This window comes from Sorangium sp. So ce836 (genome assembly GCF_028553905.1).
In the GTDB taxonomy this organism is placed as follows: Bacteria; Myxococcota_A; Polyangia; order Polyangiales; family Polyangiaceae; genus Sorangium; species Sorangium cellulosum_D.
The window spans coordinates 6,633,429-6,691,099 of sequence record NZ_CP102233.1 but is presented as its reverse complement, the minus strand read 5'-3'; the positions used below and the strand labels follow the sequence as shown (position 1 = coordinate 6,691,099).

Annotated in this window: 43 protein-coding genes and 3 riboswitches (2 of these 46 cut by a window edge); of the genes, 22 read left to right on the top strand and 21 right to left on the bottom strand. The window is 72.7% G+C overall.

The genetic code is table 11. The annotated features are described in order from the left end of the window. Positions 1-2,040: the 5' portion of a DEAD/DEAH box helicase gene (locus tag NQZ70_RS24300; RefSeq protein WP_129576324.1), read on the bottom strand. 357 nt of this gene lie to the left of the window's left edge; only the first 2,040 of its 2,397 coding nucleotides appear in the window; its start codon is at positions 2,038-2,040; its stop codon lies off the left edge, out of view. A 532-nt stretch (positions 2,041-2,572) separates the two neighbouring features. On the opposite strand from NQZ70_RS24300, the gene NQZ70_RS24295 reads away from it, so the two are divergent. From NQZ70_RS24295 to NQZ70_RS24275, 5 genes are all read left to right on the top strand, one after another. After that, positions 2,573-2,926, top strand: a complete 354-nt coding sequence (locus tag NQZ70_RS24295; protein ID WP_165374133.1) for a DUF4398 domain-containing protein — start codon at positions 2,573-2,575, stop codon at positions 2,924-2,926. Positions 2,927-2,952: 26 nt separating this feature from the next. Continuing rightward, positions 2,953-3,441 (top strand): DUF4398 domain-containing protein, encoded by a 489-nt coding sequence (locus NQZ70_RS24290; RefSeq protein WP_237245568.1) that lies wholly within the window; start codon positions 2,953-2,955, stop codon positions 3,439-3,441. A 76-nt stretch (positions 3,442-3,517) separates the two neighbouring features. Further along, a complete protein-coding gene (gene lspA / locus NQZ70_RS24285) occupies positions 3,518-4,201 on the top strand; it encodes a signal peptidase II (protein WP_129576323.1) in 684 nt (227 codons plus the stop codon). Between the two features lie 220 nt (positions 4,202-4,421). Further along, the gene (lspA, locus tag NQZ70_RS24280) at positions 4,422-5,186 is read left to right on the top strand and encodes a signal peptidase II (protein WP_129576322.1); all 765 of its coding nucleotides are present in this window, start codon (positions 4,422-4,424) and stop codon (positions 5,184-5,186) included. Positions 5,187-5,188: 2 nt separating this feature from the next. Beyond that, complete coding sequence (locus NQZ70_RS24275; RefSeq protein ID WP_129576321.1) at positions 5,189-6,127, top strand: prolipoprotein diacylglyceryl transferase; 939 nt, start codon at positions 5,189-5,191, stop codon at positions 6,125-6,127. Positions 6,128-6,240: 113 nt separating this feature from the next. Here the strand turns inward: NQZ70_RS24275 and tatC are convergent, their stop codons facing one another. The 3 genes from tatC to rlmN are packed head-to-tail and all read right to left on the bottom strand — an operon-like array spanning position 6,241 to position 9,082. Further along, a complete protein-coding gene (tatC, locus tag NQZ70_RS24270; RefSeq protein ID WP_129576320.1) occupies positions 6,241-7,128 on the bottom strand; it encodes a twin-arginine translocase subunit TatC in 888 nt (295 codons plus the stop codon). Next, positions 7,125-7,796: a Sec-independent protein translocase protein TatB gene (gene tatB, locus NQZ70_RS24265; RefSeq protein WP_129576319.1), complete on the bottom strand. Its 672-nt coding sequence runs from the start codon at positions 7,794-7,796 to the stop codon at positions 7,125-7,127. Before tatB ends, tatC begins: the two co-directional genes overlap by 4 nt. Before the next feature lie 44 nt (positions 7,797-7,840). Further along, on the bottom strand, positions 7,841-9,082 hold the full coding sequence (gene rlmN, locus NQZ70_RS24260) for a 23S rRNA (adenine(2503)-C(2))-methyltransferase RlmN (RefSeq protein WP_272829078.1): 1,242 nt from the start codon (positions 9,080-9,082) through the stop codon (positions 7,841-7,843). A 51-nt stretch (positions 9,083-9,133) separates the two neighbouring features. Here rlmN and NQZ70_RS24255 point away from each other — a divergent pair, with 51 nt between their 5' ends. The 7 genes from NQZ70_RS24255 (at position 9,134) to NQZ70_RS24225 (ending at position 15,675) form a co-directional block, all read left to right on the top strand. After that, positions 9,134-10,456 carry an OmpP1/FadL family transporter gene (locus tag NQZ70_RS24255; RefSeq protein ID WP_129576318.1) on the top strand — a complete coding sequence of 441 codons (1,323 nt, stop codon included), beginning with the start codon at positions 9,134-9,136 and terminating at the stop codon, positions 10,454-10,456. Continuing rightward, on the top strand, positions 10,456-11,838 hold the full coding sequence (locus tag NQZ70_RS24250; protein ID WP_129576317.1) for an OmpP1/FadL family transporter: 1,383 nt from the start codon (positions 10,456-10,458) through the stop codon (positions 11,836-11,838). The genes NQZ70_RS24255 and NQZ70_RS24250 overlap by 1 nt, the downstream gene beginning before the upstream one ends. 137 nt (positions 11,839-11,975) lie before the next feature. Then, the gene (locus NQZ70_RS24245) at positions 11,976-12,230 is read left to right on the top strand and encodes a hypothetical protein (protein ID WP_165373707.1); all 255 of its coding nucleotides are present in this window, start codon (positions 11,976-11,978) and stop codon (positions 12,228-12,230) included. Further along, a complete protein-coding gene (locus tag NQZ70_RS24240) occupies positions 12,176-12,970 on the top strand; it encodes an SDR family NAD(P)-dependent oxidoreductase (RefSeq protein ID WP_129576316.1) in 795 nt (264 codons plus the stop codon). Before NQZ70_RS24245 ends, NQZ70_RS24240 begins: the two co-directional genes overlap by 55 nt. 470 nt (positions 12,971-13,440) lie before the next feature. After that, a complete protein-coding gene (locus tag NQZ70_RS24235; protein WP_129576315.1) occupies positions 13,441-14,463 on the top strand; it encodes a hypothetical protein in 1,023 nt (340 codons plus the stop codon). Positions 14,464-14,654: 191 nt separating this feature from the next. Continuing rightward, a complete protein-coding gene (locus NQZ70_RS24230) occupies positions 14,655-15,230 on the top strand; it encodes a peroxiredoxin (protein WP_129576314.1) in 576 nt (191 codons plus the stop codon). Then, on the top strand, positions 15,220-15,675 hold the full coding sequence (locus tag NQZ70_RS24225; protein ID WP_207217934.1) for a TlpA disulfide reductase family protein: 456 nt from the start codon (positions 15,220-15,222) through the stop codon (positions 15,673-15,675). Before NQZ70_RS24230 ends, NQZ70_RS24225 begins: the two co-directional genes overlap by 11 nt. Here the strand turns inward: NQZ70_RS24225 and NQZ70_RS24220 are convergent. Next, positions 15,653-16,918, bottom strand: a complete 1,266-nt coding sequence (locus NQZ70_RS24220) for an MFS transporter (RefSeq protein ID WP_129576313.1) — start codon at positions 16,916-16,918, stop codon at positions 15,653-15,655. The genes NQZ70_RS24225 and NQZ70_RS24220 overlap by 23 nt on opposite strands. Before the next feature lie 78 nt (positions 16,919-16,996). Further along, on the bottom strand, positions 16,997-18,262 hold the full coding sequence (locus NQZ70_RS24215; protein ID WP_129576312.1) for a condensation domain-containing protein: 1,266 nt from the start codon (positions 18,260-18,262) through the stop codon (positions 16,997-16,999). Between the two features lie 526 nt (positions 18,263-18,788). On the opposite strand from NQZ70_RS24215, the gene NQZ70_RS24210 reads away from it, so the two are divergent. The 4 genes from NQZ70_RS24210 to NQZ70_RS24195 are packed head-to-tail and all read left to right on the top strand — an operon-like array spanning position 18,789 to position 23,950. Beyond that, positions 18,789-19,019 carry a hypothetical protein gene (locus NQZ70_RS24210; RefSeq protein ID WP_207218062.1) on the top strand — a complete coding sequence of 77 codons (231 nt, stop codon included), beginning with the start codon at positions 18,789-18,791 and terminating at the stop codon, positions 19,017-19,019. Positions 19,020-19,022: 3 nt separating this feature from the next. Next, positions 19,023-21,680 carry a TonB-dependent siderophore myxochelin receptor MxcH gene (mxcH, locus tag NQZ70_RS24205; protein ID WP_237245567.1) on the top strand — a complete coding sequence of 886 codons (2,658 nt, stop codon included), beginning with the start codon at positions 19,023-19,025 and terminating at the stop codon, positions 21,678-21,680. A 33-nt stretch (positions 21,681-21,713) separates the two neighbouring features. Next, the gene (locus NQZ70_RS24200; RefSeq protein ID WP_129576311.1) at positions 21,714-22,952 is read left to right on the top strand and encodes a hypothetical protein; all 1,239 of its coding nucleotides are present in this window, start codon (positions 21,714-21,716) and stop codon (positions 22,950-22,952) included. Beyond that, positions 22,949-23,950 carry a PepSY domain-containing protein gene (locus NQZ70_RS24195; protein WP_129576310.1) on the top strand — a complete coding sequence of 334 codons (1,002 nt, stop codon included), beginning with the start codon at positions 22,949-22,951 and terminating at the stop codon, positions 23,948-23,950. Before NQZ70_RS24200 ends, NQZ70_RS24195 begins: the two co-directional genes overlap by 4 nt. A 52-nt stretch (positions 23,951-24,002) precedes the next feature. Here NQZ70_RS24195 and NQZ70_RS24190 read toward each other — a convergent pair whose 3' ends face one another. From NQZ70_RS24190 to dhbC, 5 genes are all read right to left on the bottom strand, one after another. Beyond that, positions 24,003-24,785, bottom strand: coding sequence for a 2,3-dihydro-2,3-dihydroxybenzoate dehydrogenase (locus NQZ70_RS24190; RefSeq protein WP_129576309.1), 783 nt, complete (start codon positions 24,783-24,785; stop codon positions 24,003-24,005). Positions 24,786-24,798: 13 nt separating this feature from the next. Then, entirely contained in the window at positions 24,799-25,644 is an 846-nt protein-coding gene (locus NQZ70_RS24185; protein WP_129576308.1) for a siderophore-interacting protein, read from the bottom strand. Positions 25,645-25,682: 38 nt separating this feature from the next. After that, entirely contained in the window at positions 25,683-26,675 is a 993-nt protein-coding gene (locus tag NQZ70_RS24180; RefSeq protein WP_129576307.1) for an isochorismatase family protein, read from the bottom strand. 89 nt (positions 26,676-26,764) lie between these two features. Further along, positions 26,765-28,408: a (2,3-dihydroxybenzoyl)adenylate synthase gene (locus tag NQZ70_RS24175; RefSeq protein ID WP_129576306.1), complete on the bottom strand. Its 1,644-nt coding sequence runs from the start codon at positions 28,406-28,408 to the stop codon at positions 26,765-26,767. Beyond that, on the bottom strand, positions 28,408-29,664 hold the full coding sequence (dhbC, locus tag NQZ70_RS24170) for an isochorismate synthase DhbC (protein WP_129576305.1): 1,257 nt from the start codon (positions 29,662-29,664) through the stop codon (positions 28,408-28,410). Before dhbC ends, NQZ70_RS24175 begins: the two co-directional genes overlap by 1 nt. 575 nt (positions 29,665-30,239) lie before the next feature. Beyond that, a riboswitch (cobalamin riboswitch) is annotated at positions 30,240-30,466 on the top strand. 156 nt (positions 30,467-30,622) lie between these two features. Here dhbC and NQZ70_RS24165 point away from each other — a divergent pair. From NQZ70_RS24165 to NQZ70_RS24140, 6 genes are read left to right on the top strand one after another with little or no spacing between them, the layout of a single operon-like run. Then, complete coding sequence (locus NQZ70_RS24165; RefSeq protein WP_237245565.1) at positions 30,623-32,689, top strand: TonB-dependent receptor; 2,067 nt, start codon at positions 30,623-30,625, stop codon at positions 32,687-32,689. Next, the gene (locus tag NQZ70_RS24160) at positions 32,683-33,930 is read left to right on the top strand and encodes a YncE family protein (RefSeq protein ID WP_129576304.1); all 1,248 of its coding nucleotides are present in this window, start codon (positions 32,683-32,685) and stop codon (positions 33,928-33,930) included. The genes NQZ70_RS24165 and NQZ70_RS24160 overlap by 7 nt, the downstream gene beginning before the upstream one ends. Positions 33,931-33,961: 31 nt before the next feature. Next, the gene (locus tag NQZ70_RS24155; protein WP_129576303.1) at positions 33,962-35,023 is read left to right on the top strand and encodes an iron ABC transporter permease; all 1,062 of its coding nucleotides are present in this window, start codon (positions 33,962-33,964) and stop codon (positions 35,021-35,023) included. Between the two features lie 10 nt (positions 35,024-35,033). Beyond that, positions 35,034-35,807 (top strand): ABC transporter ATP-binding protein, encoded by a 774-nt coding sequence (locus tag NQZ70_RS24150; protein ID WP_165374131.1) that lies wholly within the window; start codon positions 35,034-35,036, stop codon positions 35,805-35,807. After that, positions 35,804-36,838 carry an ABC transporter substrate-binding protein gene (locus NQZ70_RS24145; RefSeq protein WP_129576301.1) on the top strand — a complete coding sequence of 345 codons (1,035 nt, stop codon included), beginning with the start codon at positions 35,804-35,806 and terminating at the stop codon, positions 36,836-36,838. Before NQZ70_RS24150 ends, NQZ70_RS24145 begins: the two co-directional genes overlap by 4 nt. 4 nt (positions 36,839-36,842) lie before the next feature. Next, on the top strand, positions 36,843-37,436 hold the full coding sequence (locus NQZ70_RS24140) for a hypothetical protein (protein WP_129576300.1): 594 nt from the start codon (positions 36,843-36,845) through the stop codon (positions 37,434-37,436). Between the two features lie 42 nt (positions 37,437-37,478). On the opposite strand, the gene NQZ70_RS24135 is transcribed toward NQZ70_RS24140, so the two are convergent. The 10 genes from NQZ70_RS24135 to NQZ70_RS24090 form a co-directional block, all read right to left on the bottom strand. Next, the gene (locus tag NQZ70_RS24135; protein WP_207217933.1) at positions 37,479-37,718 is read right to left on the bottom strand and encodes a cysteine-rich CWC family protein; all 240 of its coding nucleotides are present in this window, start codon (positions 37,716-37,718) and stop codon (positions 37,479-37,481) included. Further along, positions 37,715-40,027 carry a 5-methyltetrahydropteroyltriglutamate--homocysteine S-methyltransferase gene (gene metE / locus NQZ70_RS24130; protein WP_129576299.1) on the bottom strand — a complete coding sequence of 771 codons (2,313 nt, stop codon included), beginning with the start codon at positions 40,025-40,027 and terminating at the stop codon, positions 37,715-37,717. The genes NQZ70_RS24135 and metE overlap by 4 nt, the downstream gene beginning before the upstream one ends. Positions 40,028-40,147: 120 nt before the next feature. After that, the gene (locus tag NQZ70_RS24125; protein ID WP_207218003.1) at positions 40,148-41,104 is read right to left on the bottom strand and encodes a ribonucleotide-diphosphate reductase subunit beta; all 957 of its coding nucleotides are present in this window, start codon (positions 41,102-41,104) and stop codon (positions 40,148-40,150) included. A gap of 59 nt (positions 41,105-41,163) precedes the next feature. Continuing rightward, on the bottom strand, positions 41,164-43,608 hold the full coding sequence (locus NQZ70_RS24120) for a ribonucleoside-diphosphate reductase subunit alpha (protein WP_129576297.1): 2,445 nt from the start codon (positions 43,606-43,608) through the stop codon (positions 41,164-41,166). A gap of 255 nt (positions 43,609-43,863) precedes the next feature. Next, positions 43,864-44,073, bottom strand: a riboswitch (cobalamin riboswitch). A gap of 367 nt (positions 44,074-44,440) precedes the next feature. Then, the gene (locus NQZ70_RS24115) at positions 44,441-45,433 is read right to left on the bottom strand and encodes a hypothetical protein (RefSeq protein WP_237245564.1); all 993 of its coding nucleotides are present in this window, start codon (positions 45,431-45,433) and stop codon (positions 44,441-44,443) included. Positions 45,434-45,500: 67 nt separating this feature from the next. Beyond that, on the bottom strand, positions 45,501-46,907 hold the full coding sequence (locus tag NQZ70_RS24110; protein ID WP_129576296.1) for a dockerin type I domain-containing protein: 1,407 nt from the start codon (positions 46,905-46,907) through the stop codon (positions 45,501-45,503). Positions 46,908-47,153: 246 nt separating this feature from the next. Beyond that, a riboswitch (cobalamin riboswitch) is annotated at positions 47,154-47,362 on the bottom strand. A 330-nt stretch (positions 47,363-47,692) separates the two neighbouring features. After that, entirely contained in the window at positions 47,693-51,361 is a 3,669-nt protein-coding gene (locus NQZ70_RS24105) for an ABC transporter permease (RefSeq protein WP_129576295.1), read from the bottom strand. Continuing rightward, positions 51,358-52,233 carry an ABC transporter ATP-binding protein gene (locus tag NQZ70_RS24100; protein WP_129576294.1) on the bottom strand — a complete coding sequence of 292 codons (876 nt, stop codon included), beginning with the start codon at positions 52,231-52,233 and terminating at the stop codon, positions 51,358-51,360. The genes NQZ70_RS24105 and NQZ70_RS24100 overlap by 4 nt, the downstream gene beginning before the upstream one ends. A 17-nt stretch (positions 52,234-52,250) precedes the next feature. Further along, positions 52,251-52,997: a thioesterase II family protein gene (locus tag NQZ70_RS24095; RefSeq protein ID WP_129576293.1), complete on the bottom strand. Its 747-nt coding sequence runs from the start codon at positions 52,995-52,997 to the stop codon at positions 52,251-52,253. After that, positions 52,994-57,671, bottom strand: partial view of a non-ribosomal peptide synthetase/type I polyketide synthase gene (locus NQZ70_RS24090; protein WP_129576292.1) — the 3' end only. The gene runs 5,300 nt beyond the window's last position; 4,678 of the gene's 9,978 nt are visible here — the last part of the coding sequence; its start codon lies beyond the right edge, outside the window — the gene reads right to left on this strand; it ends in the stop codon at positions 52,994-52,996. Before NQZ70_RS24090 ends, NQZ70_RS24095 begins: the two co-directional genes overlap by 4 nt.

Genomic DNA, 57,671 nt, shown 5'->3' with positions numbered 1-57,671 from the left:
GATCCCGCGCAGGCCGTCGATCGCGGTCGCGCGGCCGAGGCCGAGCTCCTCGCAGAGCGCCTCGGGCACGGTGAGCCAGAACGAGGTCGTGTGCATCTGGATGTCGGGCAGCCGCACGTCGCCATACCCCGTGTTCTCGTGCGTGTAGAACTTGATCTTCTTGTAGCCAACCACCTTCTCCACGATGCTCACCTCGCCGAACGCGGCGGTCGCCCGGCCGAGCGGGGCGTTCGCGCTCTCGTCGAGGATGCTCACCTTTCGATGGGTGAGCGCGGTCGTGAAATAGTCGGGGACCACCTTCGTCACGAACGCCTTGTGGTTCTCGTAGTCGAGCCGCTCGACCTGATACTGCTCGCCGTCGTGCTGGTAGATGGCCTGTTCGTGCAGCATCGTGGGCGCGGCGCGCCAGTCGAGCTCCGCGAGCGTCTTGCCGAGCGCCTTGTCGATGATGACGAAGTTGTCCCAGCCCACCGAGCGCAGGCTCACGTGGTTCGCCGGATAGGCGTCGGTCGCCCAGTGAAAGCGATCGTTCGACTCGTGGACGACCCCGTTGTCCTGGAGGAAGCGGAGCGCCGCGACGGTGTCGTCCGCCGGCATCGCCGCGTAGGACTCCCCCTTGAGGAACGGCAGCTCGAACGCCGCGCACTTGAGGTGCTGCACCAGGATCTCGGTGTTGTGAGGATCGATCCGGGCCGACTCGGCCCCGCGCTCGAGCAGGTAGCTCGGGTTCCTCGCGAGGTACTGGTCGAGCGCCGCGCTCGTCGCGCACAGGACGGCGATGCTCGTCTTGCCGCGCCGGCCCGCGCGGCCGAAGCGCTGCCACGTCTCCGCGACCGACCCGGGATAGCCGGCGCAGATCACCGCGTCGAGCTCGCCGATGTCGATGCCGAGCTCGAGCGCGTTCGTGGCCACGACGCAGAGGATCTCGCCCTCGCGGAGCCCCCGCTCGACCCGGCGGCGCGTCTCCGGGAGGTAGCCGCCGCGGTACGCCATGATCGCGTCCTCCGCCCCGATCTCCTTGCCGACGCCCTCGCGCAGGTACTTCAGCATGATCTCGACCGAGTTGCGCGACTGGCCGAACACGAGCGTCGGCACGCGGGCCCGCGCGAGATCCCCGGCGAGGCGGACCGCGCTCTTCAGGGTGCTGGCGCGCACCCCGAGCTCCGCGTTCACGACGGGCGGGTTGTATAAGAAGAAGCGCCGCGGCCCGCGCGGGGCGCCCGACTCGTCGATGAGCTCGAGCTCGTCCTCGGCGATGCCCAGGAGGCGCGCGGCGTGCGCCCGCGGGTTGCCGATGGTCGCCGTCGCGCAGAGGAACGTCGGGCTCGAGCCGTGGAAGGCGGCGACGCGGCGCAGCCGGGCGAGCACGTGGGCGACGTGCGAGCCGAACACGCCGCGGTAGGTGTGGAGCTCGTCGAGCACGACGTAGCGCAGGCGCTGGAACGTCCGCGCCCAGTGCGCGTGGTGCGGCAGGATCCCCGCGTGCAGCATGTCGGGGTTGGTCATGACGATGGGGCTGCGCTCGCGCGCCGCCCGCCGCGCGTCGCCCGGCGTGTCCCCGTCGTAGACGATGGCCGGGATCGTGAGCCCCGCCTCGCGGATGAGCGCGTGCAGCCCGGCCTCCTGGTCCCGGGCGAGCGCCTTGGTCGGGTACAGGTAGATCGCGCTGCCGCCCTGGCCCGACGCGGCGCCCTCCGCCAGGGCGTCGAGCACCGGGAGGTGGAAGCAGAGGCTCTTGCCGCTCGCCGTGGGTGTCGCGACGACCACGTGCCGCCCGGCCTGCGCGGCCTCCGCCGCGCCGCGCGCCGCGCGGGCCGCCGCGAAGGCCCGGGCCTGGTGGTCGTAGAGCCGCGAGATGCCGCGCCGCTCCAGGGCGCCGCGCAGCGCCGGCGAGAGCGCCTCGGGCATCGGCGCGGTGCGCGCATCGGCCGGCGGCAGCTCGCGATCCGCGGTGAAACAAGGGCGAACGTAGCCCGACGCGAGCCACGACGCGATGACGGTCTCGACGCCGGTCTCGATCTTCCAGGGGGGCGACGGCATGACGCCGGCATACTAAACAGATGCGCCGTGTCGCTCAACCGGATCGGGCGCAGGTGGGCGCGATGGGGAGATCTGTGGGAAGGTGCCGCACCCGATCCGGGCGGGCGGCGCGCCGGATTGGCGCGGGGGAGGGCGGCGGCGGGCAGGGCAGGCGCGCGTACAGGGGAGCGGGGAGCGCTCGTGTCCTCGAGCGAGCTCGGAGCTCGGCGGCCCTGCCGCCGTGGAGGCGCTGCTCGCGAGGCGCGCGGCGGCGCCGGCGAATGGCTCGTTTGCGCGCAACGGTTGGGAAGCGCGGATACGGCGCGTGAGCCGACGTCTCAGCGCGCTCGGCGATCCTGCTGCACCGACGGACGCCGGGCGGCGCGCCGCGCGGGGGCGCTCAGGCAGAGCCCCACCGCGGGCAGGCCTGGTGTGCTGGTTGCCTGGGGAAGAGCCGACCGGCGACGGAGATCCGGCGTCGAGATCCACATCGCTCTTTGACCCGCCAGCTCCGGGCGATCGCTCGTCCGGGGCCGGCCACGAGGTGTCGCACATGAGAAAGGCAGTGATCCTGACGCTCCTCGGCGCGTCGGCGGCGGGGTGCGCCGCGCGCACGGCGACGTTCGGCGAGCGGGTCGTCGCCTCGGAGGAGATGATCCGGGCCGCCGAGGAGGTCGGCGCCGACGAGGTCGCGCTGGCGGACGTCCACCTGCGCCTCGCCAGGGAGCAGGTGGAGCGAGCGAGGCGGCTGTCGGCCGAGGGCGTGGCCGATCGGGCGCGGCGCATGCTCCTGCGCGCGCAGGCGGACGCGGAGCTCGCCATGGCCCTCGCGCGCGAGGCGCGGGCCCAGGCGCGCGCGCGCGAGGCGGTCGGCGAGGTCGGATCCATCCAGGAGCGGCTCCGGTAGGGGCTCGCGGGAGGAGGCGCGGAACCATGCGATGCAACCCGAGGATGGCGGCCACGACGGTGGCCATGCTGCTCCTCGGCGGCCTCTTGGGGTGCGCGAGCGCCCCGCTGCCGCCGAAGGAGCTCATCAGCGCGCGGGAGAGCTACGCGCGCGCCCGAGCGGGCGCGGCGGCGGAGCTCGCGGCCGCGGACCTGGAGGGCGCCGGCGAGGTGCTGGAGCGCGCGGAGCGCGCGTTCGCCGCGGGGAGGGAGTTCGCCGAGGCGAGGGATCTCGCGTACCTCGCGGATCGTCGGGCGCAGCTGGCCGACGCGCTCGGGCGCACGGCGGCCGCGGAGCGGCAGCGGGGCGCGGCCCTCCAAGCGTACGCCGAGGTGCAGCTCGCGCTGCGGAGGAAGCGGGCGCCGCCGGGCGACGCGGCAGAGCCGTTCGAGCCGGGCACGCCGCCGAAGCCGCAGACGGCGCCCGCCCGGGCGCGCGCCCCGGAGCGCTCGCTGACGATCCTGAACGGGCGGTGAACCGCGTCCGCCGCGCGGCGCCCTGCCCGCTCCGGGCCGTTTGCTCCGCGCGGCGCCATCGCGTAGAAGCGAGGTGATGTCCTCTGGCGCACCGCAGGCGTCGCCCGCTGCACTCCTCCCGGACGAGCTCCCCCGAGGCGAGCGCGCCTCGCTCGCCTTCCTGGCCGTCGTGTCGCTCGTCTCGTGCGCCGCCGATCTGGCGACGAAGGCGTGGGCGCACGCGCGGCTCGCCGGATTCGACCCGAAGCGGTCGGGCCCGAAGATCTTCACGGTCATCCCGGACCACCTGGATTTCATCTTCGCGCAGAACCCGGGCGGCGCCTGGAGCTTCCTCCGCAGCCTCCCGGACGGCCTGCGGCGGCCGTTCTTCCTGTTCGTCTCCGCCGCGGCGATCGTCTTCATCGTCTCGATCTACCGCCGCGTGCACAAGAACCAGGCCGCGATGAAGTGGGGGCTGGCGCTGGCGCTCGGCGGCGCGATGGGCAACCTGGTCGACCGGATCCGCTACGGCTGGGTCATCGACTTCATCGACGTGTACGTGATCCGCGGCGGTCAGGAGTTTCACTGGCCGACGTTCAACGTCGCCGACATCGCCATCGTCGCCGGCGTCATCCTCATGTCCACGGACATGATCGCCTCCGCCCGCAACGCGAGCGCTCCCTCGTCGGATCCGAGCGGCGCGGCCGGCAGCCCGGCGGGCGGCGACGCCGCCCCTCCGCTATCGACGGAAGCGCCTCCGCCCGCCCCGCCGGCCGGCTGAAGGGCCGAAGCCGCCGGCGCGTGGCGTGCGGCGCGGCGCGTGGCGCGCAGCGCGGCGCGTGGCGCGCGGCGACAGCGCGGCTGCGCGCACACGCCCGACGGGCACGGCATGGCGACGCGCGAGACGGGCGAGGGCGCACGGGGGCAGACGGGCGAGACGGCGCGCCCGGAGGGAAGCCTTTGCCGGAGAGCTCGGTTTGTCGTAGAGGAACGCGCTCCGCATGACTGAAGACGCCACGCCGCGAGATGCTGCCGTGAAGACCGAGGGTGCCGATGCGGAGCCGGACCGCGCCGCGCCCGTGAAGGCGCCCGAAGGCGCGCCCCTGGCCGCCGGCGAGCGCGACCCCGAGGGGCGCGGCCCGTCGCTGGAGGAGGACGCCGACGACGTCGTCGCGCCGGCGAAGCCCACCTACCGGCCGTCGTACGTGTTCCTGCTCGTCGTGTCGGCCGTCACGCTGGCCGCCGATCTCGGCACGAAGTGGTGGGCCAAGGACCGGCTGGAGCCGCGGGCGCTCGCGGACCTCGCCGAGGCGCCCCGGCCGCTCGCGCTCCGGAAGATCGAGGTCATCAAGGACCACCTGAACCTGATCTTCGCGAAGAACCACGGCGGGGCCTGGGGCATCCTGGGCGACGAGAGCGAGGCGATCCGCCGTCCGTTCTTCCTCCTTGTCTCGCTCGCCGCGATCGTCTTCATCGTCTCGCTGTACCGCAAGCTCCACCCTTCGCAGATCGCGCTCAGGTGGGGGCTGCCACTGGTGCTCGGCGGCGCGCTCGGGAACCTCGTCGATCGGATCCGTTACGGGTACGTCATCGACTTCATCCAGGTGCGGTTCACGCCGACGTTCGTGTGGCCGACGTTCAACGTGGCCGACATCGCGATCGTCGTGGGCGTCGGGCTGATGGCGATCGACATGTTCTCCCCTCAGCGCCCCGAGCTCGCGAGGAAGCCCTCCGGGGCGACCGGGGCGAAGGCGTCGGCGGGCTGACCATGCGGCCCGAGCTGTTCCGCCTGCTCGACGTCGCGTTCCCCGCCTACTTCCTGCTGCTGCTGACCGGCTTCCTCTTCGCGACTGCGATCGGCGCCCTGTGGGCGCGGCGCATCGGCGAGGATCCGGACGTGATCGTCGACCTGGGGCTCGCCTGCCTCCTGGCCGGCGTCGTCGGCGGCCGGCTCCTCCACGTCATCGCCGACGGATACTTCTGGGATTACGTGCACCTGTGCACCGATCCGTCGCTGGTCGACTGGAAGGTCGAGCAGGCGCTGTGCGAGCCGCGGTACCACGGCGTCTGGGACGCCGCGAAGGGGGTCTGCCACCCGACCGAGCGCGATTGCCTCGCGTGGGCGAAGTTCTGGGCGGGCGGCCTGACGTACTACGGCGGCTTCATCGGCGCGTCGGCGATGGCGTACTGGCTGCTGAAGCGCGATCGGTTCCCGTTCTGGAAGGCGGCGGACATGGCGGGCTTCGCCGTCCCGCTGGGCCTCGGGTTCGGGCGGATGGGCTGCCTGCTCGCCGGCTGCTGCTTCGGCCAGCGCACCGACGGGGCGCTCGGGCTCTCGTTCCCGCCGAACAGCCCCGCGAGCGAGGCGCAGTTCAAGCTGCACGAGCTCGCGAGCGCGCGGCTGCCGTCGCACCCCGTGCACCCGACGCAGATCTACGAGTCGGCCATGTCGTTCGCCATCGCGGCGATCTGCCTGCTCTACGTGCACGGGCGGAAGCGGTACGACGGGCAGGTCTTCGCGACGTTCCTCGGCCTCTACGCGCTCGGGCGCTTCACGCTCGAGTTCGCGCGCGCCGACGACCGCGGCGGCCTCCTCGGCCTGTCCACGTCGCAGCTCATCGGGGTCGCGGTGATCGGCGCCGCGATCGCGATCCACGTGGCGCGGAGCCGGAAGACGGCGCCCCCGGCGATCGCGCCCGCGGCCTGAGCCGCGGCCCTGACGGCGCGCGGCATGCGCCGTCAGCCGACCCGTTCGTCACCCTGGGACACCGACGAGGCGCGGAGGCGGGGCTGCCTGCGATGTCCGCGCCGCGCCCGACGTCACCCCTCGGAGACTTCCTTCTGCTTGCGCTTCTTGTACGCGGCGCGCTGGTCGTCCGTCGGCGGCTTGCCGAAGACGTACGCGAGCCCGATCGAGAGCACGTAGAGGAGGCACATCGGCACGGCCATGACGAGCTGGCTGGTGATGTCCGGCGGCGTCAGGATGGCCGCAAGGACGAAGGCGGCGAACACGAACCAGCGGCCGAACAGGATGAGCTGCAGGTAGTTGACGATGCCCGCGATCGAGAGAAACAGCACGATGAGCGGGATCTCGAAGATGATCCCGAAGCCGAGCAGGAGCTGGGCAACGAAGTCCAGGTAGTCGCCCATCATCACCGTCGGCGTGATCGTCACCCCGCCGCCGTCGAGCGTGCCGGCCATGCTGAGGAAGTAGCCGAAGGAGATCGGGAAGGCCGCGCGCCAGCCGAACAGGCCGCCGCCCACGAACAGGATCGTCGAGAACAGGACGAACGGGATGACGTACCGCTTCTCGCGGGCGTAGAGGCCCGGCGCGACGAACGCCCACAGCTGGTAGAAGATGAACGGCGAGGCCAGCGCCGCGCCGCCGATCATCGACAGCTTGAAGTAAGCGACGAACGCGGCCGCGGGCGCGCCGAAGTGGAGCGAGGGGTTGCCCGGCAGGTTCTGCTCCCGCCACGCATCCACGAACGGGATGGTCAGGTAGTGCAGGAGCTTCTCGCGCACCTCCCACCCGGCGATGCAGGCCGCAAAGAAGACGAGGATGCTCCGGACGAGCCGCTTCCGCAGCTCGTCGAGGTGCTCCCAGAACGACATCGGCTTGTCTTCGTTGGGGTCGTCCTCCGCGCCGCTGGACGCGCCGGCCGCCCCCGGGGAACCGCTCTTCGCCGCCGCCTGCTCCTGGCTCATGACGCCGCTCCGTTCCCCGTCGCTGCGGTCTCCTGCGCCGCCGCGGTCTCCTGTGCCGCCGCGGTCTCCTGCGCCGCCGCGGACCCTGCCGTGCTCGCCGCGCCCTGCGGCGCTGCCGCGGCCGCCGGCGCCGCCGTGCTCGCCGCGCCTTCCGCGCCCGCAGCGCCGCTCGCAGCGGCGCCTCCGCCCTCCGCCGGCGCAGCGGCGGCTTCGCCCTCCGCCGCGTCCGCCGGCTTGGGCGCTTCGTCGATCTCGGCGCCGTAGGCGTCGCAGCCGAGGACCGGGTACTCGCGCTCGCGGAGCGGCGGCACGTTCTGCGGCGGCGGCGGCACGTCCGGCGGCGGCGGGGGCTCGGGCTCCGGCGGCCTCACGCGCGGCGTCGCCGAGACGACCGTGCCGATGGTGCCGGCGTCGATGACGGGCTTCACCAGCGTCTCGATCACGTTGACCCGCGAGAGCGCGCGGAGCTCGCGGAGCTCGCGCTCCAGGCCCTCCTGGCGGATCAGGTCGTCGATGCCGCTCTGCGTCCGGAGCTCGGTGGTCATGCGGCGGATCTTGGCGATCCAGCTCCCCGCCGTCCGCATCATCGCGGGCAACCGTCGTGGGCCGACCACGATGATGCCCACGATGACGAGCACCATTACCTCGCCGAAGCTGAAGCCGAACACGGGCGCAAGCTAGCGCGCGCGGGAGCGGGGATCCATAGCGACCCTCACGCCGGCCGCGGCGGCGCGTTCGGCCCGACGGCGGCAGCCTCCGCCGCCGCGCCGGGCCGGGGGGACGCCCGGCGGCCGCCTGGCCGCTGCGCCTCCGCCGGAGGCCGCGCGAGCTGCCCGCAGGCCGCGCCGACGTCGCCGCCGCCCGAGTAGCGCACGATCGAGCCGACGCCGGCGGCGGAGAGGACCGCGCGGAACGCATCGAGCCGCGCCGAGCGCGCGAACGGATCGGCCGGCGCGGCGCCGCCCTCGGCGCCGCCGGGCGAGGGCAGGGGACCGTCGGCCGCGCCGATCGCGTTGTAGGGGATGAGGCTGAGCCGAGGAGAGATGCCGTGCTCCGCGGCGAAGCCGCGGGCGAGCGCGGCCAGGCTCGCGGCGTCCTCGTCCGCGTCGTTCTGGCCCGCGAGCAGCGTGTACGCCCACATCGGCGCGTGCCCGGTCGCGCGCGCGTGCTCGCCCACGGCGGCGAGGACCTCGTCGAGCGGGTGCGCGCCGTCGATCGGCATCAGGTGGCGCCGCCTGCCGGGCCGCACCGAGCCGAGCGAGAGGCCGAGCCGCACGCCCGGGACCTCGGCCGCGAGCCGCCGGATCCCCGACGGGAGCCCCGCCGTGCACACCGTGATGTTGCGCATGTCGATCGCCTGCGCGCTCGGCTCCGAGAGCACCCGGATCGCCTGGATGACGCGATCGGCGTTGGCGAGCGGCTCGCCCATGCCCTGGAACAGCACGCCGTGCACGCGCGCACCGCCGCCCACGGTGGCGCCGAGATCCCGGCGGATGAGCCGCACCTGCTCGACGATCTCCCAGGCCTCCAGGTTGCGCGCGAGGCCCATGCGCCCCGTGGCGCAGAAGGCGCAGGCGAGCGCGCAGCCGACCTGCGAGCTCACGCACGCCGAGTACCGCCCCGGCCGCTCGAGCGGGATGCGCACCGACTCGATCGTCGCGCCGTCCTCCAGACGGAACGCGTACTTCACGAACGGATCCTCGGCGCTCGCGCGCCGCTCCACGAGCGCGAGCGTCCTGATCTCGCCCGCCGAGCGCGCGGCCTCGAGCGCGGCGCGCCGGACGGTCGCGGGCGCGCGCGCGGGCAGCTCCCCGAGGCGGTGCGCCAGCGAGACGATGCGGCGCGCGTCGGTGAGGTCGATGCCGCACGCGCCGGCGAGCTCCTCCGGCAGCACGGCCTGGAGGGCGAGGCGAGGGCGACGTTCGTCCGAGCTGCTTCGAGGGCGGAGATCCACGGCGGATACCGACTAGCGCGCCAGGGCGGCCCAGTCTACGGTCGCCCGCGCATGCTTCGCCCGATCCGCTGGATGCGGCGCGGGTTCGCGCCCCTCGTCGCGGCGGGGCTCGCCCTCGCGCCGGCCGGCGCCGCGCGGGCGTCGCCGGAGGACGTGCTCGGCTTCGGCGCGCGCGCGAGCGCCATGGGCGCGACCGGCGCCGCGATCGCGGAGGGCTACGAGGCCGTCTACGCGAACCCGGCGCTCCTGTCGCTGTCGCGCGAGCGCCGGCTCACCCTGGGGCTCGAGGGCGCGATCTTCGACCTCCGCGCGGGCGGCCGGCGGCTCTCGTACGCGCCGCTGCGCGGCAGCCTGATCGGCGCCACGGTGCCGATCCCGTTCGGCGGCGCGCTCGCGGATCGCGTGACGATCGGCCTCGGCTTCTTCGCGCCGTTCGACGTGGTGGTCCGCGGGCGGATCCTCTACCCGGAGACGCCGCAGTTCCCGGTCGCGGACCGGACCCAGTCGGTCGCGGCGCAGGCGGCGCTCGGCGCGTCGCTCGGCCACGGCGTCCGGGTGGGCGCCGGCTTCGCCGCGCTGGCGGCGCTGTCCGGCTCGGTGACGGTGGCGACCGACGCGTCCGGCCGCGTGGGCACGCTGGTCGAGGACACCCTCGTCGCGAGCTACGGGCCCATCCTCGGCGCGAGCTACGACATCGGCGCGTACCGCGTCGGGGCCACGTTCCGCGGCGAGCTCGCCGGGCGCTTCGACGTCGTCATCCACGCCGAGGATCTCGGGGGGATCGCCGTGCCGCCGCTCCACATCGCGGGGATCGCGCAGTACGATCCGGCGCAGGTCGCGCTCGAGGTGGCGCGCGTGGAGGGCCCCTGGAAGGTGGCGATCGGCGCGACGTACAAGCGCTGGTCGGCGTACCCCGGCCCGGTCGAGGCGACGGTGCGCTGCCCGGACGTCGACCCCGCCACGGGCGAGCCGTTCGCCGGCCCGTGCGGGGCGCCGGCGCCCGCGGCTCCGGGGTACTCGGACACGGTCGTGCCGCACGTCGGCGTGGAGCGCAGCCTCGCGCTGCGGCCGGGGGCCACGGCGCACGCGCGCGGCGGCGCGTACCTCGAGCCGTCACCGGCGCCCGAGCAGACGGGCGCGTCGAACCTCTACGACAACGCGCGCGTCGCGCTCTCGCTCGGCTACGGGCTCGCGCTCGCCGCGCCGCTGCCTCGGCTCTCGCTGGACCTGTTCGGGGAGGTGCAGCTGCTCCTGCCGCGCGCGCACCAGAAGCGCGGCGCGCCGGCCGCGGGCGGCGGGGCGGGCGGCGCCGGCGCGGTGCGCACGGGGGGCGTCCTGGTCGCGGGCGGGACGACGCTCGGGGTGGCGTTCTGATGCGCTGGCCCGCCTGCGCCGCCGCCGCGCTGCTGGCCGCGCTGGCCGCCGGGCGAGCGCGCGCGCACGCGCCCGACGCGTACGGGTTCGGCTCGCGCGGCGCCTCGATGGGCGGCGCGCTCGCGGCGGACGCGACAGACTTCTCGGCGAGCTACTACAACCCGGCGGGCCTCGCCGGCGCGACGGGGCTCGGCCTCTCGATCGGCTACAGCCACGCGTCGAACGGCCTGCGCACGAACGGCCGCGACAGCGGCGCGCGCGATGTCCACGGGCTGTCGGGCGGCCTCGTCGCGCCGGGCGAGGTGCTCGGCGTCCCGTTCGCGTTCGGGCTGGCGACGTTCCTGCCGGACGACGGGCTGTCGCGGATCAAGGCGATCCGCCAGGAGACGCCGCGCTGGGAGCTCTACGACGACCGGCTCTCGATCCTGTTCCTCGCCGCGAACATCGCGGTGCGCCCGTTCCCGTTCCTGGAGCTCGGCGGCGGCGTCGCCTTCCTCGCCTCGACGCGGGGCCGCTTCTCGGTGACGGGCCGCGCCGACGCGCTGTCGCCCTACGACTCCGCGCTCCGCCACGAGGTGGACGCGGATCTCACGTCGATCCGCTACCCGCAGCTCGGCGCCCGGGTGCGCGCCGGGGATCTCGGCTTCGTCGGGCTCGTCTACCGCGGGGAGGCGAAGCTCCCGCTGTCGATCGACGCGCGGCTGCAGGGGGTCGTCGACTTCGCGGGCATCGAGGTGCCGCTCCTCTATGAGCTCGAGTCGCGCACGGTCGACGCGTTCCTGCCGCAGCAGGTCGTCGTGGGGGCGAGCTTCCAGCGGATCCGGGGCCTGCGGGTGAACCTCGACGTCACGTGGGTGAACTGGTCGGCCTACGAGAGCCCGGTGGCGAGGGCGCGCGCGCACCTCGAGGCGTCGCCGCCCCCGGAGGTGCCGCTCGATCTTCCCGACGATCCGAGGCCCACGTCCGTGGTGCCGCTCCGGTTCGAGGATCGGCTCGTGCCGCGGCTGGGCGTCGAGTACGTGATCGCCGCGGCGGGGAGCCCGCGCGAGGTGGCCGGGCAGGGCGCGCAGGGCGGCGCGCGGCCCGCGATCGAGATCCCGATCCGTGCGGGATACGTCTACGAGCGCTCGCCGGTCCCGCCGCAGCGGGGGGTGACGAACTACATCGACGCAGATCGGCACACGCTCTCGCTGGGGGCGGGCGTGGTCTTGAATCGGCCTCTGCCGGAGCTGCCGGGCTCGCTCCGGATCGATGTGCACGGGCAGCTGTCCGTGCTGCCGGAAGTGGTGGTGGAGAAGGACAATCCGGCCGATTTCGTCGGGGATTACAGAGCGGACGGCACGATGGTGAACCTTGGAGCGACGGTGACGGCTGCGTTCTGATCCCATAAACGAGGTGAATCGCGCGGGAATCGCCGGTGGCCGCGGCACTCGATGGTTCTTCGCCGGAATGTCGATTCACCACCTGCGGGGTCGTGCAACTTTGACATCCGGACCGTTTTGCTTTTCTTATTTTTTTTATGCAAGCGGACTTTCCTGCCAATCCGATCGAAAAGCCCGGCTATCTGCTCGAGTTTCATGACGAGTTTTCCGGCCCGTCGCTGGACGAGAGCAAGTGGATTCCGTGTCATCTGCCGCAGTGGTGTTCCGCGCGCGAGGCGGCGGCCAACTTCCGCTGCCGCGCGCTTGACGCGAGCTCCCGTTCTTGCGAGACGACCTCATGCCAACGGATGCACCTTCTTCATCATCAGGCGAAGCACCCCGCTTCGATCTGAAGGGTCAGGTAGCGCTCGTCACCGGGGCCGCCCGCGGACTCGGGAACGCATGCGCGCTCGCCCTCGCGCACGCCGGCGCGGACGTCGCCCTTGGCCTGCGCGAGATCGGCTCAGCGGGGGAGCTCGCCGAGGCCATACGCGCCCTCGGCCGACGCGCGCTCCCGCTGCAAATGGACGTGACGCGCACGTCGGAGATCAGGAGCGCGGTGGCCGAAGCGATCCGCCATTTCGGTCGCATCGACATCCTCGTCAACAACGCCGGGGTCGGCCCGCCGAACCCCGCAGAAGACGTGACCGAAGAGGACTTCGATCTCACCGTCGCGGTGAACATCAAGGGCACGTTCTTCGTGAGCCAGGAGGTCGGGCGGACGATGATCAAGAACCGCGGCGGCAAGATCGTGAACCTGAGCTCGCAGGCGGGGTTCGTCGGTCTACCGACCGAGTCGGTCTACTGCATGACCAAGGCAGGGATCGCGCACCTGACCAAATGCCTCGCGGTCGAGTGGGCCAGGTACGGCATCAACGTGAACGCGGTCGCCCCGACGTTCATCCGGACGCCGGGCACCGTCAAATGGCTCAAAGACGAGGCGTTTCGAGACGATCTCCTGTCGAGGATCCCCCTCGGGCGCGTCGGCGAGCCCGTCGACGTGGCGGGCGCCGTCGTCTTCCTCGCGTCGCCCGCCGCGTCGCTCATCACCGGGACCACCCTCCTCATCGACGGCGGCTTCACCGCCCGGTGACTATCTCCCTCGAACCGACTCCACGTGGGCATCTGCGCCTGGATGGCCTCGGCCAGCGCGGGCAGGCAGCGGGTTGGATTGATAAAATCAACGATTCCGCGTGCTTGCGAGACCGATGAGCTGATGGGGCAACCGGCGATGGGCTCGTAAGTCCTCGAATCTATCAGGGACGCGATCCCGTGGGCGGTTAGAGAAAGACGCCCGGACGCGATGGTCGCCAAGAGGAGAGGGGAGGAGCCGTCCGCCCTCGCAGGCCGCTCCCTGCGGGGATGCACTATGGTTGATTGGTGCTCCAGGACCCGACCCGCATGCCCATCCATGAACCTCGGGGCCCACGCTGGCCTGCACCACGCCTCGGCCCGCGCTTGCCGATGCTGCTGCTCCTCCCTCGAGCGCTCGCCCTCTGCGCGGTTCCGTGGCCGCTCGGTTCCTGCGCAACGCTCCCTTCGGAGGAGGCCGACGAGGGCAGCGTGCCGAACGCGCTCGCCGGGCCGTTCCGGGAGATCGACCAGGAAGAGCTCGGCAACTCCAGGGCGGCCCCGCACGTCATGAACGACGACGAGCGCTTCGCGCGCGACGCCTCGGTGGTCGATCTCGACGGCGATCCCTCGACGCCCGCGGCCGCCGGCTTCTTCGCCGCCACGCTCCGCCCCGAGGACGCCCCGCCGGATCCACGCGCCCCGCCGAACGCGATCGTCCGCTACGAGGCCGCGGACGGCCGCTCGTTCGGGCGATCGCCGGTGACGGTCCTCGCGCCGGAGCTGCCCTGGGAAGGCGGCACGGTGGCGGCCCCTTCGGCGCTCCTCGTGGGCGGCGAGATCTGGCTCTACTACGCGGCGGAGGGCGGCATCGGCCTCGCCCGCAGCGAAGGCGGCGTCGCCTTCGCGCGCGAGCCGGCGCCCGTGCTCGCGCCGACCGCGCCCGGCGACGGCGGCTGGGAGCGCGGCGCCATTCCCGGCAGCCCCGGCGTGGTCCGCCTGCCCGACGGCTCGCTCCGGATGTTCTACGTCGTCGCGGGCGAGGGGGGCGCCTCCTTCGTGGGCGAGGCGCGCAGCGACGACGGCCTCGCCTGGGAGCGCGTCGGCGACGGCCCCGCGCTCGCGCCGGCGCCCCTGCCGGCCGCCGGCGCGAGCGCGGGCGAGGACGAGCCCTTCGACAGCGCCGCCGTCTTCGACCCCGCGCCGGTGCTCGCCGTCTCCGCCACGGGCCGCCCGAGCCTGCGCGTCTACTACGCCGGCCGCGACAGCGCAGGCCGCTCCGCGATCGGCCTCGCGGCCCGCTTCGGTCACGACGGGCCGCTCCAGCGCGCGGCGGCGCCGGTGTTCGGCGCGTCCTCCGCGCTCGCGCCCCGCGCGCCCTGGGTGGCCGCCCATCCCGGGTTCTCGCTGCTGTTCGTCACGCAGGCGGCGGGGGCGCGCGAAGGCGAGGACCACCCCGCGGTCGCCGCCGGCGTCGCGCCGGCCGACGCGTCGCTCCCGCCGCCCGCGCCGTGAGCGCGCCCGGATCGCCCGCCCGCCGCGCCGCCCCGGTCGCCCGCGCCGGCGGCCCAGCGCGCCGCCGTTGACGCCGCGGGCACCGGCACCACGACCTCGGCGTCGACGCCATCGATCGACGTCATCGATCGACGCAATTGCCAGCGCGCCGGCCGAGCGAGCTCGCGCTCGACGAGGCCCACGGAGGAATCATGTCCATCGCCAGAGTGGGTGAGCCCGCCCCCGCGTTCACGCTCCCCGTGTTCGATCCCGCCGCCCCGAACCGCCACGATCTCACGGTCTCCCTGTCGGATCACAGCGGCCGGTGGCTCCTCTTCTTCTTCTATCCGATGGACTTCACCTTCGTCTGTCCGACCGAGATCCTCGCCCTGGCCGATCGGCGCGCCGACTTCGATCAGCTCGGCACGAGCCTCCTCGGCTGCTCGACCGACACGACCTACACCCATCGGGCCTGGGCGATGACGCCCCGGGAGCAGAACGGCATCGCGGGCGTGAATTACCCGATCGCCGCCGACCACTCGGGCGAGGTGGCGCGCAGGTACGGCGTCCTCATCGAGGGCGTCCACGCGGCGCTGCGCGGGCTCTTCATCGTCGATCCCAAGGGCATCCTCCAGTACGCCGTGATCCACTCGCTCAACATCGGCCGCTCGACCGACGAGACCCTCCGCGTGCTCGCGGCGCTCCAGACCGGCGGCCTGTGCCCGTCCGACTGGAAGCCGGGCAAGGACACGATCGAGATCGCGGCGGAGAAGCGCCGTGCTGCCTAGCGGCGCGCCGATGCCCTCGTTCGAGGGCGCGACGCGCTGGCTGCACGGCGAGCCCACGCCCGCCGCGCTCGAGGGCGCGCCGGTCGTCGTGCATTTCTGGGCGGTGTCGTGCTCGCTCTGCAAGGACAACCTGCCCACCCTGCGCGCGTGGAAGGACAAATACGGGCCGCGCGGCGTCCGCTTCGTCTCGGTCCACATGCCTCGCCAGGAGTCCGACACGCGCGTCGACGGGGTGGAGGCCGCCGTGGCGGAGAGCGGCATGGACGAGCCGGTCGCCATCGACAACGCGCACGCGATCGGCGACCGCTTCCAGACGGGCGGCCTCTGGCCGGCCTACTTCCTGTTCGACGGCGAGGGGAAGCTGCGGGCGCGATCCGCGGGCGCCGCAGGGCTGTCGCACCTGGAGCGCGCGCTCGCGCAGCTCACGGGCGAGGAGGGCGGCTGAGCGACCCGGCCGGCCGCGCGGCGAGCGCCGGCCCGGCGCGGCCCGCGAGGGCGACCCGGCGCTCGATCCAGAGCAGCAGCGGGCAGAAGACGAGCGCGCAGGCGATCGCCAGCGCGGCCACGCCGCCCATGCCGTCGAGGCGCCCGTCCGGGAGCTCGCGGAGCATCCTGGCGGACACGAACGCGGCGAGCGCGGACGCGAGGTGCTGCACCGCCGACTGCATCGAGGCGAAGCGCGCCCGCTCCGAGGGGAGCGGCACCTTCGAGGCGAGCGTGCTGTAGGAGATGTTGCAGATCGTCGTGCCGGTCATGAAGCCGACGAACACCGCGAGCACGGGCAGCCCCGGCACGTACGCGTGGAACCCGGCGTAGAGGACGGCCACGAGCAGCGCCGCGCCGGAGAGGCTCGTGCGGAACGCGCCGAGCCGGTCGAGCAGCGGGCCCGCCGTGCGCATCACGACGAAGCTGAGCGCGCCGCCCGCGAGGTAGAGCAGGCCGAGCCGCTCGCGCGGGTAGCCGAGGTTGTTCTGCACGTAGGCCGAGATGTTCGGGATGATCAGGAACGACGCCATCATCAGGGCCGTGGTCGCCAGGTACGAGCGCGCGACGAGCGGGCGGCCGAGCAAGGCGCGGAGCTCGCGGAGGGCGCTCCCCGGCGCCGCCGCGCCGCCGATGTGGCCGCGCATCGAGGGCAGGAGCGCGGTCGCGAGCCCCGCGACGAGGACCCCGAGGCCGGCGACCGCGAAGAACGGCACCTGGAAGCCGCCGCGCCGCGCGAGCTCCAGCCCGGCCGGCACGCCGAGCACCGCGGCGAACGAGTAGGCGCCCATGACGACGCCCATGGCCTTGCCGCGCCGCTCGGGCGGGATGACGTCGGCGACGATCGAGAGGGAGATCGCCGCCGCGGGCCCCCCGAAGGCGCCGGCGAGGACGCGCGCCGCGAGCAGGGTCGAGAGCCCGGTGGCGAGGCCGCCCGCCGCCGTGGCGACGACGAGGCCGAGCATCGCGACCGCGAGCGCGCTGCGCCGGTCGAACCGGTCGAGGAAGAACGCGCCGGCGACGCCCGAGAGCGCCGCGGCCGCGGTGTAGCTGCCGCCGACGAGGCCGAGATCGGACAGCGGGATGCCGAGCGCCGCGGCGAGGTCCGGCCCGAGCGGCATGACCATCATGACGTCGAGGAGGTTGACGAACTGGACCGCCGCGACGAGGAGCAGGATCGTCCGCTCGGAGCGCGCGCTAGCCATGATCGCCTCGCGCCCGGCCGTGGGCCGCCTCCCGTGTCGCGGCGGCGCCCCGGCCCCCGCGCGGTCCCCGGGCGGCGCTCATGACGCCAGCGTGGCCGCGGCGGGCGCGTCGCAGCCCTCGTCCAGCGCCGCCACGAACGCCTGCTGGTGCCCCTCGAGGGTGGCCCGATCGTAGAGCGACGGGTGCCCGTCGAGCGTGAAGTGGATGTCGTCTCCCCAGCTGGAGAAGGCGAAGGAGAGGTCTTCCACCGGGCCGGAAGCGACGTTCGTCACGGTCGCCTCGAGCTCGGGGCCGAAGTCGAGCGGCGCGTTGAACGGGATGACGTTCACCTCGGGGCCGAACAGGCGCTTGTGATCCATGTCGCGCCAGAGGTGCAGGTAGTGGTACCGCTGGTGGGCGCGCAGGCCGTCGAAGGCGCGCCGCGCGCGCTGCGCGAGCTCCGGGAGGGGGGCGCCCGGATCGACGCGGACGCGGACGGGGATCATGTTCATGGCCATGCACGGCACGTTGAGCGCGGCGCTGCCCATCCGCTGCATCACCGGCACGCCGAGGAGCACGTCGCGCTCCCCGGTCAGGCGCGCGTGGAACGCGGCCACCATGCCGAAGAGCAGGTTGGGCCAGCTGGTCTTGAGATCGATCGCCCGCTTCTTGAGCTTCGCGCCGAGCCGCGCGGGCAGCGCCGTGCTCGCGCGGTTGCCGCGCAGGAGGCCGAGCTCCTCGAACAGCACCGGCGGCAGATCGAGCCCGTCGTAAACGCGCATGAGCGCCTCGCGGTCCCGCGCGACCTGCGCGGAGCCCTGGTAAGCGACGTCCTCGGCGATCACCGGGGCGAAGCCGGCGAACCGCGGAGAGAGCGGCGCGCCGCCCCCCAGCGCGCGGTAGCGCTCGGCGACCCGGCTCTTGCAGAGCTGGAAGCCGTAGCCGTCGAGGGTGATGTGGTGAGCGCGGAAGACCCAGATGTGGTGATCGGGCGAGAGCCGGTAAATGGTCTGGTCGTAGAGCCGCCCCTCCTCGAGCGAAAAGGGCTCGTCGAGCCGCGCCAGGATCTCCCTGTCGGCCGCGCGCCGCGGGTCCTCCGCGCCGGTCAGATCGCGCAGCGCGATCGGGGGCTGCGCCGCCTCCCCGAGGCGCTGGCGGGGCTCGCCGTCCTGCTCGAAGAAGCGGATGTGCAGGGCCTCCGCCTCGCCCTGCATGGCGATGAGCGCCTGCCTGAGCCGATCGAGGTCGAGCGGCCCGCGCAGCTCGATGCGCTCCGCCGTGTTGTTGACGGTGCTCTGCGGATCCCTCTCGTGGTCGAGCCACATGGCCGCTTGCGCTTGGGTGAGGGGGTGACTGACGCTCATGGATTCAGGACCTCAGGACGCGGCTTCCACGAAGCGCGCGTGGCTCGTCGTTGTTGTCTTCGCTCCGCGCCGCCGTCCCGTCGTCCCTCGCGGGGGCAGCGCGCGACTGGCGCGTTCGCACGAAGGCCCGAGGGGCGCGCGCGTCGGACGACAGGGCCGACCGGCGTCGCCGCGCCGCCCCGGAGACCGGTCCCGGCGCACGCGCACCGGAGCGGTGAACCGGCACCCGGTTGAAGACGTGAATATGAAAGTGAAAGCTGCTTTCAATTAGCTAGAGGATCGGGTAGATCCCGTCAAGCGGATTCGCTCGGGCCGGCGAATGGGCCGGGTTTCGCGGGCTCGCCGTGCGCCGGCCTAGGCGGGCCGCCCTCGGTGGGCGAGCCAGGCGCTCCAGGCGCCGCTTCCGCTGCGAGCGATTTTTCCTTGACTATCCGGCGATTTTCATGGTAGAGGCTCGACTCGATAAATTGAAAGTCACTTTCATTATCATTTCTGGGATCGCCGTGGACGGGAAAGAGGGCCAGGGATGAACGACCTGACGCTGAAACGGGAGGCTCCGTCCGGCGGCCGGTGCGAGCGCTGCGGCGTCGCCGGCCATGGGGGGACCGACGCCGTGCGCTGCGACTGCGGCAGCATGCTCGCGCGGCACGTGGCCGGCGGCATCGAGCTGAAGTGCCGGCGATGCAAGCGCGTCGTGGTCATCCCGATCGCGCCGGCAGGGGACGAGGCGACGGCCGAGACCGAGGTCGAGCTCTGACCCATGCACGCTCGCAGCAGCGCCGAGACGCGAGCGCCGATCGCGGCCCCGCGGGCGAGGGCCGGATCGACCAGGAGGCGGACCGCCGCGGGCGGCGGCGGGACGTTCTGGATCCTGGCCCTGCTGCTCTGCGGCGCGCGCGCCGCCTCCGCGCAGGAAGCGCGGCCGCGCGACGAGGCGCCGCCGAGCGGGGAGGCGCGCGCCGAGGAGCGCGGCGCGGCGCCGGAGGGCGAGGCGGGGCGCGCGGCGCCCGGCGACGGCGCGGCGCTCGAGGTGCGCGCGCCCGAGCTCATCGAGGCCGTGGAGGCCGCGTATCCGGAGGAGGCGCGCGCGGCGGGCACGGAGGCGAGCGTCGTCCTGAAGCTGACGATCGACGCGGCGGGGCGCGTCACGCAGGCGGACGTCGCGTCGCCCGCAGGTCACGGGTTCGACGAGGCCGCGCAGGAGGCGGCGCAGCGCTTCCGCTTCCGGCCCGCCCGGCGAGGCGACCGGAGCGTCGCGGCGCGCATCCTCTACCGCTACGATTTCCGGCTGCCCGCGCCGCCCGCCGCGGCGGCGCCGATCGCATCGCCGCCCGCCGCCTCCGGGCGGGAGGCGGAGGCGACGATGCGCCTCGTGCCCGTGGCCGCGGCCCCGCCGATCGAGGTGAGCGTGCGCGGCGCCTCGGAGGCCGAGCGGCTGCGCCGATCCGCGGAGGCCGTGCAGGTCGTCGAGACCGCGCTGGCGCGGCGGCAGTCCGCGGATCTCGGCGAGGTGCTCGCCCGCTCCGAGGGCGTGAGCGTGCGCCGCGGGGGCGGCCTCGGCTCCGCGGCCCGCTTCTCGCTGAACGGACTCACCGGCGACCAGATCCGCTTCTTCCTCGACGGCGTGCCGCTCGCGCTGTCGGGCTACTCGGCGGGGATCGCCAGCGTCCCGGTCAACCTCGTCGAGCGGGTCGAGATCTACCGCGGCGTCGTGCCCGTGCGCTTCGGCGCGGACGCGCTCGGCGGCGCGGTGAACCTCGTGACCGATCGCGAGACCCGCGGGACGGGCGGCTCGGCGTCTTACCAGGTCGGCTCCTTCGGCACGTACCGGATGACCCTGAGCGCGCGCCACGCCGACGAGCCCAGCGGGCTGTTCGCGCGCGCGAGCGCCTTCGCCGATCACGCGCGGAACGACTACCCGATGAGGGACGTCGAGGTGGTCGACGCGAGCGGGCGCCTTTCGCGCGCCGAGGTCCGCCGGTTCCACGACCGCTACCGCGCGGCCGGCGGCTCGATCGAGGGCGGGTGGCTCCGGCGGCCCTGGGCCGATCGGCTGCTCCTGCGGGCCTTCTACACCGCGCACGACCGCGACGTGCAGCACAACCTGTACATGACGGTGCCCTACGGCGAGGTCACCTACGGCAGGCAGTCCGGCGGCGGTCACGTGCGGTATGCGCAGCCGCTCTCGAAGGGGCTCCGGCTCGACGCCGTGGCGGGGTATGCGCTCGCGCGCACCGTTTTCCGCGATCTCGCGACGTGCCGTTACGACTGGCGAGGTCGCTGCGTGGCGACGCTCCCGCAGCGCGGGGAGATGGGCCGCGCGGCCGATCAGGCCGTCCTCCAGCACTCGGCGTTCGCCACCGTGAGCCTGGCCTACCGCGCCGCGCCGGATCACCTCCTGCGCTTCGGGGTGTCGCCGACGTACGCGACCCGCACCGGGAAGAACAGCGCGATCCGCGAGGGGTACGATCCGCTCACCGCGCGGCGGGGGTTGCTCGGCGGCGTGGCAGGCGTCGAGTACGAGGCGAAGGGGCTCGAAGGCCGGCTCGCGAACATCGCCTTCCTCAAGGGCTATGCGCAGGTGATCGGGACCAAGGAGGTGCTCCCGAACGGCGTCCTCCGCGATCTCGACCTGACGCGCCACCGGCTCGGGATCGGCGACAGCCTGCGCTTCCGCTTCACGGACGCGCTCTACGCGAAGGCCTCGTACGAGCTGGCCACCCGGCTGCCCAGCGCGGAGGAGCTGTTCGGCGACGGCGGCGTCATCACCGACAGCCTGCACCTCGCGCCGGAGGCGAGCCACAACGTGAACGCCGGCGTGACCCTGGAGCGCGCGGAGATCGGCTTCGGGGAGCTCCGCTTCGACGTGAACGGCTTCGGCCGCTTCGTCGAGGATCTCATCCGGCTGGGCGGACAGGCCAGCTACGCCAAGTACGAGAACTTCCCGTCGGCCCGGTCCGTGGGCTTCGAGTCGTCGGTCGGGTGGACGTCGCCGGGCGAGTTCGTGGCCCTCGACGGCCAGCTCACCTGGCAGGACTTCCGCAACACGACCGGCACAGGCCCGCTCGCCCGCTTCAAGGGCGATCGCATGCTCAACCAGCCTTACCTGTTCGCCGACGTCTCCGCGCGCCTCACGTGGCCCGAGCCGTTCCACCCGCACGACGCGCTGTCGCTGACCTGGAGCACACGTTACGTCGGCGAGTTCTTGCTCGGCTGGCAGAGCGCCGGGGACGAGAAGCACGCCGTCGAGCCGCAGCTCCTGCACGCGCTCACGCTCGGCTACGCGGTGCAGCGCGGCGGACGCTCGGTGAGCGGCAGCCTCGAGGTCCGCAACCTCACAGACGAAAAAGCCTTTGATTTCTTCGGTGTACAGCGTCCCGGGCGAGCGGCTTACGCCAAGCTCGTCCTCGACCTGTGACCACGTGATCGATCGAAAGAAGGAGAGTTGTCCATGTCGCGTTCTCTGCGTCTGCTCACGCCGTTCCTGTTCACCCTGATCGTGCCTTGCCTCGCCGCGTGCGGCGACGATGAGAGCGAGGGTGTCGGCGGCAACGGGGGCGGCGCGGGCAGCGCCTCCGGGGATGTCGTCGCGCTCACGACGCAGGTGTTCGGCGTCGAGGCGGCCGACACGCTGAGCTACATCCTCCTGACCGACACGCTCGACAGCGATCAGCCGCTGTCGCTCGACAGCGGCATCGAGATCCTGGGGCGCGCCATCGGCGCGGGCCCCGACGGCGGGGGCGCCCTGTTCGTGGCGAGCGACGCCGGGCCGACCGTGACCCGTTATGACCTCGGGGCGAACGGCAGCCTGAAGAAGGGCGCCACCGTGAGCTTCCAGGGACAGGGGCTCGCGAAGCTCGACGAGTACGGGGGACAGTTCCAGTTCGTGTCCGAGACAAAGGCATATTTCTTCGACGGGACCACCGCGCAGGTGGTGATCTGGAATCCGAAGGAGATGACGGTCACCGGCGCCATCCCGCTCGACGCGCTCGTGCTCGGGGACGCCACGCTCACGTTCACCGCGGCGCCCCTGCGCGTGGACGGCGCGGTGATCTCCTTCGCCGGCTGGAGGAACGGGCCCGAGGTGCCGAGCCAGGCCGGGATCGTCGTCGTGGACACGGCGACGGACGAGGCGACCGTGGTCACCGACGATCGCTGCGGCTACGTGCGCGACGGCGCGGTGGGGCCCGACGGCAAGATCTACATGGCCACCGAGGCGTACGGCGCCGCGGTGCACCGGCTCAACCCGGACAACGCGGCGGCGCCTTGCATGGTGCGGTTCGACCTCGAGGCCGGGAAGTTCGACCCCGACTTCCACGTCGAGCTCGGCTCGCTGTTCGACGGCGACGCGGCCGGCTCGCTGATCGTCGGCTCCGGCGGCGAGGCGTATCTGCGCGTGCTCGACGAGGGCGCGTTCGCGATCAAGGAGGACACCCACCCGCGGGTGCTCGCGAGCGCCGCGGCGTGGCGGTGGGCCAGCGTCACCCTCGGCGACGCGCCGGAGGCCACGCTGCTCGAGGCCGAGCCCACGAGCGGCAGCGTCGTGAGCGTGTCGCTCGGCGGCAAGAGCTTCGTGCTCCAGTTCCTCGGCCAGGACTCCACCACCTTCCGCGAGCTCGGCGGGAACGGCCCCGGCGAGGTGAGCCTGACGGCGCCCGGCGTCGTGTTCTCGGCCGCGAAGCTGCGATGATGCTGGCGCCCGATCGCGAAGGTGCGACGAGCGACGGCCCTGCGCGGGAGCCGCGCGCCCCGCAGGGCCGCCGCCCGCGGCAGCGGTACGGCGCCGCCATGAAGGTCGTGCGGCGCGCGCACATGTACCTCGGGCTGCTCGTGTTTCCCTGGATCCTGCTGTTCGGGATCAGCGGCGTGCTGTTCAACCACCCGCAGATCGGGCGCGACTTCGAGCGGCGGTCGATCTCGGCCGAGCAGGTGTCGGCGCTCACCGCGTTCAGGCCGTGGGATCCCGACGCCGTGGCGCGCAAGGTCGTCGAGCAGCTCAACGCCGGCTCGGCGTCCCGCTACACGCTCGACGCGTCGACCCCCGGCGCGTTCTCGGGCTGGCCCGAGCTCATCGGCTCGACCAGCGACGGGGGGCGCACCATGGTGCTCATCCGCCTGGACGACGGAGCCGCGACGCTCTCCACGTTCCCGCCCGAGCCCGCGAAGGCGCCCGATCCTCCGTTCGCCGGCGCAACGGTCGAGCTGCCCGAGCACCGGATGGCGGCCGTGGAGGCGCAGGTGAAGGATCTCCTGCCCAAGCTGGGCATCGACGGCGCGGGGCCGCTGCGCGCGCACCCGAAGGTCAGCCCCGAGCTGCGCTTTCGCATGCGCGACGCGGACGGCCGCCTGTGGAACGTCACGTACGACCTCGGCGCGGGCCGCCTCGACGGGCGGCTCGACGGCGCCGCCGGACAGCCGCTCTTCGTGGAGCTGCTCGGGATGCTCCACAAGACGCACCATTTCCCGGTGCACGGCGGCATGACGTGGATCTGGGCGTTGTTCGCGGACATCACCGGGATCACCCTGGTCCTCTGGGCGCTGACCGGCCTGGCGATGTGGTGGCAGATGAAGCCGTCCCGGGTCGTCGGCGCGATCGCCGTCGCGGTCGCCATCGCCGTGGCCGCCGTGGTGATGAGCGGCACGGCGTCGGATATCGTATTCGGCAAGGTCGAGAAGGGCGGGGCGTGAGCGGCGAGGCCCGGCGGCCGCCCCGGCCGCCGGGCTGCGCGCGCCGAGCGGATCAGGCGCCGAGCGTGGCGCCGCCGTCGACGCAGAGGTCGTGCATCGTGATGTGCCGCGCCTGATCCGAGGCGAGGAACAGCACCGCCGCGGCGACGTCCTCGGCCTCGGCGATCCGGCTCAGCGGGATCCCCAGCTTGAACGCCTCGGGGGAGCCGGCGATGACCGCGCGCGCCCCGCGCCCGTCGGTCCAGAGCGCGCGCTGCATCGGCGTGTCCGTCGAGCCCGGGGAGACGACGTTGCACCGGATATTGTATCTCGCGAGCTCCAGGCCGAGGCACTTCGTGAACATGGTCGTGGCCGCCTTCGAGGCGGCATAAGCGGCCATGTGCACCCGCGGGGTCCGCGCGGCGTTGGACCCGACCGTCACGATCGCCCCCGAAGCGCGCCCCGTCATGCGCCGCGCCACGGCCCGGCTCACGTTGAACACACCCCGGGTGTTGACCGCGAAGGTCCGCTCCCAGTCCTCGTCGCTCAGCTCCAGGACCGGGCCGACGCGCAGGACGCCCGCCACGTTGACCAGGATGTCGACGGGGCCGAGCTCCCGCTCGGCGCGGTCCACGACCCTGTCGACGGCCTCGCCGTCCGACACGTCGACCGGGAACGCCGCGGCGCGGTGGCCGCCCGCCGTCAGATCGGCGACCACGGCGTCGAGGCGCTCCCGGTTCGCGTCGAGCGCCGCCACGGCCGCGCCGCGCGCCGCGAGCGCCCGCGCGACGGCCTCGCCGATCCCCTGGGCGGCGCCCGTGACGAGCGCGACCTTGTGCTTGAAATCGATCTCCATCTCTCGCTCTCCGTCAGGTGGGGTCGAGCTCGTCCATGAACCGGTGGCGCTCCTCGTGATACGCCTCCTCGGCGCGATCGGCCTTCCAGTACGGGACGGCGTACATCGCGTCGCGCCCGAGGCCGCGCTCGTTCCGCAGGTGATCGCGGATCGCGCGGACCGACGACGCCTCGCCGGCCACCCAGGCGAAGGCCCGGCCCGGCGACCACTCGAGCGCGCGCACGGCGTCTTCCAGCGCGGGGCCGGGCGCGTGCTTTCCGCCGAGCGGCAGCCAGGTCAGCGCGACGGCCGGTGGACGCGCGATCGGCTGCACGTCGGCCTCGTCCGGGACCGCGATGAAGGCGTGTCCGCGCGCCGTGGCCGGCAGGGCCTCCAGCAGCGCGCCGATCGCCGGCAACGCGGCGAGATCGCCGGCCAGGAGGTACCAGTCGGCGGGCCCCAGCATCGGATCCGGGCCGCTGGGCCCGGCGACGCCGATCCGGCCGCCCGGCTCGACCCGGCGGGCCCAGCGCGACGCGGGGCCGTCGTCCCCGTGCAGCACGAAGTCGATCTCCAGCTCGCTCGCCCGCGCGTCGTACCGGCGCACCGAGTACGTCCGCGTGATCGGCCGCCGCGGCGCGGGAGGCCAGACCGGGCCGTCCGGACCGAGCGTGGGCAGCTCCGGCGCCGACTGGCCGTCCCGCGGGAGGAACACCTTGATGTGCGCGCCGCCGGAGCCCGCGGGGAACCCCGCGAGCGCCTCGCCGCCGAGGGTGATCCGCCGCAGATGCGGCGTGATCGAGGTCGCGCGCAGCACCTCGAGGAGACGCGGCGGCGTGCGCGCCGCCGCCCCTTGCGGGGGAGTCGCGGTGTGGCTCATGGTGAATCCGGGCTCGTCGACGCGCGGTGACGCGGGCGTCAGCCGGCGGCCTCCTGGCTGAGCGCCTCGCCGCCCTGCCGGTGGGCTTGCCGGGCCTCGCGCGGCAGCCGGGTCGACAGGAGCTCCCACCACTGCGCCAGCGTTTGCAGCTCGCCGAGCTCCACGAACGTGACGTCGAGCCCCGCGGCGCGCCATCGCTCGACGAGGGTCATGAGACGGATGGAGTCGAGCCCCAGGTCGAGCACGTGCTCGCGATCCGAGAGCGCCGAGGCGGGCTGATCCAGGATCTCGGCGACGTCGCCGCGCAGGCGATCGAGCCAGCTCGCCCGGCCCTGCGCCCGCCCGAGCGACACCGGCCCTGCCGCCTCGCGCGGCGCGGCGCCCGCGTCGTCCCGGGGCGCGAGCGCCGCCACGACGGCGCTGGTCGGCAGCGCGACGCCGCAGCGCTGCGCCACGTAGGCGATGGCCATCTCGTGCTGCGCCCGGGAGAAATCGGCGGTCGCGTCGGTCACGAAGAACGGCTGGATGTCGTTCATGAACGCCTCGCACGCGGTCATCAGGCACCCGATATGGGCGTAGATCCCGCACACGATCAGCTGATCGCGCCCCCACCGGCGCAGCAGGTCGAGGAGCTCGGTGCGCTGGAAGGCGCTGTAACGCCACTTCGTGAGGACCGTATCGGCGCTCCCCGGCGCGAGATCGCTCACGATCGCCTCCTTGTCCGGGTGCTGCGTCAGCCCGGGCCCCCAGAGATCGAGCAGCAGGCCGCGCTGCGCCCTCGACTGCTCGGCGGGCTGCTTCGTGTAGACGACCGGGATCCCGCTCGCCGCGCACCGCTCGCGCAGCAGGCGGGTGTTGGCGTAGAGCTCGACGACCGGCGACGCCTTGGCGTCGTAGTAGCCGAGAAAGTAGTCCTGCATGTCGTGGATCAAGAGGACCGCGCGCCTCGGATCCGGCCGCCAGGGCACCCGGCTCTCCGGGAGCTCGTCGACGCGCGGCATGGAATAGGTCTGGATGCTGGGGATGGCCATGGTTGTTCCTCTCTCACGTGGTCACAGCGTTTCATCTCGGCGGCTCGCGCGAGGCGCCCTCGCCCTGCCGCCCCGGCCCGCGCCGCGCTTCAGCGCTCGGCGCCCCGCGCGAGCCGATCGGCGATCCACTTGCGGAGCGCCTTCTTGTCCACCTTGCCGACGCTCGTCGTCGGGAGCGCGTCGAGCCACTCGACGCGATCGGGGACCTTGTACGGAGCGACGCCGCGCTCGCGCAGGAAGGCGCTTATCTCGCGCGCGGCCGGCGGCTGCCCGCGGGGCACGAGGAACGCGCACGACCGCTCGCCGAGCCGCTCGTCCGGCATGGCCACGAGCGCCGCGTCGCGCACCGCCGGGTGGGCGAGGACGTGGTTCTCGACCTCCGCGGCCGCGATCTTCTCGCCGCCGCGGTTGATCTGGTCCTTTTCGCGGCCCTCGACGACCAGGTAGCCCGACGGCGTGCGGCGCACGAGATCGCCCGTGCGGTAGAAGCCGTCGCGCGTGAACGCTTTCGCGTTGTGCGCGTCGGCCCTGTAATAGCCGCGGATCGTGTAGGGCCCGCGCGTGAGCAGGTGACCGACCTGCCCGTCCTCGACGTCGCGGTCCTCGTCGTCGACGACGCGGACCTCGTCGTGGGGCGAGATGGGCCGGCCCTGGGTCTCGCTCGCAATCTCCTCGGGATCGTCGAGGCGGGTGTAGTTGACCAGCCCTTCGGCCATCCCGAACACCTGTTGCAGGGCGCAGCCCAGCGTCGGTCGCACCCGGCGCGCCACCACCGCGGAGAGCTTGGCGCCGCCCACCTGGAGCACCTTCAAGCTCGACAGGTCGTGCCGCGCCGTCCGGGCCGACTCCAGCCACAGCGCGGCGAGCGGCGGCACGAGCGCGGTGATCGTGACCTTCTCCCGCTCGATCCACGGGAACGCCTCGTCCGGGCTGGGACGGCGGCTGAGCACCACGCGACCGCCGGCGGAGAGCGCGCCGAGGCTCCCCGGCGAGCTCAGGGTGAAGTTGTGCGCGACGGGCAGGGCGGCCAGGTACACGCTGCCCGCGTCGAGCGCGCAGATCTCCGCGCTGGCGCGCACGCTGTAGAGATAATCGTCGTGCGTCCGCGGGATCAGCTTGGGCACTCCGGTGCTCCCGCCGGACAGCTGGAAGAAGGCCACGTCGCCGGCCGCGGGGCTCGGCAGCTCCACGGGCTCGGCGTCCACGCTCTCGAGCGCGGTGTGCTCGCCCGGCTGGCCGGCCACGAGGACGTGCCTCAAGGTCTTCACGTCCCGCCGGATCTGACTGGCCAGCTCGCGGTAATCGAACCCGCCGTCCCGGTCGGCGATGACGTAGGCGACCGCCTCCGTGTGCTCGCAGAAATACGTGATCTCGGCGCGCCGGTGGGCGGGCAGGGCCAGGACGGGGAGGGCGCCGAGGCGGAAAAGCGCAAAGCACACCTCGAAGAACTCCACGATGTTCGGGAGCTGGACCACCACGCGATCCCGCGGCCGGATCCCGAGGCGCAGGAGGCCGGCGGCGAGGCGGTCGGCGCGCCGATCGAGCTCACCGTAGCTCAGCCGGCGGTCGTCGCCGACGAGGGCGATCCGATGCGGGTGCTGCGCGGCCCGCTCGCGGAGCAGGTCCCCGAACGTCTCGCCGCGCCAGTAGCCTTCGCGCCGGTAGAGCTCGGCGACCTCGGGCGGCCAAGGGGTCCAGCCGAAGAGGGCCTGTCGGCTTTCCTCCGCGGGCATCACCCGATCTCCGGCGCCTGGTCGAGGCCGAGCGCGTTCAGCATCGTGCGGAGCTTGGCGGACGTCTCGTCGAGCTCGCGCTGGCCTTCGGAGCCGACGACGATCCCGGCCCCGGCGTAGAGCCGGAGCGCCCGCCCGGCGACGTCGGCGCAGCGGATGACGACGGCCCACTCGCCATCTCCGGCGGCGTCGCACCAGCCCACGAGGCCCGTGAAGAACCCGCGATCGAAGGGCTCGAGCGCCTCGATGGCCGCGCGGGCGCGCTCGGTGGGGTATCCGCACACCGCGGGGGTCGGGTGCAGCGCGGCCGCGAGCCTCATCGAGGAGATCGAGCGATCGCGGAGCTCGCCCGTGAGCCGGCTGGACAGGTGCCACAGGTTCGCCGTCTGCGTGAGCGACGGCTCCTCGGGGACGCTCAGGTGCCGGCAGAACGGCCGGAGCGCGGCGGCGACGGCCTCGACCACGATCGCGTGCTCGTGCCGGTCCTTCTCGGACGCGAGCAGGGCGATGGCGCGCCGCCGGTCCTCGTCCGGATCCGGGCTGCGGATCGCGGAGCCGGCCAGCGGGTTGGCGACCACCCGGAGCCCGGAGCGGGACAGGAGCAGCTCGGGGCTCGCGCCGATCAGCGTCCGCGGCCGCGAGCTCGGGCCGCGCTCCGAGCCGGACAGGCCCGCGATCGGATCGGAGAGGTTGGCGGCGAAGGTGTAGCCGCTCCGGTTCTGCTGCGAGAGGCGCTGCAGGACGGCGCGGAGGTCGACCGCCTCTCGCAACGTCATCTCCAGCATCCTGGAGAGGACCACCTTGCTGAGCGCCTCGTTCCGCATCAGGCCCACGGCCAGCTCGACGCCGCGCACGTAATCGCGGGGCTCGGGGACCTTCCGCAGCGTCTGGAGCGAAGCCGGCGGCTGGGGTCTGAGCGCGTCGGCCGCGGCGCTCAGCGGCCCGGCGCTCTGGATCGCCTTCGGCACGATGAGGTGCGCGGGCGAGGTGCTGTTGAACGGCACCGCGCCGACCGCCATGGGGACGCCGTGGCCGGCCCGCCCCTGCGCCGCGAGCACCCGGGTGATGCGGTCCGAGAGGCGCTCGCCGCGGTCGGTGCCGATCGTCTCGAGGATCATGTCGTGCACGCCCTGCGCGAGGAGCGTGCGTGTCGGCGACGCGAAGAAGAACGCCGACTCGGGGGTGTATTGCTTGAGGATCTGCCCGGCGTTCAACGAGGGATGGGCGACGGCAGCCGGCATCGATATGGAATTCATCGAACACTCCTTGAAAGGTGTGGAATCGCGGGGCGCCCGCGGCGCGGCGCTCGGGCCGGAGCGCGGCGATGTCACCGCGCGGCGGCGGCGGCGCTTCCGGCGCTGACGCGGGAGCGCGCGATCGCCGCCGCGCCGCCGCGGGCCGCGCGCTCGGGACCCGGCGCGCCGCGGGTCTCACGGGACGGACGTGCAGCGCGACGCCGCATCGGGGCGCGCCGGCAAGGGCTCGGCCGCCGCGCCTCCGGGGCGAGCGCGAAGCGCCGGGGCACGCGCTCCGCCCGCGAGGGCGTCGAGGCGCGGCGTCGGCGCGAACGTCGAAATGGGCACGTCGTCACATCCAGCTCCGATGGGCTTCGAGAGCCGCGTGGGCTCGGTTCATCGGGCTCTGGACGTGAAGTCGCTGGCCGCTACAGAAACCTGATAAGGAAAATCAGTTTCAACTAACCCATGACATGTTCAATACGAACTGTCAAGGTTTCCTGCGCTGGCCACCGAAGGGGGCCAGCGAGCGAGCCGTGGGAATGAGCCGCGCCGGGCCAGCGCTTCTCGCGTTGACATTCCACGCGAGGTGTGAAACGAGTCGCCGCGCCATCGGTGCTCGCCAGGCCATCGCCCGGCGAGCTGAAAAGGGAACCCGGTGAGAATCCGGGGCTGCCCCCGCAGCGGTGAACGGGAACGACCATCACCATCGAGCACTGGGCCGCGCTTGAGCGGCCTGGGAAGCGGTGATCAGTAGGAGAGCGTCCGGCGACGGCCGCAGCGCCCGTGAGTCCGAAGACCTGCCGAAGGTGCGTGCGCCGGCGATCCGGCGCGCGCTGACCTGAGCCTTCGAGGGGAAGGCGCGCAGGCTCTGGACCACCTCGCTCACGCGCGGTGCCGCAGCCCGTCCCGCAGTCCCTCCGATTCGGCTTTCAGCTCACCCGAGCAGTGCTGGGTCGACGCGGGCAGGCGGGCGTGAATGGTTCAATCTCTTGAGCGTGTGAGGCGCCGCCGGCGGAGCGACGGCGCGGGGTTCTGGCTCGTGCTCGCCGCCGGCAGCGCCGTGGCGCCGGCAGCCATCGCGGAAGAGCTGCGCGGGGCAGGGGCCGAGCAGGGGGGCGGTCGCGCGGCCGCCGCCGCAGCCACGCTGGAGGTGCGCGTCGAAGGGGATCGCGTGCGCGCGCCCGCCCCGCCAAAGGACAGGTCCGTCGCCGGGTCCGTGCTGGGCCGCGACCGCCTGGCCGGCGCGGGGATCGAGGCCGCGGACGTGCTCCGCACGCAGCCGGGCGTCCAGGTCACCGAGTCCGGCGGCTTCGGCGGACCGGCGACCGCCGCGATCCGAGGCGCGACGGCCGCGCAGACGCCGGTGTACCTCGCCGGCGTCCGCCTGAACGACGACGTCGCCGGGACCGCGGATCTCTCGCTCGTGCCCCTGTGGCTCGTCGAGCGCGTCGAGATCTACCGCGGCAACGCTCCGATCGAGGCCGACCGCCTCGGGCCTGGCGGCGCGATCTTCTTCGAGCCTCGACGGCCGTCCCGGACCACGGCCAGCGTGGGCGCCACGGCAGGCTCGTTCGGCGCGAGGCGCGGGTGGGCGTTCGCCGGCGTCAGCGCGGGCCCGGTGAGCTCGATCCTCGGGGTGAGCGCGGAGGCCGCGGCGAACCGCTACACGTTCGTCGACGATCGCGGGACGCTCTTCGACGCGAGCGACGACACCGTCCAGCGCCGGCAGAACGCCGACACGCGCACGATCGACGCCTGGGCGCTCGCGCGCGTCGATCTCGGCCACGGCGCGACCGTGGACGTGATCGCGAACGGCACGGGCCGCGAGCAGGGCGTGCCGCGGCTCGCGCTCTTGCCGTCACGGGAGGCGCGCGGGGCATTCCGGCGCGCGCTCGCGTCCGTCGTGGCGCGGGTTCCGTTCGGCGACGAGGCGCAGCACACGCTCGAGGCGCGCACCTCGTTCATCGAGGCGCGATCCGAGTTCCACGACCCCCTCCTCGAGCTCGCGCTCTTCACGCGCGAGCTCCGCCTCGCCGGCCGCCGCCTGGAGCAGACGCTGGGCGCGACGCTCCATCTCTCCGACCGCCTGAGGGTGCGGCCCATGCTCTCCGTCGCGCGGGAGGGGATCTCGCGCGCGCCGGACGACATCCCGCTCGCGCGCGCGCGGCGCTCGTTCGCGCGCGGCGCCGTCAGCGCGGAGCTGCGCCTCGGCGAAGGGCTCGCGCTGCACGTCCTCGCGAGCGGGGAGTGCCACGCCACCGGCGTGGACCCGGAGCGCCCTTGCGACGCGCTCGCGCCGACCGGACGCGCCGGCGTGGAGGTAGGGAGCGATCGACTCCGGGTCCTCGCGACCGTGGGCCGCTACCTCCGCGTCCCGACGCTCGGCGAGGTGTACGGCATCTCCGGCGTCGTCCACGGCAACGCCGAGCTCGAGCCGGAGGCCGGCGTCACGGCCGAAGTCGGCCTCCGGGCGCAGACGCGGCCCGGCGCGGTGCTGCGCGGCGCCTACCTCGACGCGTTCGTGTTCGGGCGCGCGACCTCCGGGCTCATCGCGTACGCGCGCGCCGGCCAGGGCTACGTGGCCCCGTACAACGTCGGGCGCGCCCGCGTGTTCGGCGCGGAGCTCCTGACCGGGGTCGAGGTCACCTCGTTCCTCCGCGCCGAGATCGCGGCGACGCTCCTCGATCCGCGGGACACGACCCCGGAGCGGACGACCACCAACGACGTCCTTCCGTTCCGCGCTCGCCTCGTCGTCGCGCCGCGCCTCCGCGCCGCGTGGACGCCTCCGGACCGCGGCGTGCTCTCGGGCGCCTCCGGCGAGCTCCGGGCCGTGTACCAGTCGAGCCGGTACGCCGACCCCGCCGGCCTCGGCGTGATCGCGGAGCAGGCGACCGTCGACCTCGAGGCGGAGGCGACGTGGTTCGGAGGTCACCTCGCGACGCGAGCGCGCGTCGCGGATCTCCTGGACGCGCGGCGCACGGACATCGTCGGGTATCCGCTCCCGGGACGGAGCGCGTTTTTCACACTGGAGTCGACATGGTGAACATCCGTCGTTATTGCCTCGCGCTCTCGATCCCGCTCCTCGGCTGCAACGTGGATCCGCCGCCGCCGTCGACGGGCGGTGTTCGAGGCGGCGGCGGGAGCGAGCCGGACACGCCGGGCGCGTGCGAGCGCGGCGTCGTGGTCGTGACGAGCGATTACCAGTCGACGAACATCGCGATCGCGAAGCTCGACGGGACCACGCTCTCGCCCTCGTTCGTGTCGAGCGGCGCAACAAAGCCGGGGCTCAGCCTCGCGCTGTCGGGCGACGTGGACGTGCCGGCCGCGGCGCCGCCGTCCGGCCACGTCGTCCTGATCGACCGGTATGGAACGAACGTGATCACCTGGATGGATCTCGAGACCGCCGAGGTCATCGCGCAGCTCCCGGTCGGACAAGGGTTCGAGTCGAACCCTCACGACTACATCGAGGTGGGCGAGGATCGCGCGTTCGTCTCGCGCTTCGGGAGCAACCCGACCCCCGGCGGCGAGCCCTTCGACGAGGGCGGCGATCTCCTCATCCTCGACACGAAGAAGCACGCCATCGAGGGGCGCATCGCCCTTCCGGAGGAGCGAGAGGGTCTCCTGCCGCGTCCGTCGGGGATGACGCGCGTCGGCGACGACGTGGTCGTGTCGCTCGGCCGGCTCGCAGCCGACTTCTCGGACGAGGGTGAAGGGCGCTTCGTGGGCGTCTCGCCGGCGGAGAACGCCGTCGCGTGGACGGTGGACATCGAGGGGCTCCACGGCTGCGGACGTGTCGCCGTGTCGCCCTCGGGCGAGCGGCTGGCCGTCGCCTGCTCGAGCCGCTTCGACGCGGATGCGATGAAGTTCGATCCGGCGACGAGCGACATCGTGATCTACGACGCGCGCTCCACCCCTCCCAGGGAGATCGAGCGGCTCGGCGTGGCCAGGGAGCTCGACGCCGGGATCCAGCCCTCGCTCGCCTTCGCGTCCGAGGACGTCCTCCTCGCGAAGACCTACGGGGGCAACGCGTCCGCCGGCGACAGCGTCTTCTCCGTGACCGTCGGCACGGGCGACGTGACGTTGCTCGGCGAGGCGAGCCAGCCCTTCGTCTTCGGCGGCGTGCGCTGCTCGCCTGGTTGCGGCGATGTCTGCCTGCTGAGCGACGCGGAGAGGAACAAGCTCCGGCGCTGGAAGGTGACGGCGAACGGAGCGCTCGAGGCGCTGGAGGACGTGACCGTCGATACCCAGATCGGGCTCCCGCCGCGATCCATCGGCGGACTCTGATGCGGCGCCCCAGCGGCGGAGGACGGGTGAGATGACCATGCAAGGAATCGGTGCCGAGCACGCCACGAGCGCGCGTGAAGAGCCGGCGGCCTCGCGTCCGGGGGGCCGCGCGCTCGTCGCGTACGCCGTCTTGCTCGTCGTGCTCGCGGCGGTCGCCGCGGCCTCGCTCGCGCTCGGCCCGGCGAGCCTGTCCGACGCGGGCCTCCGGGCGACCCTGCTGACGCTGCGCGCCGCCCGCCTCGGGGCGGCGCTCCTCGTGGGCGCGGCGCTCGCGGTCGGGGGCGTCGTGGTGCAGGGCCTGTTCCGGAACCCGCTCGCCGAGCCGTCGGTCCTCGGCACGACCGCGGGCGCGGCGCTGGGCGGCAAGATCGCCCTCCTCGCCGTGGAGCTCACCGTCGCCGAGCGCGGGATCCGCGGGCTGCCCCCGGAGATGGTGCTCCCGGCCGGATGCCTCGCCGGGGCGATCGTCGGCCTGGGGCTCGTGCTCGCGCTGGTGCGCGCGCCGGGAGATCTGCTGAGCATCCTCCTCGTCGGCTTCCTCCTCTCCTCGCTGTTCATGAGCCTCGGGAGCCTCGCCACGAGCCTCGCGCAGGAGCGCTGGGAGCTCGGCCGCGCCGTCGTCGCGTTCGCGCTCGGCGGCCTGTCGGGCACGAGCCCCAGGCACGTCGCCCTGGCCGCGCCGCTCGTGCTCGCCGGCGTCGTCGCCGCGTGGTTCTGGGGAAAGCCGCTCGACCTGCTCCTCTCCGGGGAGGAGGAGGCGGCGTCGCTCGGCGTGGACGTGCCCCTCGTGCGCCGCTTCTGCATCCTCTGGATCGCGGTGCTCACCGCCGGCGCCGTCGCGCTCGGGGGCAACGTCGCCTTCGTGGGGCTGCTCGTGCCGCACGCGCTGAGGCCGTTCCTCGGCGTCGACCATCGGCGCCTGATCCCCGTCGCGGCGCTGGGCGGCGCCGTCTTCGTCGCCGCGTGCGATCTCGCCGCGCGCCTCCTGCCCGCGCGCGGGGAGGTGCCGCTCGGCGTCATCACCGGGCTCATCGGCGCGCCGGCCTTCCTGGTGCTGCTCGCGCGCTCGCAGCGGGAGGCCGAGCGCGGCTGAAGCCGTCGGTGTGGCCGGGCTGCGCGTCCGTCGCGGGGGGCGGGTCGTCGTCGACGACGTGTCGTTCACGGCGCCCTTCGGCGGCGTGCTCGCCGTGCTCGGTCCGAACGGGGCGGGCAAATCGTCCCTCCTCAAGGCGCTCGCCGGCGTCGTGCCCTCCGAGGGCGACATCCGGCTGAACGGGCGCCGCGCGCGCGAGCTCCGCGCGCCCGAGCGAGCGCGCCTCGCCGCGTACGTCCCGCAGCAGTCCGAGCTCCGCTCGCCGCTCGCGGTCGCGAGCGTCGTGGCGCAGGGCCGGTACGCGCACCACGTCGGGCGCGTGCGCGCCGCCGCGGCCGACGAGGAGGCCGTCGATCGCGCGCTGCGGCTGACGAACACCACGCCGCTCGCCTCCCGCCCCTTCCCCGCGCTCTCGCAGGGCGAGCGGCAGCGCGTGCTGCTCGCGCGGGCGATCGCGACGGAGGCCAGGATCCTCTTGCTCGACGAGCCGACCGCTGCGCTCGACGTCGGGCACGCCCTTCGCCTCTATGCGCTGCTCCGGCGCCTGGCGGCCGACGGCTACTGCATCGTCGTGGTGCTCCACCCCCTCGCCGAGGCGCTCGACTGGACCGACGCCGCGGTGCTCATGGATCGCGGCCGGCTGCGACAGCAGGGCGAGACGCGCGACGTCATCAAGCCCGGCGCCGTGGAGTCGATCTACGACGTGCGGCTCGTTCCAGGCGGCGCGCTCGGCTTCCGCCTGCCCATGGATCCGGAGGGCCCCGGCCGGGGAGCGCTGCCATGAACGCCCTCGCCTGGATCAACTACGGCGCGCTCGCCGGCGCGCTCGCCCTGTCGGTGGCCGCGGCCGCGCTGCCGCGCTCCTCCGACCAGCGCGCGCCGGCCGGACCGCAGGACACCGCCGCGCGCTCGGTCGAGGCCGCCGTTCCGGGGGCGAACCCGGCGTCGATCGAGGATCATGCGGGGGTCGCCGTCACGCTCCGCGACTTCCGCAGGATCGCGTCGGCCAGCACGGTGGCGGACGCCCTGCTCGTGGAGCTCTGCGAGCCCGACCGCGTGGTCGCGTTCACCAGGTACGGCGCGCGCCGCTCGCCGCGCGGCTACAGGTACGCGGGCAAGGCCCGCGTCGAGGACACCGCCGACATCGAGGCGCTCCTCGCGCTGCAGCCGGACCTCGTCCTCCTCAACGGTTACGGCGACCCGCGCCGGATCGCGCGCCTGCGCGAGGCGGGCCTGACCGTCTACGATCTCGGCCCGATGCGCGGGCTCGCGACCCTCGTCCCCAACGTGCACGAGGTCGCCGCCCTGGTCGGCCACCCGGAGCGCGGTCGGCGGTTCGCGACGGCCCTCGTGCAGGGCATGGCCGCGGTGGCCGCCGATCTCCAGCCCCCGCAGCGCCGTCGCGGCATGTACCTGAGCGGCTACGGCGGCCGTCTCTTCGGAGGCACGGCGGGCACCAGCTACCACGACGTGCTCACCTCGGCAGGGCTGGTCGACGCGGCAGCGGCCGCGCAGCGCGACTGGCCGGAGTACACGCCGGAGCACGTGCTGACGCTCGATCCCGACGTCCTGGTGACGAACACGGGGATGCGGAAGATCCTGTGCGGCCAGGCCGGCCTCGACCGGCTGCGCGCCTGCAGCGCGCCCGGCGGCGTGGTCGAGCTGGACGACGCGCTCCTCGGCGATCCGGGGCCAGCGATGCTCGAAGCCGCCCAGACGGTCCGGAGCGCCGTTTACGGCGCTCCCGCTGCGCTGGGCGCAGCGCGCGCGGGCGGCGAGACGCCCGCGCGCAACCCTGCCAACAAGGAGAACTGACACGATGAGCGACGACGCGGCGCTACGCTCGAGCGAGCGCAACCTCGACGGGACGACGACGGAGTACTTCGACGTCCCGCCGGCGGAGGCGACGTATTGTGAGCTGGTGAGGGTCCTGTTCGAGGACCACTGGAATGCGATCGATTTCGGCCCGTGCCTGCAGGGGGCCGTGTTCGAGCTGCGGTTCGCGAGCAAGCCCCGGATCGGGTACCTCGACGGATACTTCACGATCGGGCCGGATGAGCCGGGCGCGTGGCACCTCCACCTCTGCGTCGGGGCGCACAAGGGGACGAAGGCGCGGCCCACGCCTCCGGAGCTCGCGCGCTGGCGGCAGTGCGCGCGCGCCGCGTTCTATCGCGACCTGGACGCGAACGGACGCCCGAGGAGCTGGGGATTGAGGCTCTGGAACGGGCGGGACGAGCAGATGATGACGGTGTTCTTCCCGAACCCGTGGCTCGACCAGGAGCGCATGAAGCCCGTCAGGGAGCCGGACTGGTCGCGGCTCGCGCTCTGGATGGATCTGCGCGCGCGCTTCGCGGGCGTGCCGCCCGAGCCCGCCCCGGTCGATGAGCCTCGGCGCCCGCAGATGTGCGGATAAGGCGCCTCCGCAGAGCATCGTCCGGCGCGAGCCGGAGGCAGGTCATCTCCCCCGCACGAGGCGGTCGATCAGATCGAGCGCCTTGGCCGGATCCCTCCGCCCCGTCGCGCACGCTCTGCACACGCACGCGACGCCCCGCGCCTCCTGGGGAACCCGCTGGAGCACGTCGGCGGGGATCGCCGCCTCGAAGCACCAGCAGGTCGTCGCCCCCTCGGCCATCCCGCACGCGTTCGCCTCGCCGCACAGCGGGCACCGCGCGGGATCGACGTCGGCGCCGATCACGGCGTCGCGCCGGCGAGCCGCCCGCGAGCGATCCGCGCCGCCTCCACCATGTTGACCAGGGCCGCCTCGACCTCCTCCCAGCCGCGGGTCTTGAGCCCGCAGTCCGGGTTCACCCAGAGCTGGTGGCCGGGCAGCACGCGCGCCGCGCGCTCGAGCAGCTCGACCATCTCATCGAGGGTCGGCACGCGCGGCGAGTGGATGTCGTAGACGCCCGGGCCGATCTCGTTCGGGTAGCGGAAGCGCGCGAAGTCCGCGAGGAGCTCCATCCTGGAGCGCGACGTCTCGATCGAGAGCACGTCGGCGTCCATCGCGGCGATGGCGTCGAGGATGTCGCCGAACTCCGAGTAGCACATGTGCGTGTGGATCTGGGTCTCGTCGCGGACCCCGCTCGTGGCGAGCCGGAAGGCGTCCACGGCCCACCGCAGGTAGGCCCTCCAGGCGTCGCGGCGCAGCGGCAGCCCCTCGCGGATGGCCGGCTCGTCGACCTGGATCATGGCGATGCCCGCGGCCTCGAGGTCGGCCACCTCGTCCCGGAGCGCGAGCGCGATCTGCGCGCACGTCTCGCTCCTGGGTTGATCGTCGCGCACGAAGGACCACTGGAGGATCGTGACGGGCCCCGTGAGCATGCCCTTCATGGGCTTCGCCGTGAGCGACTGCGCGAACGTGGACCACGGGACGGTCATCGCGGAGGGGCGCGACACGTCGCCGAAGAGCACGGGCGGCTTCACGCACCGGGAGCCGTAGCTCTGGACCCACCCGTTCTCGGTGAAGGCGAAGCCGTCGAGCTGCTCGCCGAAGTACTCCACCATGTCGTTGCGCTCGAACTCGCCGTGCACGAGGACGTCGAGCCCGATCGCCTCCTGCTTCTCCACGCAGCGCCGCGTCTCGTCCTTCAGGAAGCGCTCGTACTGCTCCGGCGTCATCCGCCCCGCGCGCAGCGCGGCGCGCGCGCCGCGGACATCGCCCGTCTGCGGGAAGGAGCCGATCGTCGTCGTGGGGAACGCCGGGAGGCCGAAGCGCGCGCGCTGCTTCCCCGCTCGCTCGGGGAACGCCGACGCCCGGCGCAGCATCCCGTCGTCCACCGCGGCGACCCGCGCGCGGACCTCCGGGTTCCGGGTCCGCTTCGAGGCGCGCCGCGCGGCGAGCGCGCTCCGCGCTTCGGCGAACAGCGCCGAGCCTGGCGCGTCCGTCGCGGCGGCGTCGGCGAGCGCGCGCAGCTCGGCCAGCTTCTGCGCGGCGAACGCCATCCAGCGGAGCAGCTCGGCGTCCAGCCGCTTCTCGGCGGACAGGTCGACGGGCACGTGCAAGAGCGAGCACGACGGCGCCACCACGACCCGCTCCGGCCCGAGCGCCGCGACCGCGCGCCGGACCAGCCGGTGCGCGGCGTCGAGGTCGGCGCGCCAGATGTTCCGGCCGTCGACCACGCCCACCGAGAGGGACATCGCCCGCGGGAGCGCGGCGAGGGCGGCGTCGAGCTGCTCCGGCGCGCGCACCAGGTCCACGTGGAGCGCGTCGGCGCCCGACGCGGCGGCGAGCGAGAGGTTCTCGCCCAGCGCGCCGAAGTACGTCGCGAGGAGGACTCGAGGCCGCTTCGTGCACGCGGCGAGCCGGGCGAACGCCCGCCGGCAGGCGTCCTGCGCGCGCGCGTCGAGATCCAGCGCGAGGCACGGCTCGTCGACCTGGACCCACGCGACGTTCCGGTCCGCGAGCGTCCCGAGCAGCGCCTCGTAGACCGGGAGCAGCCGATCCAGGAGGTCCAGCGTGCTGGCGCCGGACGGCGACCCCGGCGCCAGCTTCGAGAGGAGCAGGAGGGTGACCGGCCCGACCACCACGGGACGGGTCTCGACGCCGAGCGCCCGCGCCTCCTCGAGCTCGCTCACGAGCTTCGACGCGTCCAGCTCGAACCGCTGCCCGGCGTCGAGCTCGGGGACGATGTAGTGATAGTTCGTGTCGAACCACTTCGTCATCTCCAGCGCGGCGACGTCGACGCCCGCGGCGCGATCCTGGAGGCCCCGCGCCATCGCGAAGTAGCGAACGAGCGGATCGGAGATGGCGCGATAGCGCGCCGGCACGGCGCCGACGGCGATCGCCATGTCGAGCATGTGGTCATAGAGCGAGAAGTCGTTGCTCGGGATGTGGTCGATGCCCAGCGAGCTCATCGCAGACCAGTGCCGGCGGCGGAGCATCGAGGCCGTCGCCTCGAGCTCGGTCGCAGGCGAGCTCTTCGACCAGTAGCTCTCGAGCGCCTTCTTCAGCTCTCGAGCGACGCCGAAACGCGGATAACCGAGACATGTTGCGAGCACGGACATGGTGAGACCCCGTTCCCTTCTCAGGACGATTGAATGGTTTGGAGCGGCGGCACGCCCCTGGGCGTGCCGTGCGTGTCGAGCGCGACGAGGACGAAGCGGCCGCGCGCGGCCCGCTCGACGTCAGAAGGAGGCATCGAGGACGACCTCCCCGGCGACGCCGACCTGATACGCCGAGACGCGGCGCTCGAAGAAGTTCGTGACCTCCTGGACGTCCTGCAGATCCATGAAGGACAGCGGGTTCTTCCCCCCGTAGCGCCGCGGCATGCCGAGCGTGACGAGCCGCTGGTCCGCGCAGAACTCGAGGTAGCGGCGCACGTCGCGCGCCGACAGGCCCGCGACGCCGGCGCCGAGGAGATCCTCCGCGAACTGGGCCTCGCACTCGATCGCCTCATCCATCATGTCGAGGATCGACCGCGAGAGGCCGGCGTCGAAGAGCTCGGGCTCCTCGCGCCGCACGGTGCTCACGACCTCGAAGGCGAAGCGCATGTGCGCGCTCTCGTCGCGGAAGACCCAGCTCGTCCCCGCGGCGAGCCCGTGGAGCAGGCCTCGCGAGCGCAGGAAGTACACGTACGCGAACGCGCCGAAGAAGAAGAGCCCCTCGACGCACGCGGCGAAGCAGACGAGGTTGAGGAGGAACTGCCGCCTCTCGGAGCGCGACTCGAGCCTCCCCAGCCACTCGATGGAGTCGAGCCAGCGCATGCAGAAATCGGCCTTCTTCCGGATCGAGGGGATGCTCTCGACCGCGGCGAAGGCGCGGTGGCGCTCCTCCGGATCGGGGATGTACGTGTCGAGGAGCGTCAGATAGAACTGGACGTGCAATGCCTCTTCATAGAGCTGCCGCGACAGGTACATCCGCGCCTCCGGGGCGTTGATGTGCCTGTACAGGTTGAGCACGAGGTTGTTCGCCACGATGGAGTCTCCCGTGGCGAAGAACGCGACGAGGCGCTGCACGAGGTGGCGCTCCGCGGCGGTCATCCTCCGCAGGTCGCCCACGTCCGTCGAGAAGTCGACCTCCTCGACCGTCCATGTGTTCTTGATGGCGGCGCGGTACATCTCGAAGAAGGCCGGATACCCCATCGGGCGCAGCGTGAGGCAGAGGCCCGGATCGAGCAGGCGCGCGGGGCGGCTCACGCGGCTCACTGGCACGCCTCGCAGGACTCGGGGTTCTCGAGCGCGCACGCCACGTCCGCGGCCGCCTTCGCCGGCGCGGGCGGGAGGTCCGGCGCCGCGCCCACGGTCGCCTTGGCGATGCGCGTCGCGGGGCGCGAGCGCAGGTAATAGGTCGTCTTGAGCCCCTTCTTCCATGCGTGGAAGTACATGCTCGAGAGCTGGCCGATGGTGGGGTTCTCGACGAAGAGGTTCAGCGACTGGCTCTGGTCGATGAAGGCGCCGCGATCCGCGGCCATGTCGATGAGCGACCGCATCGGGATCTCCCACGCCGTCCGGTACACGGCGCGGACCTCCTCCGGCAGCTCCTCGAGCCCCTGGACCGAGCCCTCCGCGAGCTTGAGCCGGGCGCGCACCGCGTCGGTCCAGGCGCCGCGCTGCTTGAGCTCCGCGACGAGATAGCGGTTCATCTGCAGGAAGTCGCCCGAGAGCGTCTCGCGCTTGAACAGGTTCGACACCTGCGGCTCGATGCACTCATAGCAGCCGGCGATCGACGCGATCGTGGCGGTCGGCGCGATCGCGACGAGCAGCGAGTTCCGCAGCCCCTCGGCGCGGATGCGGGCGCGGAGCGCCTCCCAGCGCGCTTCGTCCTGCGGCACGAGGCCCCACGCGTCGAACTGGAGCTCGCCGCGCGCCGCGCGCGTCTCGTCGAAGGCCGGGTGGCGCCCCTTCTCGGCGGCGAGGTCCGCGGACGTCGAGAGCGCGTGGTAGTACACCTCCTCGGAGATCCGCCTCGAGAGCTCCCGCGCGGCCTCCGCGTCGAAGGGCAGGCGCATCTGAAAGAACACGTCCTGCAAGCCCATGAGCCCGAGCCCCACCGGCCGCCAGCGGAGGTTCGAGCGCCTCGTCGAGGCGATGGGGTAGTAGTTGAGGTCGATGACGCGATCGAGCTGGCGGACCGCCGTCCGCACCGTGCGCGCGAGCTTGTCGAAATCGAACGCGACGGTGCCGTCCGCGCGCGCGGCCGTGTGGCGCGCGAGGTTGATCGAGCCGAGATTGCAGACGGCCGTCTCCTCCTTCGAGGTCACCTCGACGATCTCGGTGCAGAGGTTCGAGAGGTGCACGGTCCGGCCCGGCAGCGCCGTCTGGTTGCAGGCGCGGTTCGCCTTGTCCTTGAACGTCATCCAGCCGTTGCCCGTCTGCGCGAGCGTGCGCATCATCCGCGCGTAGAGCTCGCGCGCCTTCATCGTCTTCTTGGCGAGGCCCGCCCGCTCGGCCTCGGCATAACGGCGCTCGAACTCGTCGCCATAGAGATCGGGGAGATCGGGCACGTCCTTGGGATCGAACAGGCTCCATTCGCCGTCCGCCTCGACCCGCTTCATGAACAGGTCCGGGACCCAGCTCGCCAGGTTCAGGTTGTGCGTGCGCGCGGCCTCGTCTCCGGTGTTGTCGCGCAGCGCGAGGAACTCCTCGACGTCGGCGTGCCACGGCTCGAGGTAGACGCAGCAGGCGCCCTTGCGCTTGCCGCCCTGGTTCACGGCCGCGACGGACGCGTCGAGCGTCTTGAGCCACGGCACGATCCCGCTGGAGTGCCCGTTGGTGCTCTCGATGAGCGAGCCGCGCGACCGCACGCGGTGGTAGGCGAGCCCGATGCCGCCCGAGAACTTCGAGAGCATCGCGACGTCGGTGTAGCGCTGGTAGATGGTCTCGAGGTGGTCCTCCGGCGAGTCGAGCAGGAAGCAGCTCGAGAGCTGCTCGTGGCTCGTCCCGGCGTTGAACAGCGTGGGCGAGCTCGGGAGGTAGTCGAGCGACGAGAAGAGGCGATAGAGCTCGACGGCCTGCGCCGCCGTCTCGGACAGCGCGCAGGCGATCCGGAGGAAGAACTGCTGCGGCGTCTCGATGACGAGGCGCGTCTCGGGGTGCTTGAGGAGATAGCGATCGTAGAGGGTCCGCAAGCCGAAGTACTCGAGCTCATGGTCCCGCCCCGGCTCGATCGCGTCGTTCAGCTTGCGGGCGTTCTGCGCGACGAACCCGTGGAGCCGCTCGTTGATGAGGCCGAGCCGCCGCCCGACGGCGACGGACTGCGAGAAGGCGTGGATCTCCTGATTGCGGACCTCCTTGTCGATATAGGTCGCGAGCAGGCGCGCCGCGAGCTTCGCGTACTGGGGCTCATCCGCGATGAGCGACGCCGCCGTCTGGATGGAGAGCTGGTCGAGCTCGCGCGTCGTCGCGCCGTCGTAGAGGCCGCTGATCGTCTTTGTGGCGACGCGGAGCGCGTCCACGTCGGACAGGGCGAGGCAGCAGCGGCTCACCGCCCGGACGATCTTGTTGACGTCGACGGGCTCGCTCGACCCGTTGCGCTTCTTCACCCGCATCGTCGTGTGCGGGGGCGCCTCCTCGGCGCCTCCGGTCCTCGCGCTCCGCGCCCGCAACGGCGCCGCGCCGTTGCTCGTCGTCACTGTGTCGCTCAGCATGGCAATCCTCCTCGTCACGCTTCGTTCGGAGCGGTTCCAGACCGCTCGCGTCGAGACCGCGAGAGCGAAGAGGCCAGCCGATGCGCGCGAGCGCGCCGGCTCTCCAGGAGAGCCTTCGGACCGACCGCTCGCCCCCGCGGGCGAAAGGAAGACAACGCGGGAGGGGGTCGGAACCGGGACGGGCGCGAGGATAAGCGCCAGCTCGGACCCACCCGCCTCCCTCGAGGCTTCCAGGCCAAACCGGCGCAGGATGTCTCCCCAGCGCAGGATGTCGGCAGGTCTTCGGGCTCGCGAGCGCTCCGGCTCTCGCCGGCTTCCTACGGTCCACCGCTTCCCAGCCCGGAGGGCCAGTGCTCGTCGTGGAGATCGTTCTCGCTTACCGCTGCGGGGCAGCCCCGGATTCGCACCGGGTTCCCTTTTAAGCCCCGGGCCGAAGCCCGAGGCACCAACATGAGGCACTACATATTGCGGTGCGCGACTCCGGTCAAGCGATATGTTGGGGGTCCGGGCGAGCGCATGGATGTGGCGCGATCGCTGTCCAACGACGGATGCGCGCGCGACCGTCCAGGCCTGTGCTGCCTGTCCGACGCTCTTCAGAACGAGAGGGCGTGCACGGTCGAGCGAGGTTTGCGCGTCAGCGGTGCGCGACGGCGCGCAGATCGTCGAGCTAGGACACCGAACGGGTTGAAACCCGAGAAAATGAACCACAGAGGCACAGAGGGCACCGAGGGAAGAGAATTAAAAATTCCCATTTCTTCTCTCCCCTCTGTGCTCTCTGTGCCTCTGTGGTCCGAATCTCTTCATTCTCGGGCGTTTCAAGCTGATAGGTGCTCTAGGGGCAGGATGCGTTGGCGATCGCCACGGCGTCGAGATCGAAGACGCCCGTCGCGCCGGTCAAATCCGGCCGATCGGTGATTCGCACGTAGCGCGCGAAACTGAGATCGAGATCGGCGAGGTCGAAGGCGTCGCCGCCCGCGACCTCGGGGTCGGTTGGATCGAGGATGTTCGTGTCGGCGTTCGCCAGCACGGGGTGCCAGCCGGCGCAGGAGCCGTAGGGGGCCGCCGCGGCGGTGCACGGGAAGGCGATCCAGTCGACGCCGTTCTGGCTCACCTCGACGGTCGCGAGCTCGGCGAACACGGTGGTCGGGCCGGTCTCGAAGGGGTTCTCGAAGACGATGAAGTCCGGTCCTGGCCCGTCGACGATGAGGTTGCCCGAGAAGCCCAAGGTGACGGTGCCGCCGTTGCCGAGTGACACCACGTCGGTCGAGCCCCCGCAGCAACCTCCGCCCTTGGGAGGACCGAAGGCGATGTTCGGGAACCTGTCCTGCCCGTAGTTCGGGCCCGGCCCGAAGAGGTGGCTTACCACCTCGGAGGCGAACACCGTTTCCGCGCCCGTGCAGTCAACGACGCCGCCGCCGCCGCCGCCACCCGCGCCGCCGTCGCCCGCGGCACCGCCGCTGCCCACGCCGTCGCCGCCCGCGCCGCCGTCGCCCGCGGCACCGCCGCTGCCCACGCCGTGGCCGCCGTCGCCGCCGTCGCCGCCCGCGCCGCCGTCGCCGCCCGCGCCGCCGCCGCCGTCTCCGCCTGCGCCGTCGCCGCCAGATCCCCCTGCGCCGCCCGCGCCGCTCCCGGCGTCGCTCGACGACGTGGTCGCCCCGCCGCCCGAACCGGTGGCCCCGCCCTGACCGGCCGCGCCGCCGGATCCCTGCGCCGCCGTTCCCCCCATTCCCCCGGAGCCGCTCCCGGACGGCGAGCCCTCGGAGGAACAGGCGATGATCGTGAGCACCGACAGAAGCACGCTCGCGCGCGTGATACGAGACACCATGAGACCTCCGAAGGCGAGCGCGCGCCGCGCCGGGGCGAACCCGGCGCGGCGCGCGTCGGCGTGCTGATCAGTAGAACGGCGCCGACGTGCCGTACCGCGCGAGATAGATGTTGTAATCGGCGGTGTTGATGCTCCCATCTCCATTGAAGTCGGCGTGCTGGTTGTACCCGGGGTTGCCCAGCTGGGTGCTCCACGACGCCACCAGGATGTTGTAATCGGCGGTGTCCACGTCGCCGTCGTTGTCGAGATCCGCGTCCGCGATGTTCCCGAAGCCGTCGCCGTCGGTGTCTCGCTGGTTCGCGTTCGCCGTGAGGTAGGCGTTGTCCGCGCCGTCGGGCACGCCGTCGCTGTCGGCGTCCGGCGCGCCGTCGGGGAAGTACAGCGTCACCTTCGGCGTCACCCCGATCTCCCAGAAGTCCGAGGCGCTCCCGGCCGAGTAGCACTGCCCCGCGGGGGACGAGTACTCGTCGCCCGACGGGTTCCAGGCGATCGCCAGGGCGCTCGTGTGGCCGACGAACGCGATGGGCGACGTCGCGCTGTCGTCCTCGCACGCGTCAGGCGTCAGCTCGAGGTATTGCGACGAGCTCCCCTCGTTCACCGGCGTCTGGCTGCCCCCGACGACGCTCGCCACCACGCTGGCGCGGATGAGCGCGGCATAGCCGTTCTCGCTCGCGCCGCCGACGCCGAACGCGTCCCCGCCGCCCACGTGCAGGGCGTCGTCCCCGTCGAAGCCGAGCGCCGCCGCGCTCAGCACGTTGCTCGCCAGGAGCGAGCCCTCGCTGCCGCCGTAGGCGTACGCGCTCGCCGTGCCGTCGATGACGTCCTGGATGTCGGCCGCCGCCCAGATCCTGAGCTCGCCGGTCCGGTTGGGCGAGGTCTGGTAGCCGATCCCGGTGACGAGGTTGCCCGCGGAGTCCACGGCGATCCCCCCGGAGGCGCCGGGGATGCTCGTGATCAGCGGGATCTCCGCGATCTGCGGCGCGGTCAGATCGAGGGCGTAGACGCCGCTCGTGTAGCCGCCCGGCCCGTTCCAGCCACCGTTGATGACGAGCGCGTCGTTACCGTACCAGGCCCCATCGTAGTAATCGACGTCGAGCTCGATCACGTCCCCGTGGCTGAGCAGGTCGGGCGGCGAGGTGACGCTGAGGATCGAGCTCGGGAACACGAGCAGCGGCGCCCCGTAGCCGACGCCGAGCGCGATCGTGCTGCCGTCCGGCGAGATGGCGAGGAAGCTCGGATCCATCGGCCCGTCGCTCAGCGTCGCGACGGGCACGTAGACGCCCGATCCATAGTTCTTCTGGAGGTACACGGTCTGATCGTTGGCGACGAGGAGCCGCCCGGCCAGCTCGTAGCCATCGATCTCCTCCGATGTCGTCGGGAACCCGTCCAGGGCTATGGACCAACCGTCGGCGATGGCGGGTAGGTCGAACGTATACGACGTGTTCCCCGCGTACTCGTCAAAGGCGTCCGCCAAGGCCGGCGGCGAGAGCAGGAGGAGCGCTGCGGCGACAGAAGATGCAGAAATGCGCACAGCGCCGGCCGCGACGCGCAGCGGCGCTGAACCTTGGGAAATGATCATCGGACCGACCCTTCGCCCCCGCGGGCGTTTGCGAAAGAAAGCTCGGGGGACGGATCGGAACCGGGACGGCGCGTGCGTCTGCGCCAGCTCGGACCTCCCCGCCTCCCTCGAGGCTTCCAGGTCAAACCGGCGCGGGATGTCTCCCCGACGCAGGATGTTGGCAGGTCTTCGGGCTCGCGAGCGCTCCGGCTGGCGCCGGGTTCCTACGGTCCACCGCTTCCCAGCCCGAAGGCCAGTGCTCGTCGTGGAGATCGTTCTCGCTTACCGCTGCGGGGCAGCCCCGGATTCGCACCGGGTTCCCTTTTGAGCCCCGGGCCGAAGCCAAGGGCACCAACACGAGGCACTACATATGGCGGTGCGATGCGCAGGTCAAGCGAGATGTTGGGGTGGGGGCAGGACGAGCGGACGAATGCAGCGCGTCCACTGTCGAAGATCGATGCGCCGGGCTTGGCCGTACAAGCCTTCGCCGCGTGCGCTCGCGGCACACTGACCCGATCGCCCCCAAGGCGCTCGAGCGGCAGTTCGACGCCCAGGCGCTCAACTATCTTGGTGACTGACGTGACGTGCGACCGCACACGCGGCTCGCCTGCATGAACCGATGGAGCTCGGATAAGGCCCATGTAGCCGCGCTCGCGCATGGTGAGACTGTCCGCGGAAGCGGGGGCGGACCACGGCGGCGCTCAGCGCGTCCAGCGCACCCCCGCGCGCCGAACTGCAGCGCGATCTTGCTGCGGGCTGCGATCGAGGAGCACGCGATCCGGGTCGACGACCACGGCGGCCGGACGGCGCTCCGACGTGAACGTCACGCGATCGGCGCCGGGGCTGCGCGTCGCGAGCACGCGGGAGAGCTCATTGCCGGCGTCGTCGAGCAGCGCGAGCGTCATGGGAGCCTGCGCCGAGGCCGGCGCGACGGAAGGGCGCCACGCGTGCCCCTCGAACGTGTATGGCGTGAACGCGAGATCCAGGCTGATATTCCAGCGCCCGTCCTCGCCGGGCACGCCGTCGGCCGAGAGGGCGCGGACAGCCCAGGACTCCACGGTTCGCAAGCCCTGTGCGGCCGAGCCGGCGCCGGGCAGCGCCTCCCATGTCGAGGCAAGGGACGCGAGGCTCGCACCCGGCGCTCCCCGGCCCCCTTGCGCGCCGAGGTGCTGCCGGAGCGCGCCGTCGAAGGCGTCCGGGCCGAGCTCATCGCGAAGCCGCTGCATCGCGAGGCCCGCGTAGAGCGGCACGTACGCGCCCGCGTCCGCCTCCATCAGCGGGACGACAGGCTCGCGCGCCTCCGCGATCGAGCGCAGCACCTTCTCGCCGATGCGGTCCGAGATCGCCCTGCGGGTCTCCCGGCCGAGCACGGCATCGACGGTGACGAGGCCGCTCAGGACGGGCAATCCCTCTCCGAGCGTGGCGTAACCGGCGACGAGGGCGGGGTGCAGCCGATCGATCCACCAGCGCTTCGACAGGTGCCGCGCCGTCGCGAAGAGGACGCCCGGGTTCTCGGGAGCGTCGTCCCAGCCATCCTCTTCGGAAAGGAGCAGGACGTCGCCGAACAGCCCTGTCGCCTTGATCTCCCTCGGGACCTCGACGATGCGCACGCGTGGACGTCCATAATCGCCGTAGCGCGCCGACAAGGCGCCGAGCGACCGGACGGCCGCATCACGGAAGGCGCGCGCCACCGAGACCCGCTCGGGGTGGTGGTAGACGTCGACGGACACCTCGCCCTCTGCGCCCCCGAAGGTGCCGCTCGTGCGCGCGTAGCGGCCAGCGACGATGGCGAGCCGCTCGGACCCGGACACGCGCCCTTCGACCTGCCCGTGCCCCTCCGCCGCGCCGGAGACCACCAGATCGAGCGCGTCCGGGGCCCGCACGGTGACGGCCAAGGGGAACGCCGTGCTCTCCAGGCCGTACGCTTGCTGGGAAGATGCCGCATCGGGGGCGCTCGGGAGCGGGCGCCGCGCTGGCAATCCAAGCTCGCGACGGTAACCCTCGGCGCGGAGCTCTCGTCGCCGATCGTACCCGAGCCTGGGGAGCAGGTCGCGGTCCTGGAGCCAGGCCCCCTCGGAGGACATCGGGTGCGGCTTGCCTTCGTTGGCGAACGACGGCCATGCCGCCGCGCCGCGCCAGGTGACGCGGACCGTCTCTCCGGACTCCAGGGGCCGCCCGAGCGTGATCCGGTGATGCCGCAGGCGATCGTCGCGGTCCCAGGACGCGATCGTTCGATCTTCCGCGTCGATGGCGGCGAGGGAGAGCTTCTCCGGGACGTCGAAGTCGAGCGCCTCGATGGGCCGCGATCCACCGTTCTCCAGCGTGAGCTCGTAGGCGATGCGCGCCTCGCGCTCCGCCGGGCGGAGCTCGACTTCGAGCTTTCCTTCCATCACACGCGGCCTCGGGGCAGCAGCGACCCCGACATACGTCACCTCGTACAAGGCCGCCTCTGCGCGCTCCTCTCCCGGCGAGCGGTATCTGTTCTCGATGTTGACGGCCCTGTACACCCGGAGCCCGCAGTGGGCGCCGACGGCCACGATCCCGCCGAGCACCATCATCTGGCCCGACGAGCGCTCGCGCAGCGCGCGCTGAAGCCGAGCCCGGAAGGCGAGCTCCGTGCCGCGCGGCCACCAGAGGACCGCGGCGAACACGATCGCCGCGGCCACCGACAGCAGCCAGCCGTTCACCCAGATCGCCTGGGTGATCCACGGCGCGAGGCCGGTGAGGGGTGAATAGAAGACGTGGATCGGCATCGCGTACTGGAGCGCCGTCTGCGAGACCACGCTGAGCGAGTGGTTCATGACGCAGAGGAAGACGGCGCTGAACGCCAGGAAATGGGCCAGCGCGCGGCGCGAGACCACGCTGTAGAAGAAGAGCGCCAGCGCAGCGACCTGGAGGTTCGCGGGCCAGATGACGGCGAGCGCGAAGAACATGCCTTCGCGCGGGGCGAAGGTGGCGCGGTCGATCGCAAGCTCCACGAGGAGCAAGCTCAGCGTCGGGGCCAGCGCGAGCGCGAGGGCGAGCCCCGCGAGGGCGAGCGCGCGCGGGAGCGCGATCACCCACGTCGGCGCCGGCAGCGCGTCCTGGATCTGCGAGAAGCCGGCGTCCCGCTCGCGCGTGACCCAGCTGCCAGCGGAGGAGCAGAGAAAGATCGCCGTCGGCATGTAGAAGAACTCCACGAGCCGCAGCCCCACGAGGCCTGCCCAGGGCAGCTGCGGGCCGTCCGCCCCGCCGTCGAGCTGGAACATGGCGCTCGCCACCATGAGGATCAGCCCGAAGAGCAGCACCATCCGGGTGCCGCGCGCGCGGAGGCTCTCGGCGAGGAGCTGCCACGCGACGAGCGCGACCGCGCGGCCCTGCGCTCGGGTGTCGAAGCGCGCTTTCGCCTCGTGCCTCGGGAGCGCGGGCGCCTCGCTCGAGGTCTGCGCGCAGGATGGATGCCCGGGGCTCCGGGTCGCCTGCCCACGGCCCCACACCCCCCGTGATCCACCGGCCTCGCCCCGCTGGTAGCCGACGAGGAGCCGCTCCGCGCTCGGCCTCGCGAAAGCGGCGACGAGCGCGAGCGCACCGATTCCCATCACGCCGAGCCGGTTCGCCAGGAACGGCCCCGTCAGGCTCATCGTGCCGCGGATGCGTTCTTCGGCCGTCCAGTACGAGAGCTGCGCGGCGACGGAGTTATAGCCGATGGGGTCGAGCCACTCCCCTGCCTCGCGGTCCACGCCCCCTCGCCACAGCACGAGGATACCAACCATCCAGACGGCCATGACGAGAAAGGACAGCGCATACGCAGGCGCGGAGCGCCCGCTCCGCACGGCCGCGGCGAAGTAGAGGGTGCCGAATCCGAAGACGCTCGGCACGAGGAACAGCGCATAGGCGTGCGCGACCGCGCTCCAGGGCGTGGGCATGAACAGGTCGGCGCGCCCGGCGAGGTGACGCATCGCCATGGGCACCAGCACCCAGGAGATCGATACGGACGCGGCGACGACGAGCCCGGAGGCGAGCGCGCCCAGGTACTTGCCGAAGAGGTACGTCCTCGGCCCGCAGGGGAACGTGTAGGCGACCTCGGCGAAGCGGTGCTTCAGGTCGTCGACGACCGCGCTCGTCATGATGTGCGCGAGGAAGAAGATCAGCCAGAAGCCGTTGTCGCTCGTGAAGTGGTAGATGACGTACGGCGAGTTGCGTGGGACATCGCTGGCGCCGATCTGCGCCATGTACTCGGAGTTCAGCGCGTAGATGCACGTCTGGACGACGAGCGACGCCATCAGGATGAGGTTCACGGAGCCGAGGAGCTGGCGCCTGAGCTCGCCGCGGGCCACGGCGCTCACCCAGAGCGCCCGCTGCCCGAAACCCTGAGCCGAGGGCGTCGTCACGCGGACGCCTCGTGCAGGCTGTGGTGGTAGAGATCCTCGAGCTCCGGCGCTTTCGGGCCAAACGCTTCGCCGGGCCGCGTCGCGCTCACCACGGTGACCACGACATCGCCGAGCCTCGGGGACACCTGCAGAGGCCGGACTCCGCGGGTGACCTCGGCCTGCCGCGCGCGCGCCACACGCGCCTGCCAGAGCTTGCCATCGAGCTCCGCGCATGCGGCTGAGGGAGAGCCGCGGCGGACGATCCGGCCGCCGGCGAGGATCGCCATGTCGCCGCAGAGGCTGGCGACGTCGTCCACGAGGTGCGTCGAGAGCAGGACGATAGCCTCGCCGGAGATCTCCGAGAGGAGCTGGTGAAGCCGGTTGCGCTCCGCCGGATCGAGCCCCGCGGTCGGCTCGTCGACGATCACGAGCCGCGGGGCGCCGAGGAGCGCCTGCGCGATGCCGACGCGCTGCCGCATCCCGCCGGAGAACTCCGCCACCGGGCGATCGGCGGCGCCCGTGAGATTGACGCGCTCGAGGAGCTCATGCACCGCGCGGGCGCGTTCGCGGCCGTCCACGATGCCCTTCATCAACGCGATGTGATCGAGCAGCCCTCGCGCCGTCACGCCAGGATGCACGCCGAAGTCCTGGGGCAGGTAGCCGAGCCGGCGCCGGAGCGCCGCCGGATCCGCGAGCACGTCGGTCTCGCCGAGGTGGATCGAGCCTGCGTCCGGCCGCTGGAGCGTGGCGAGCGTCCGCATCAAGCTGCTCTTGCCGGCGCCGTTCGGCCCGAGCAGGCCGAAGAGGCCGGGGCCGACGTCGAGCTCGATGCCGGACAGGGCGCGGACGCCGCCGGGGTAGGTCTTGTCCAGCCCGCGGACGCGTAGCTGCATGGAAGGTGTGACGTCGCTCATCGCGCCGCGGTGGCCTGGAGGATCCTGGGGAACACGGCGGCCATCACGAGCGCGTCGTGCTGCTTGATGAAAAAGTGGTCTCCGGGCAGCTCGACGCGCTCGTAACCCCGCGTCGAGCAGAGGCTCCAATGCCCGGTCGCTTCCCAGGAAACCACGGCGTCGGCCCTTGCGGCGCACACGGTGATGGGCACCGGCAGGGCGACGGGCTCGGGGCGGTGCCAGGTCTCCGCGAGGGCGAGGTCGGCGCGCAGCAGCCGACCTACCATGTCGCGGAGCTCGGCGTGCCGGAGGACATCGTCGGGGATTCCGCCTCGCCGCCGTAGCGCCTCGATGAAGTCCGGCTCCGGCAGGCGGTGGAGCTGGTGCGGATCGGGCAGGTGCGGGGGACGCGCTCCGGAGACGAAGAGCCGCGCGGGCGTGGCGCCAGCCTCATGGAGGCGCTTCGCCAGCTCGAACGCGATGAGCCCGCCGAGGCTGTGCCCGAAGATCGCCGTCGGCGGCCCATCGCCGAGCTCGCGCTCGATCGCCGCGACGACCTCCGTCATCGAGAGCGACGGCGGCTCGCGCGCGCGCTCTTCCCGACCGGGGAGCTGGACGCGAACGACCTCGACCGCATCTGGCGCCCGCTCCGGCCAGAGGCGGAAGAGCGACGCGCCTGCGCCCGCATGGGGCAAGCACAGGAGCCGCGCGCGGGGCCGTGCGCTTGGTGCGCTCCTGATGAGCCAGCGCCCTCGATCGCTCATCGAGAAATCTCCTGTGAAATGGATCGGGGAGCGGCGTTCGCCGTCCGCTCCAGCACGCGCACGACCATCGCGGCGACGCGCGACGCGATGGGAGCGAGCGAGAAGTCGTAGTGCCCGCAATCGAGAGGTTCGATGTCGAAGCGCCCTACGAGGATCGGCGTCCACCCACGATCCGGCGGGAGATCGAGCGACGGGCCGCGGGACGCCTGCGCGGAGATGAGGAGCGCGTCCCCCGCGTAAGCTCGCGGCTCGTACCGTCCGAGGGCGCGGAGCTTGGCCGACAAGTGCAGGGAGATGCTCCTCCATGCCGCGACATCGTCGCCGGGGCGGAGAATGCCGCGACGCTCGGGCGTTTCCTCGTGCCGCGACGCGTCCCACGCCTGGACGAGCGCGCCCGCGGGAACCTGGTCGAGCGGCAGGCCGAGCCACGGCTCGACGCCGTCGCGAACGGCCGCAGGCGCCGCGCTGTCGAGGAGGACGAGCGAGACGAGCGGCGCGCCGGCGTCCCGGAGGCGGCGCGCGACCTCGAGCGCCATCACGCCGCCGAACGACCAGCCCACGAGCACACAGGGCGCTCGGCTTGTGCCGAGCGGACGCAACACCGCGGCGCAGTCGTCGGCAAGCGCCTCGATGCTCAGATCCTCGCCCTCGTTCGCGGCAAGCTCGACGGCGATCACGGCCGCCCGGCCGTCGAGCGCTCGGGCGAACGCCTCGTATCGCCACACGCCGTCGCCCGGCGCCTCGATACAGACAATCTGCGCCGTATCCACCGCCCGGTTCAACCGGACTGCCCGGATGCCGCGCCGCGATCCGTCGGGGGCCTCCAGCGCACGCGCGAGCTCCGCCACGGTCGGATGCTGAAACAGAATGTCATGCGGCACCGCGCGTCCGAGCTCCTCGCCCGTCGCCGGGCTCGACGATGAGCCCGCCTGGATCCGGGCGACGAGGCGCTCGAGCACCGGCTCGGTGAACAGCGCGCGGATCGGCACCTTGAGGCCGTGCCGCCGCTCGAGCTCCAGGACGAAGCGGGTGGCGGCGAGCGAATCGCCGCCGAGCTCGAAGAAGCTCGAACGCAGGGAGACTCGAGGCGCTCCGAGGATCTCCTGCCACAGCGCGGCGACCTGGCGTTCGAGGTCAGTGCGAGGAGCGACGTGTTCGCCGCCCTGCTCGGCTGCGTCGATCCTCGGTAACGCGCTGCGGTCGACCTTGCCGTTGGCCGAGAGCGGCAGCGCGTCGATCGCTCGAACGTGCCGCGGCACCATGTGCTCCGGCAGCCGTTCGCGCAGGTGCTGCAGGAGCTCGGCCTCGCTCGCCTGGGCGCCGTCGCGCAGCGCGACATACCCGACGAGCTGCTTGCGGCTGTCCCTGGGGTCGCCATGGGCGACGACCGCTGCCGCCTTGACCGAGGGGTGAGCGGCGAAGACCGCCTCGATCTCGCCGAGCTCGACGCGGTGGCCGCCGATCTTGACCTGCTGGTCGTCGCGACCCAAGAGCTCGATGAGCCCATCTCTCCACCGGCCGAGATCACCGGTCTTGTACAGCCGTTCTCCGGTGGGTGCTCGAGGGCCCAGCTCGGTCGTTTCGAGCGCAGCCCCGCTCGTCGAACCGTCGGCCCAGGAGATGAAGCGCTCGGCCGTCTTCGTGGCGTCCCCCCAGTAGCCGCGGGCGAGGCCGAGACCGCCGATGTAGAGCTCCCCGGTCACGTGGTCCGGGCACTCCTCCATCCGATCGTTGAGCACGTACCAGCGCTGATTCCGCAGCGGCCGGCCGTACGGCACGCTCGTCCAGCCCGACAGCGCGCCTCCGATGGGGTGAACGATCGACCAGATCGACGCCTCCGTCGCGCCCCCGAGGCTGATGCACCGGGTTCCGGGCGAGAGCTTGCACAGCCGCTCTGGCAGATCCAGCGGAATCCAGTCGCCGCTGAGCAGCGCGAGCCGCAGACCGAGAGTCGCCCCGCGCCCCTCGGCGTAGTCGACGAGCATCTGCAGGAGCGCCGGCACGCTGTTCCAGAGCGTCACCCGCTCGCGCTCGAGCAGCGAGAGCCAGTGCTCCGGGTCCTTCTCGGCCCCCCGCTCCGGCATCACCAGGCAACCACCGGCAGCGAGCGTCCCGAAGACATCGTACACCGACAGGTCGAAGCTCAGCGACGAGACGCCGAAGACGCGATCCTCCGGTCCAACGCCGAAACGATCGTTGATGTCCTCCACGGTATTGACCGCGCTCCGGTGCTCGATCATCGCGCCCTTGGGGACCCCCGTGGAGCCGGACGTGTAGATGACGTAGGCGAGATCGTGAGGACCCTGGCGCGGCTCACCCCATGACGGCTCGCGACGCCCGGCGTTGTCGACCGTCTCGACCTCGACGCCACCAGGGACGGTGATCCGACCCTTCACCGCGGTTTGCGTCAACACGAGCTTCGCGCCCGTGGCCTCGAGCAAGGCGTGGATGCGCTTCTCGGGCAGGGTCGCGTCGATGGGCACGTAGGCGCCGCCCGCCTCGAGCACGGCCAGGACGGCCACCACCTGCTCCCAGCCGCGCTCCATCACGACCGCCACGAGCTCGCCGGGGGCCACGCCGCGGGCGAGGATCCTGTCGGAGAGCCACGCGGCGCGCCCCGCGAGCTCGCCGTAGGTCAGGCGGCGCTCGCCGCAGACCACCGCCTCGCGGGACGGCTCGGCCTGCGCCCGCCGCCGGAAGGCGCTGTGCAGCAGGTCGCCGCTCTCGGGCGCGCGGGTGGAGTTGGCACGGCGGCGCGCCTCCGCCTGCGCGGCGGGCAGCCCCACCGGGCTCGGTGCGTGCCAGGCGGCCTCGCCCTCGCCGCTGAGCCGCTCGAGCAGCCACGTGTACGCCGCGAACATCGCCTCCAGCGCGCCCGGCGCGAACGCCTCCTCGACCGCGTCCCAGTAGACACCGAGGTGCCCCTCGCTCTCGTCGACGTGGTGATCGAGCAGGACCTGCGGCGTCTGGCTGATGCTGAACACCACCTCGCCGAGCCTCGCCGTCTGCGCGGCGTCGTCCGCGTGCTGCGTGTCGGCCTGCCGGTCGAGGCCGAAGAGGCTCGTGAAGACCACCGGCGTGATGAGGTCCGGCCGGTCCTCATGCATCCTCCGCAGCTCGCGCAGCACGCGCACGCCGCCCACGTGGCGGTGCTCGAGATCGTCGAGGAGCCGCCGCTGGACGGCCGCCGCGCGCTCGACGAAGGTCGCTCCCTGCCGGCGATCGACGACCAGCGGCGTCAGCGTCGTGAACTCGCCGACGACCTCCTGCACCTGTGGGTGGACCGGCAGCCGGTTGAACGTCGGCAGGCTGAGCGTGAACCGCTGGCGGCGCGTGAAGGCGCCGAGCACCTCCGCGTAGGCGGCGAGCAGCACCCCCGAGGGCGTGAGCCCGAAGCCGGCGGCCCGCGACTTCAGCCGCGACCACGCCTCGCGCGGGAGCCGGTGGCCCCGGCGCTCGAAGCGCGGCTTCTGGATGCGCGCTGGATCCTTCGCGAGGGGCAGCGCCGGTCCGAGCGGCATATCCCGGAGGCGCGCCTCCCAGTACCGCCACGAGCGTGCGTAGGTCGCGGAGCGCTCGAACGCGCGCTGAGCCGTCACGTAGTCGCGGAAGCGGACGCCGAGCGGCGGCAGCTCCCGGCCTTGCACCTCGTAGAGCTCGGCCCACTCGCGCAGCACGATCGCCATGCTGCGGCCGTCGAGGGCGATCATGTCGATGCCGACATGGACGCGGGTGGTGCCTTCATCGATGCGCGTGGCGCGAATATCGAAGAGCGGCCAGCGTTCGCACGGGGCAGCCCGGTGCGAGAGCGAGGCGCGGAGCTCGGCGAGCCTGGCCGCCCGCTCGGGCGCGGGCGCCCCCGACAGGTCGAGCAGCTCGATGCGGTAGGCGGGCACGGTCTTCAGCACCTGCTGCCGGCCGTCGGGCAAGAGGACGACACGCAGCATGTCGTGACGATCGATGAGGCGCTGCAAGGCGCGCTCGATGCGCGCGAGATCGATGGCCTCGCAGTCGAGCTCGAAGTAGCCGTGGCAGGAGACGTCGCCGAGGATCATGTCGGCGCCGCGGCCGATCCAGTAGGCTTGCTGCACCTCGTTCAGGGGGAACGGCTCGTACCGCCCCGCCTCGTCCTCCCGGAAGAAGGCGCGCGGGTCGTCGCCCTCGGCGGGCCCTTCGCCCGTGAGCGCTGCGGTGATGTGCTCGGTCAGCGCGCCGGCCGTCGGCACCCCGTTCGCGGCGCGCAGGACCTTGTTCGGCGCGATCCGGACGCCGAGCTCCTTCGAGAGCGAGGCGGTGAGGTTCAGGAACATCAACGAATCGAGGCCGAGCTCCATCAGGTTGGCGGTGGGCTCGATCCGCCGCTCGTCGATGCGGAGCATCCGGGCGAGACGACTGCGGACGTGCGCCGCGGTCTCGGCGGCGCGCGCGCCTTCGAGCAGGGCCTTGAGCCTGCGTCCCGCCGCGTCCTCCTCGTCCGGCTCCGCCCTGTCCGCGCGCCGCTCGACCTCGTCGTAGATGGCGGGCACCGCGCTCCGCGGATAGCCGCGCAGCAGCTCGGGCCAGCGGGCGTCGAGGATCCCGAGGTGCGCCCTCGCCGCCCCGAACGCGTGATCGAGGCACGCCAGAGCGTTCTCGGGGGCGAGGCCCAGCAACCCCCCGCGCTCGACCTGCGCG

Coding starts and splice junctions, on each gene's coding strand:
- NQZ70_RS24215 (WP_129576312.1), bottom strand. CDS start 18,262: ATGAGCGTCAGTCACCCCCTCACCCAAGCGCAAGCGGCCATGTGGCTC.
- NQZ70_RS24255 (WP_129576318.1), top strand. CDS start 9,134: ATGCTTCGCCCGATCCGCTGGATGCGGCGCGGGTTCGCGCCCCTCGTC.
- NQZ70_RS24230 (WP_129576314.1), top strand. CDS start 14,655: ATGTCCATCGCCAGAGTGGGTGAGCCCGCCCCCGCGTTCACGCTCCCC.
- NQZ70_RS24190 (WP_129576309.1), bottom strand. CDS start 24,785: ATGGAGATCGATTTCAAGCACAAGGTCGCGCTCGTCACGGGCGCCGCC.
- metE (WP_129576299.1), bottom strand. CDS start 40,027: ATGTCCGTGCTCGCAACATGTCTCGGTTATCCGCGTTTCGGCGTCGCT.
- NQZ70_RS24220 (WP_129576313.1), bottom strand. CDS start 16,918: ATGGCTAGCGCGCGCTCCGAGCGGACGATCCTGCTCCTCGTCGCGGCG.
- NQZ70_RS24175 (WP_129576306.1), bottom strand. CDS start 28,408: ATGCCCGCGGAGGAAAGCCGACAGGCCCTCTTCGGCTGGACCCCTTGG.
- NQZ70_RS24195 (WP_129576310.1), top strand. CDS start 22,949: ATGATGCTGGCGCCCGATCGCGAAGGTGCGACGAGCGACGGCCCTGCG.
- NQZ70_RS24155 (WP_129576303.1), top strand. CDS start 33,962: ATGACCATGCAAGGAATCGGTGCCGAGCACGCCACGAGCGCGCGTGAA.
- NQZ70_RS24210 (WP_207218062.1), top strand. CDS start 18,789: ATGAACGACCTGACGCTGAAACGGGAGGCTCCGTCCGGCGGCCGGTGC.
- NQZ70_RS24120 (WP_129576297.1), bottom strand. CDS start 43,608: ATGCTGAGCGACACAGTGACGACGAGCAACGGCGCGGCGCCGTTGCGG.
- NQZ70_RS24180 (WP_129576307.1), bottom strand. CDS start 26,675: ATGGCCATCCCCAGCATCCAGACCTATTCCATGCCGCGCGTCGACGAG.
- NQZ70_RS24165 (WP_237245565.1), top strand. CDS start 30,623: ATGGTTCAATCTCTTGAGCGTGTGAGGCGCCGCCGGCGGAGCGACGGC.
- tatC (WP_129576320.1), bottom strand. CDS start 7,128: ATGAGCCAGGAGCAGGCGGCGGCGAAGAGCGGTTCCCCGGGGGCGGCC.
- NQZ70_RS24290 (WP_237245568.1), top strand. CDS start 2,953: ATGCGATGCAACCCGAGGATGGCGGCCACGACGGTGGCCATGCTGCTC.
- NQZ70_RS24115 (WP_237245564.1), bottom strand. CDS start 45,433: ATGGTGTCTCGTATCACGCGCGCGAGCGTGCTTCTGTCGGTGCTCACG.
- NQZ70_RS24185 (WP_129576308.1), bottom strand. CDS start 25,644: ATGAGCCACACCGCGACTCCCCCGCAAGGGGCGGCGGCGCGCACGCCG.
- mxcH (WP_237245567.1), top strand. CDS start 19,023: ATGCACGCTCGCAGCAGCGCCGAGACGCGAGCGCCGATCGCGGCCCCG.
- NQZ70_RS24095 (WP_129576293.1), bottom strand. CDS start 52,997: ATGAGCGATCGAGGGCGCTGGCTCATCAGGAGCGCACCAAGCGCACGG.
- NQZ70_RS24140 (WP_129576300.1), top strand. CDS start 36,843: ATGAGCGACGACGCGGCGCTACGCTCGAGCGAGCGCAACCTCGACGGG.
- lspA (WP_129576322.1), top strand. CDS start 4,422: ATGACTGAAGACGCCACGCCGCGAGATGCTGCCGTGAAGACCGAGGGT.
- NQZ70_RS24125 (WP_207218003.1), bottom strand. CDS start 41,104: ATGGGGTATCCGGCCTTCTTCGAGATGTACCGCGCCGCCATCAAGAAC.
- lspA (WP_129576323.1), top strand. CDS start 3,518: ATGTCCTCTGGCGCACCGCAGGCGTCGCCCGCTGCACTCCTCCCGGAC.
- NQZ70_RS24200 (WP_129576311.1), top strand. CDS start 21,714: ATGTCGCGTTCTCTGCGTCTGCTCACGCCGTTCCTGTTCACCCTGATC.
- NQZ70_RS24245 (WP_165373707.1), top strand. CDS start 11,976: ATGCAAGCGGACTTTCCTGCCAATCCGATCGAAAAGCCCGGCTATCTG.
- NQZ70_RS24145 (WP_129576301.1), top strand. CDS start 35,804: ATGAACGCCCTCGCCTGGATCAACTACGGCGCGCTCGCCGGCGCGCTC.
- NQZ70_RS24160 (WP_129576304.1), top strand. CDS start 32,683: ATGGTGAACATCCGTCGTTATTGCCTCGCGCTCTCGATCCCGCTCCTC.
- NQZ70_RS24275 (WP_129576321.1), top strand. CDS start 5,189: ATGCGGCCCGAGCTGTTCCGCCTGCTCGACGTCGCGTTCCCCGCCTAC.
- NQZ70_RS24250 (WP_129576317.1), top strand. CDS start 10,456: ATGCGCTGGCCCGCCTGCGCCGCCGCCGCGCTGCTGGCCGCGCTGGCC.
- NQZ70_RS24100 (WP_129576294.1), bottom strand. CDS start 52,233: ATGCAGCTACGCGTCCGCGGGCTGGACAAGACCTACCCCGGCGGCGTC.
- dhbC (WP_129576305.1), bottom strand. CDS start 29,664: ATGAATTCCATATCGATGCCGGCTGCCGTCGCCCATCCCTCGTTGAAC.
- NQZ70_RS24295 (WP_165374133.1), top strand. CDS start 2,573: ATGAGAAAGGCAGTGATCCTGACGCTCCTCGGCGCGTCGGCGGCGGGG.
- NQZ70_RS24240 (WP_129576316.1), top strand. CDS start 12,176: ATGCCAACGGATGCACCTTCTTCATCATCAGGCGAAGCACCCCGCTTC.